Here is a 57,671-nt window from a genome sequence, read left to right on the forward strand (position 1 = left end):
ATAGGTTCGGGGTGGAAGCATAGCGATATGTGGAGCTGACGAATACTAATCGATCGAAGACTTAATCAATTTCAAGTTTTGATTGGTCGAATTGAAATTTACTTACTATCTAGTTTTGAATGTATAAACATTCCATTGTCTGGCGACAATGGCAAAGAGGTCACACCTGTTCCCATGCCGAACACAGAAGTTAAGCTCTTTAGCGCCGATGGTAGTCGGACTTACGTTCCGCAAGAGTAGGACGTTGCCAGGCAAACATGAGATCCTGTAAAGGGTCTCTTTTTTTATGCCTATATATAATGATATACATAAATAAATCGCCCGCTCTGTACTTAATGGTACACAGAGTGGACGATTTGTTTATGAAGTAATAGATGAGTGTTGTTTTTCTACATAAATAGAAATCAATAAAAACATCAAACCGATTAGCGTAAGCAAAGGTGCAATTAAGCTTAATGAGGCTACAGGTAAGTGTGTGATAACTAAACCACCTACAAAAGCACCTAACGCATTGCCTAAGTTGAAGGCAGATTGATTCAATGTACTGGCTAACGTAGGTGCATCTTGTGAAATCAATGTGCTTTTATATTGAAGAGAGGGACTCATACTAAATCCGATAACTCCAAATAAAAAGACGCCGAGTACCATCACAAGTCCATTGAACTGCATGAAATACAGAATCCCAAAATAGAGGATGAAGACTGTAAAAATTAATTGTAACGCCTTATTCAAATTCCAATCGGCAAGTTTACCACCGATTAAGTTACCAAGCGTGACACCAACACCAAAGATAATCAACATAAAGGAAATAAGATTTTCTTTAATATGTGTGACATCTATTAATATTGATGAAATGTAAGTAAAATACGCAAAGACACTGCTGAAACCAAATAAGGTTACTGCGAGCGTCAACCATAAACGCTTTTCTTTTAAGATCTTTAATTCGTCTAATACAGATGATGCTTGACGTTCTTTTTGATTAGGAACAAAAATCATAATACCAATCAACGCTAATATTCCGATAATAGCTATAATCACAAAGGTCATTGCCCATCCGAATTGTTGACCGATTAATGTCCCAAAAGGTACACCTAAAATATTGCTTAAGGATAGTCCCATAAACATCAATGCCATGGCACTTGCGCGATATTGCGGTTGTACCATACTTGCGGCTAAAATAGATCCAATCCCAAAGAATGAACCGTGCGCAAGTGAAGTGATAATTCTAGCTGTCATCATGAAGCCGTAACTTGTGCTGAATGATGAAGCTAAGTTACCGATAATGAAAATAGCCATTAATAGCATTAATAAATATTTTCGATTAAGTTTAATGGTAATCATAACCAAAATAGGTCCGCCAATTGCGACACCTAAGGCATAGCCTGTAATTAATTGACCAGCTTGACTGACCGTCACATGGAAATCACGTGCGATGTTGGGTAATAAGCCCATGATGACAAATTCTGTCATTCCAATCGCAAATGCGCCGATCGCAAGCATCCATATCGCAATAGGATATTTCTTCAAAATGACACCTCCGAAAATTCGCAAATATGGACTCGATTATACGTGAATCTTTAAATGGCGTCAATGTGTTTCGTGATGTCGTTTAAAAGAAGGTAAATAATAAAGGTGACATGATTAAAGTTGATATGACATCACGTGTTGGGGGCCTGCAGGACCCTCTAATACACGTTGAGTATCGATATAACCAAGTTTTTGATAGACATGAATAGCTTTAGGATTTTTAAAATTAACTGAAAGTACGATTTCATTTGTATTTGGAAAATGTGTATGCACATAGTCAGGTAATTGTGCCAAAGCTGCTTGTGCTAGGCCTTGCCCTTGCATACGTTCTGTAATAGAGAATGATTTTACTAATACAGCATTAGGATTTTGAGCTAAGTCTCTGCCTTCATCATTTTGATTCAACCTCATAAAACCAACTGGGTGTTGTTGATGTAAAATAACGACAGGATATTCTCCAGGCGCTAAATCTTCGAGAGCCGCAAAGGGTAATAGCGCAAAAGCACTTTCTGCTTCAGCAATAGTAAATTTCTCAAGTTCCTGGTCATACTTAGAGTCATATGGGACTAATTGAACATCAGACATATTGTTTTCTCCTTTAAGTCATTTTGTCAGTGTTTGAATCAACACACTAGTATGTGCTTCTAATTCATTATCTGGTATACCCCCGAAACCGATAATAAATTTCGGTGCAGTGATATCATAATTTTCTTTCTTCATATAATTGATTAACGGGATGAGTTTGACATGGTTTTGTTTCGCTCGTTGTAATACCTCATCTAAATGCATACCGTTTTGAACCGTTAATGTAAAATGCATACCCGTTGTTGCGCCTTCAATCATCAGCTGATTTTGATAGGGCTTTAAAGCATCTAAGATATAAGTCAGTTTATGACGATAGACTTTACGCATTTTGTTCAAATGGCGATCAAATGAACCATTCTCCATAAATTGTGCGACTGTATACTGCATAGGAGCAGGGACTGTATTCCCTTCTTTGTTAGGTAAATCATGATAATTTTTCATCAGTGCTTTCGGCAGCACCATAAACGCAATACGACAACTTGGAAATAATGATTTAGAAAAGGTACTGATATAAATAACCTTTCCTGTCTTGTCTAAACTTTGAAGTGCAGGAATCGGTTTACTGAAATAACGAAATTCTGAATCATAATCGTCTTCAATAATAAAACGGTCTTTATGTTGCTGGGCCCAGTTGATGAGTTGCGTACGTGTCTTTAAGTTCATCACATAGCCAGTTGGGAATTGATGAGATGGTGTCACATATACCACTTGACGATTGGAATTGAAGACTTGAGACATCTCAATACCTTTTTTAGTGACAGGTACTTGTTTATAATTTAATTCCTTTTTATCCAACACTTGTTTAATAGGTGGATAGCTTGGATATTCGATGATGTAAGAACGGTCAGTGAGTATATCTGTTACTTGGTTGATTAATTGTTCTGTAGAAGAACCGATAATAATTTGTTCAGGATGACAATTCACACCACGGCTATTAAAGAGGTAGTGTGCAATGGCTTGTCGTAGTCTGAATTCACCTTGTTGATCTCCGGGTTGTAAAATATCTGGCATAGATTCGTCAAAGACATCACGTGCGTATTTACGAAATTGTTGCCACGGAAAGTGTTCTGTATCAATACGTGCTAAATCAAAGTGATAGCGAGTAGTTGTTTCTTTTTGAGTTTGATGCGTGACTGTTGTTGGAGATTCTTTTGTGACTACTGGCAGTGATTCAATATCTGATACATAATAGCCTGAACGTGGCTTCGAATAGATATAGCCTTCGTCTAATAAGTATTGGTAAGCATGTTCAATCGTTGTATTACTGAGCGAATGATGTTCAGCAAGTCGGCGTTTAGAAGGAAAACGGTCGCCAGATTGATACTGGCCTTCAATAATTTGTTCCTTCAACTTTTGATAAAGCTGCATATATAAAGGTTGTTTCATTCAACTGGCCTCCTAATATTTATCGAAATTGGTCCTTTAACACTATCAGTTTATCCTTTACACTGGATTTAATCAATGAGAAAAGGGGTATTTAGAATGTCTAAAATTGTAGGCTCAGATCGAGTAAAACGTGGAATGGCTGAAATGCAAAAAGGCGGCGTAATCATGGACGTTGTCAATGCAGAACAAGCTAAAATTGCAGAAGAAGCAGGCGCAGTAGCAGTTATGGCGCTTGAACGTGTACCATCAGATATCAGAGCAGCTGGCGGTGTTGCGCGTGCATGTAATCCTAAAATTGTTCAAGAAGTAATGGATGCTGTTTCAATTCCAGTTATGGCTAAATGCCGTATCGGACATATCACAGAAGCACGTGTGTTAGAAGCGATGGGTGTAGACTACATCGATGAATCAGAAGTATTAACACCTGCTGATGAAGAATATCATTTATTAAAAAGCGACTACACTGTACCATTCGTATGCGGTTGCCGTAACTTAGGCGAAGCAGCACGTCGTATCGGTGAAGGTGCAGCAATGTTACGTACAAAAGGTGAACCAGGTACTGGTAACATCGTTGAAGCAGTACGTCATATGCGTCAAGTGAATTCAGAAGTGGCTAAATTAACAGTTATGCCAGATGATGAAATCATGACATTCGCAAAAGAAATCGGCGCACCATACGAAGTGTTAAAATCAATCAAAGACAACGGTCGTTTACCAGTAGTTAACTTTGCGGCAGGCGGTGTTGCGACACCTCAAGACGCAGCGTTAATGATGCAATTAGGTGCTGACGGTGTATTCGTAGGTTCAGGTATCTTCAAATCAGAAGACCCTGAAAAATTCGCAAAAGCAATTGTTCAAGCAACAACACACTACACTGATTACGAATTAATCGGTAAATTAGCTCAAGAGCTTGGTGAAGCAATGAGAGGCTTAGATGTAAATCAACTTTCATTAGAAGAACGTATGCAAGAGCGTGGCTGGTAAGATGAAAATCGGAGTCCTCGCACTACAAGGCGCAGTACGTGAACATTTGCGCCACATTGAGCTTAGCGGTCACGAAGGTGTCGCAATCAAGCGTGTTGAACAATTAGAAGAAATCGACGGCTTAATTTTACCAGGCGGAGAATCAACGACATTACGTCGTTTGATGAATCTGTATGGATTTAAAGAAGCGTTAGTCAACTCAGATTTACCGATGTTCGGTACATGTGCTGGATTGATTGTCTTAGCACAAGACATCGTCGGTGAAGAAGGTTATTTAAAGAAATTAGATATCACTGTAGAGCGTAATTCATTTGGGCGACAAGTGGACAGCTTTGAGTCTGAATTAGATATTAAAGGTATCGCAGAGGATATTGAAGCGGTCTTTATCAGAGCGCCGCATATTGAAAAAGTAAACAGTGACAATGTAGAAGTATTAAGTACAGTCGGCGACAAAATTGTCGCAGTCAAAGAAGGTAATTATTTAGGTGTTTCTTTCCATCCGGAATTAACAGATGATTACCGTGTAACGCAGTACTTTATTGAACATATTGTTGCTGAAAGTAAAAAAGCGAATGTATAAGCATTCAAAAAACGAGCAGCCATAACGGTTGCTCGTTTTTTTAGTTCGAATATTTTTCTAAGTATATTAATCCTTCATGATCAGGCGTACTGTTTTGATTGATATAATCATAGCCACGCTTTCTATAGAATTGTACTGCTGTTATTGAAGCAGGGATAATGAGACGTTTTGCGCGATGATAATAATAGTCATCTTCTAAAGTATCCATAATCAGTTTACCTATACCTAATTTTTGATAATCAGGAGAAACAAAAATAGAAAAGAAGCATGATTCTGTTTCACTGCCGTAGTAAGGACCAATCGCACCTGTCGCAATCAATTGGTCATTCAACTTAAAGACATAAAAACTAGTTTTTTCTGCTTTATATTGAATACTTTCTGGTGTAGTCTCTGCTACATAACTTTCGATATCTTTTTGCGGTTCGTCTTTGATGTTGGTCGTTCTGAGTGTATGACATATTAAATCTACAACCGCTTGTGTATCTGATGCTTGAAATTTACTAATTTGTATCGTATTTAAGTCCATAGTTTCACCTACTTTATTTATTTAGGAAACAGACATTCAAATTCTTCACAGACCATGATTTGATTTTCATTAAAAGTTTGATTAATGCTTGCATATTGAGGGATAAAAAGTCGCGATGGACGTTTCTCCAATATGTTAAGGTTCGAGAACCTCCATAATTAAGTGTTACTTTACACGAAAGCGTTTTGAAATGCAATATGAAAAAAACGACTCCCTGATTGAGGAAGCCGTTTTAAATATGATTTACATGAATAGACCTGCGATAGAAGCAGAGATGAATGAAACAAGTGTTGCACCGAATAGTAATTTAAGTCCGAAACGTGCAACCAAGTCACCTTTTTCATCATTTAATGATTTGATGGCACCAGAAATGATACCGATTGAACTGAAGTTTGCGAATGATACTAAGAAGACAGAAGTAATACCGATTGCACGTTCTGATAAACCATGCATTTTACCTAAGTCTAACATCGCAACGAATTCGTTTGATAATAATTTTGTAGCCATTAATGAACCTGCTTTAACTGCGTCATCCCAAGGGATACCTGTTAGGAATGCGAATGGCGCAAAGACAAATCCGATTAATGTTTGGAAGTCCCATTTAATTGAACCGCCTGATACAGCTGTAAAGATACCGCTGACAAGGCCATTAAGTAAAGCGATAATTGCGATATAACCAATTAACATTGCCCCTACAATGACCGCAACTTTAAATCCATCTAAAATGTATTCGCCTAACATTTCGAAGAAAGATTGTTTTTGTCCTGTTTCTTCCACTAATAATTTGTCGTCTTTTTCATCAACTGTATATGGATTGATAATTGAAGCAATAATAAATCCGCCGAATAAGTTTAGTACGATCGCTGTTACGACATATTTAGGATCTAACAGTGTGAAGTAAGCACCGATGATTGAAGCGGATACCGTCGACATTGCTGAAGCTGTTAATGTATATAAACGGTGCTTCGGAATATGTGGTAATTGTTTCTTCAATGAAATGAATACTTCTGATTGTCCTAAAATGGCAGCTGCCACTGCGTTATATGATTCTAAACGACCCATGCCGTTGATTTTAGAGATCAAGAAACCTAAACCATTAATAATCATTGGTAAAATCTTAGTGTATTGTAAGATACCGATAATAGCTGAAATGAAGACAATCGGTAATAATACACTGAAGAAGAATGGCGGTTGATCTGGATCTACATATTTAAAGCCTCCAAATACAAAGTTAACCCCTTCAGCAGCTTTCGCTAGCAAATAAGAGAAGCCTTTCGCAATGCCGCCGATGACTGTGATTCCTGCATTCGTTTTTAAGAGAACAAATGCGAAGATTAACTGAATCACAAGCAAGATACCGACATAATGCCATTTAACATTTTTCTTGTCTGAACTAGCAACAAGTGCGAGAGCTAAGAAGAAGACAATCCCTATTAAAGCAATAAGTATATGCATGTTATTTCTCATCCTTTTATTTTTTATTTCATCCAATATCATACAGGAAAATAGCGCTTACGAACATCCTATTTTTGACGATGTCGTAAATTTTTTAAATCATATTGGTTGAAAAAGGTCAAAGTTGGTCATATAATATAGTCAAAGAAGGTCAAAAAAGGGGTGATATCCATGCATAATATGTCCGACATCATAGAACAGTACATTAAGCACTTATTTGAAGAATCAAATAAAGATGTTGTTGAGATACAAAGAGCGAATATTGCTCAACGTTTTGACTGTGTGCCTTCTCAACTTAATTATGTAATTAAGACAAGATTCACCAATGAACACGGTTATGAAATCGAAAGTAAACGCGGTGGTGGAGGTTATATACGAATCACTAAGGTTGAAACCAAGGATACGAAAGGTTATATTGATCACCTCTTACAAATCATCGGCGATTCAATCTCTCAACAACAAGCTCATTATGTGATCGAAGGATTGCTTGATAATCAATATATAACATTACGCGAAGCAAAAATGATGCTTGCAGTGGTAGATAGAGATACGTTAAGAATGGATGTTGCTGCAAGGGACATTGTCCGCGCTAACATATTGAAACAGCTATTGCCGGTCATTAATTACTATTAATAGTTAGGAGGCTGCACATGGCTGACACATTTGCACATGGAACAAAAACAAACGCACTTAAGTCACAAGAACACAACAGAATTAAAGCACAAAGTAATGAAGAGGAACCTACATGGCAGAACAATCAAGATGACATGGAAGGCTCTTTTGTTATAAAACAAATACTTCAACATTTGGCGTCTAAGCATGGTATTCAATTAGAAGACTTAAGCGTCAGAGAAGAGAAGAAGTGTCCTACTTGCCATATGACAATGAAAGATATTGCGTATAAAGGGAAGTTTGGGTGTGCACAATGTTACACTACCTTTAAAGAGGATATTGTAGATATTGTCAGACGTGTGCAAGGCGGACAATTTGAACATGTCGGTAAAACGCCTGTCTCCTCTCAGCACAAACTCGCATTAAAGAAAAAAATAGAAGCTAAAAATAAATATTTACAAGAATTAATAGAACAACAAGCGTTTGAAGAAGCGGCTGTCGTTCGTGATGAAATTAACGCACTAAAAGAAGAAAGCGAGGGATAACACATGAGCGAACATTCAATGTACATGAGTAGTTGGATGCAGCAGAATGAAACGACGCCAGTCGTAATGTCCTCACGTATACGACTTGCGAGAAACTTAAGCAATCATGTTCATCCCTTAATGTTTACTTCTGATGTAGAAGGACAAAAAGTCATCAACGAAGTTCAAGATGCACTGCCGGATTTGAAAGTATTGAATTTGCAGACCATTACGCATACAGATAAATTAAAGTTAGTCGCAAAGCATCTGATCAGTAAAGAACTGATTGAACAGCCGGCTTCAGCAGTATTGTTGAATGATGATGAATCATTAAGCATAATGGTAAATGAAGAGGATCATATTAGAATTCAAACCATGAGTTCAGATATGGATTTAGAAGCACTTTATCAAGAAGCTTCAGAAATAGATGACCAATTAGATAGAGCGCTTGATATCAGTTTTGATGAAGATTTAGGCTATTTAACAACGTGCCCGACAAATATCGGTACAGGTATGCGTGCAAGCGTGATGTTGCACCTGCCAGGACTTTCTATCATGAAACGTATGAATCGCATAGCTCAAACTATCAATCGTTTCGGCTTTACGATTCGCGGTATTTTCGGAGAAGGTTCTCAAGTTTATGGTCATATCTATCAAGTTTCAAACCAATTAACCTTGGGAAGAACTGAGGAACAGATTATTGAAACGTTAACTGAAATCGTCCAGCAGATTATTGCGGAGGAAATGCAGATTCGCAAACAACTTGATTATCATAACTTAGTTGAGATGCAAGATCGTATTTACCGCTCGCTTGGTTTATTACGATACAGTCGTATTATGTCTATGGAAGAAGCATCAACAAGACTCAGTGAAGTCAAACTAGGTATTGATTTGGGCTATATTGATTTACCAGAATTCAACTTCAATCAAATGATGGTAGCTATCCAATCTCCATTCTTGATTGATGAAGCACAACAAGTATCAATTAAAGAACAAAGAGCAAATATTATTAGAGAACATATAAAATAGGAGGTTTTGCTATGTTATTCGGTAGATTAACAGAACGTGCACAACGTGTCTTAGCACATGCACAAGAAGAAGCGATTCGTTTGAATCACTCAAATATCGGAACTGAACACTTATTGCTTGGTTTAATGAAAGAACCAGAAGGTATTGCCGCAAAAGTATTAGAAAGTTTCGGTATCACAGAAGACATTGTTGTTACAGAAGTAGAAAAATTAATCGGTCAAGGTCAAGAACACATCGGCACATTGCACTATACACCGAGAGCGAAAAAAGTGATTGAACTATCAATGGATGAAGCACGTAAATTACACCATAATTTCGTAGGTACAGAACACATCTTACTTGGTTTAATCCGTGAAAATGAAGGTGTAGCTGCACGTGTATTCGCAAACTTAGATTTAAATATCACTAAAGCGCGTGCTCAAGTTGTCAAAGCACTTGGCAGCCCTGAAATGAGTAATAAAAATGCACAAACTGCAAAATCTAATAACACACCGACACTTGATGGTTTAGCACGTGACTTAACAGTCATTGCTAAAGACGGCACATTAGACCCAGTTGTCGGCCGTGATAAAGAAATCACACGCGTGATTGAAGTATTAAGTCGTCGTACTAAAAACAACCCAGTATTAATCGGTGAACCGGGTGTAGGTAAAACAGCAATTGCTGAAGGCTTAGCACAAGCCATTGTAAATAATGAAGTACCTGAGACATTAAAAGGTAAACGCGTGATGTCTCTAGACATGGGTACTGTTGTTGCCGGTACAAAATACCGTGGTGAATTCGAAGAAAGACTGAAAAAAGTCATGGAAGAAATTCATCAAGCAGGTAACGTTATCTTATTCATCGACGAATTGCACACATTAATCGGTGCAGGCGGTGCTGAAGGTGCCATTGACGCATCTAACATCTTAAAACCAGCACTTGCACGTGGTGAATTACAAGCTATCGGTGCAACAACACTAGATGAATACCGTAAACACATTGAAAAAGATGCAGCTTTAGAACGTCGTTTCCAACCTGTACAAGTGGATGAACCGACAGTTGAAGATACTATCTTAATCCTAAAAGGATTACGTGATCGTTATGAAGCGCATCACCGTATTAATATCTCTGATGAAGCGGTTGAAGCAGCAGCACGTTTAAGTGACCGTTATGTTTCAGATCGTTTCTTACCAGACAAAGCAATCGACTTAATCGATGAAGCAAGTTCAAAAGTAAGATTGAAAAGTCATACGACTCCTTCAAACTTAAAAGAAATTGAACAAGAAATCGAAAAAGTGAAAAACGAAAAAGATGCGGCTGTACATTCACAAGAATTCGAAAACGCTGCAAACCTTCGTGATAAACAAACAAAATTAGAAAAACAATATGAAGAAGCGAAAAATGAATGGAAAAACAAACAAGGCGGCGCAAACACATCATTAACTGAAAATGATATTGCTGAAGTGATTGCAGGCTGGACTGGTATTCCATTAACACGCTTAAATGAAACAGAATCAGAACGTCTGTTGAACTTAGAAGACACATTGCATAAACGTGTCATCGGTCAAAAAGATGCAGTGACATCTATCAGTAAAGCGGTACGTCGTGCACGTGCAGGCTTGAAAGACCCTAAACGTCCAATCGGAAGCTTTATCTTCTTAGGACCAACAGGTGTAGGTAAAACGGAATTGGCACGTGCGTTAGCTGAATCAATGTTCGGCGATGAAGATGCGATGATTCGTGTAGACATGAGTGAGTTCATGGAAAAACACGCAGTGAGCCGTTTAGTCGGAGCGCCTCCAGGCTATGTAGGTCATGATGACGGTGGTCAATTGACTGAAAAAGTAAGACGTAAACCTTACTCAGTTATCCTATTCGACGAAGTAGAAAAAGCACATCCTGATGTTTTCAACATCATGTTGCAAGTCTTAGATGATGGTTTCTTAACTGATACAAAAGGACGTCGTGTAGACTTCCGTAATACAGTGATTATCATGACTTCAAACGTCGGTGCACAAGAATTACAAGACCAACGCTTCGCTGGTTTTGGTGGCGGCAAAGACGAAGGTGCAGACTACGAAACAATTCGCAGTACAATGATGAAAGAATTGAAAAATGCATTCCGTCCTGAATTCTTAAACCGTGTCGATGACATTATTGTCTTCCACAAATTGGATAAAGCTGAATTGAAAGAAATCGTAACGAAAATGGTCCGCAACCTTACTGATCGTTTATCTGAACAAGATATTAATATCGAAGTGACAGAAGCTGCGAAAGAAAAAATTGCAGAAGAAGGTTACGATCCGCAATATGGTGCTCGTCCACTTATCAGAGCAATCCAAAAAACAGTTGAAGATAACTTAAGTGAGTTAATCTTAGACGGTAACCAATTAGAAGGTAAAGACGTAGTCGTAGACCACAATGGTGATAAATTCGAATACAAAATCAATGATCGCCAAACAAAAGAAACCGAAGAAACAAAAACTAAAGCGTAATCAACGTAATTGTTAAATTAGATTAATAGATAAAGACTCCTTTTTAAGCAGTATTCATCACATAGCTGCTTAAAAGGAGTCTTTTTATATGTTGTGATTTTGATAGTTTAAAGAGAATATAATATGTAATTTTAAAGAATTTTGGTATGATGTGGTTAAAGATAAGAGTCAGATGATTGTGTGAAACGTGTTTTCAGGTTTAGAATAAGAAAGAATCAATGATAGCTTTTAAACCCTAGAGGGTGTAAAATAGATATGTTTTTCACGAAAAAATAGGTGGTGTAAATTTGGCAAAAAAGAAAGTGACATTTGAATGTATGGCATGTGGTTATCAATCACCGAAATGGATGGGTAAATGTCCGAATTGTGGTGCTTGGAACCAAATGGAAGAAGTTATGACGCAAAAAGAAGCGCCAAGTGGCAGAGGGATGCGTACAAGAGAACAAACAGCTAAAGTAACAAAGCTAAATGATGTCCAACATGAATCTACACCGCGTATCCATACAAGTTCGAAAGAATTTGATCGCGTGTTAGGCGGCGGTATTGTCCAAGGGTCGCTCGTGTTAATCGGTGGGGACCCTGGTATTGGTAAATCAACATTATTACTTCAAATTTGTTCAGCGCTATCTCAAAATAAAAAAGTACTTTATATTACGGGTGAGGAATCACTCAATCAAACGAAGTTGCGTGCAGACCGTTTAGAAGAAGATTCTAGTCAATTAAACGTGTTTGCGGAAACAGATTTAGAAGTCATTAAAGAGGCTGTGAAACAAACACAACCAGACTTAGTGGTGGTAGACTCGATTCAAACAGTGTATCATCCAGAAATCAGTTCAGCACCGGGGTCTGTCTCACAAGTACGAGAAAGTACGCAAATTCTTATGGGGATTGCGAAACAAATGAATATCGCAACCTTTATCGTCGGCCACGTGACGAAAGAAGGACAAATTGCAGGTCCGCGTTTATTAGAACATATGGTAGATACAGTATTGTATTTCGAAGGGGACGAACACCATGCATACAGAATTTTGCGTGCAGTAAAGAACCGTTTCGGCTCAACGAATGAAATGGGTATCTTCGAAATGAAACATAGCGGTTTGAAAGGGATTAAGAACCCTTCAGAAATGTTCTTAGAAGAACGTTCAACGAATGTGGCAGGTTCTACAATCGTTCCGACAATGGAAGGCACACGTCCGTTATTAATTGAAGTTCAAGCATTAGTAACACCGACAACGTTTAATAATCCGAGACGTATGGCGACAGGCATCGACCATAACCGTTTGAATTTATTAATGGCAGTATTAGAGAAGAAAGAAAGTTACTTGCTGCAGCAACAAGATGCTTATGTCAAAGTGGCAGGCGGCGTGCGTTTAACAGAACCGGCTGTTGACTTAGCAATTATCGCAGCGGTGGCTTCTAGTTTTAAAGACCAACCTATCAACGGTATGGATTGTTTTGTCGGTGAAGTAGGTTTAACAGGAGAAGTACGACGTGTCTCACGTATTGAACAACGTGTTCAAGAAGCGGCGAAATTAGGGTTCAAACGTGTGATTATTCCTAAAACCAATATAGGAGGTTGGGACTTCCCGGATAATATTCAAGTTATCGGTGTAACGAGTGTGCATGAAGCACTGAACTTTGCATTGATGAAAAGCTGATACCACAGAGAGAAAGGAGGCTATCAGATGAATATTATAAAAACAATTGTCATCATCAGTTATATGATTTTAGGTATCAGTTTAGGGATATTGATCATACCTGATATTGCACGCGATACAGGGCTGGCAGATACTAATGTATGGCTGACAAATAAATATATTGCTGGCATCATTGGTATGGTTTTATTCTTTGTTTTATTTGGTTTGCTTATTCCTAAAATCACCAGAGCCTTGCGTAAATTAGAAGGCTTTATTATGCGACACAGCGCAATTGAAATTCTCTTTGCGGCCATTGGTTTGATTATGGGACTCTTTATTTCTGTAATGATTGCATTTATTTTAAATATTATCGGATCATCTTTATTCCTTCATGTTCTTCCTATTATCATTACAGTATTCTTGAGTTATTTAGGTTTCCAATTCGGTTTGAAGAAGCGAGATGAAATGTTAGCTTTCTTACCAGAAAAAATGGCACGTTCTGCTTCAATGAATGCTTTACGTGCGAATCCTAAAATTTTAGATACAAGTGCGGTCATTGACGGCAGAATTTTAGAGATTATCAAATGCGGCTTTTTAGATGGAGAGATTTTGATTCCACAAGGTGTAATTAATGAACTGCAAGTCGTTGCAGACTCAACAGATAGTGTTAAAAGAGAAAAAGGACAACGCGGTCTGGATATTTTAAATCAAATCCATGATACAGATCATCCTTCTCGTATTGTTCATCCGCAGAAATCTTATAATCACATCGATGCATTGTTGATTAAACTCGCGCATAAATATAAAGCAGATTTAATTACGACAGATTTTAACTTGAATAAAATTTCACGTGTACAAGGCATTAAAGTGTTGAATGTGAATGACTTATCTGAAGCGGTAAAACCTGCTGTGCGCCAAGGCGATCATATGAATTTACTAATTACTAAGATGGGTAAAGAACCTGGACAAGGTGTCGGCTATTTAGAAGACGGCACTATGGTAGTGATTGATGATGCGAAATCCTTAGTTGGCCAGCATGTCAAAATTGAAATTACCAGTATTTTACAAACATCATCTGGACGAATTGTCTTTGCGAAATTAATTCAACAGTGAGCATCCCTTGTTTCACATGGAACAGAAGGGTAATCAGAGTTGATTCGTGTAAGCAAATGGGCTTACCAAATAGGGCTTGTAATGCTACAATAAGTAAGAATGGGTACAGAACTGCCTGGCTATTTATGTCAGTCAAACAGACAGGTCTTGTCACTGCTTTTGACCGCGGTTTATCATGAATAATCAAGCACATTCTGAAGTATCGCTATCTCTGAAATATGAAGGGGTAGTTGATTTCTCGAACTTTCTTTAATCAATAATCTAAAAATACAGGAGTGAACGAAATAATGAGTGAACGCGTAAGAGTCAGATATGCACCAAGTCCAACTGGTTATTTGCATATCGGAAACGCTAGAACAGCACTATTCAACTATTTATTTGCTAAACACTATGATGGGGACTTTATCGTACGTATTGAGGATACGGATAAGAAACGTAACCTAGAAGACGGCGAATCTTCTCAATTCAGCAACTTGAAATGGTTAGGTCTTGATTGGGATGAATCTGTAGATAAAGACGGAGGTTATGGTCCGTATCGTCAATCTGAACGTGGCAAATTCTATAATCCTTTAGTAGAACAATTATTAGCAGAAGATAAAGCGTATAAATGTTATATGACTGAAGAAGAATTAGAAGCAGAACGTGAAGGCCAAATTGCACGTGGTGAAACACCTCGTTATGGTGGTAAACACGCACACTTAACAAAAGAAGAACAAGAAGCGTTTGAAGCAGAAGGACGTAAACCTTCAATTCGTTTCCGTGTGCCTAAAGGCAAAGTATACAAATTTGATGACATGGTTAAAGGTGAAGTGTCATTCGAATCTGATAACATCGGCGACTGGGTTATTGTGAAAAAAGACGGTGTACCGACTTATAACTTTGCGGTAGCTGCAGATGACCATTATATGGAAATCTCAGATGTTATCCGTGGTGATGACCATGTATCTAATACACCAAAACAATTAATGATTTATGAAGCATTCGGTTGGGAACCACCACGTTTTGGTCATATTTCATTAATCGTTAACGAACAACGTAAAAAATTAAGTAAACGTGATGGTCAAATCTTACAATTCATCGAGCAATACCGTGACTTAGGTTACTTGCCTGAAGCATTGTTCAACTTCATCACATTACTTGGCTGGTCACCAGAAGGTGAAGAAGAAATCTTCTCTAAAGAAGAATTCATTAAATTATTCGATGAAAATCGTTTACAAAAATCACCAGCGTTCTTCGATAAGAAAAAATTAGCTTGGGTAAACAACCAATATATGAAACAAAAAGACTCAGAAACTGTCTTTGAATTAGCGTTACCTCACTTAATCAATGCAGGTTTGATTCCAGAATCACCTTCAGAAGAAGACTTAGACTGGGGTCGCAAATTAATTGGTTTATATCAAAAAGAAATGAGTTATGCTGGTGAAATCGTACCACTTTCTGAAATCTTCTTCAGAGATGAAGTTGCATTAAATGAAGAAGAACAAGAAGTCATCAATGGTGAACAAGTACCAGAATTGATGGAGCATTTATATGGCAAACTAGAAGAATTAGAACCATTTGAAGCGGCTGAAATTAAGAAAACAATTAAAGCTGTTCAAAAAGAAACAGGTATCAAAGGTAAACAATTATTTATGCCGATTCGTGTTGCGGTAACAGGCGAAATGCATGGACCGGAATTACCGAATACAATGGAAGTATTAGGTAAAGAAAAAGTATTAAAACGTTTGAAAAAATATCTATAATTTTAGTGGGTAACCTTGCTTGAATTTTCAGCATAAACCACCTATTATTAAAAGTAATTACTACTAAGGATTAGTAGGTAATGTTTCAAGCCCAGAGAGTGTGCGGTTGCTGCGAGCACATCTTGAACATTATTGAATGCACCTTGGTTCGGACAATGATAAATACGGGATTTGAGAGAGTATATGAAAATTGTTTTTTCGTATGCTGAAGAAGAGTGGAACCGTGCGAAGCACCTCTGACATTAAGTTGTTAGAGGTGCTTTCGTTATAAATAGGAGGGGAATAACTTGTTTAAAAGAATGAGAGACGATATAAAAATGGTATTCGAACAAGATCCTGCAGCTAAGACATCATTTGAGGTAGTAACAACGTATGCAGGATTGCATGCAGTATGGAATCACTTGCTTGCACATAAACTTTATAATAAAAAGCACTACGTGGCTGCACGTATTATTTCACAAATATCACGCTTTTTCACTGGTATTGAAATTCATCCAGGAGCTAAAATCGGCAAGCGTTTATTTATCGATCACGGCATGGGTGTGGTGATTGGTGAAACTTGTACGATTGGTGATAACGTTACAATTTATCAAGGTGTCACTCTTGGCGGTACTGGCAAAGAAAAAGGCAAACGTCACCCTGACATTGGCGATAATGTCTTAATTGCGGCAGGCTCAAAGATTTTAGGTAATATCAAAGTAGACTCTAATGTCAATATCGGGGCGAACTCAGTTGTATTAACTGATGTACCAAGCTATTCAACGGTTGTCGGTATTCCTGGCCATATTGTAAAACAACATGGTAAACGTATCGGTAAAAACTTTGATCATCTCAACTTACCGGACCCGATTTACGAACAAATGAAACAATTAGAAAAGCAACTAGAGCAAGTGAAGAATGGAGAGATTCAAGATGATTACATTATATAATACATTGACGAGACAAAAAGAACCGTTTAAGCCGATAGAAGAAGGCAAAGTTAAGATGTATGTCTGCGGTCCAACGGTTTATAACTATATTCATATCGGTAATGCACGTCCGGCTATCAACTATGATGTTGTACGTCGTTACTTTGAATATAAAGGTTATGATGTCAATTATGTATCTAACTTTACAGACGTGGACGATAAATTAATCAAACGTTCAAAAGAATTGAACGAAAGTGTTCAAGAAATTGCTGACCGTTATATTCAAGCTTTCTATGAAGATACAGGTGCATTGAATGTTAGAAAAGCCACATCTAACCCACGTGTGATGAATCACATGGATGATATTATTGCGTTTATCCAAAACCTAGTGGATCAAGGTTATGCTTATGAAAGTGAAGGCGATGTTTACTTCAGAACACGTAAGTTCGAAGGTTATGGTAAATTAAGTCATCAATCTATCGATGATTTAAAAGTCGGTGCGCGTATCGAATCAGGTGAACAAAAAGAAGATGCATTAGATTTCACATTATGGAAAAAGGCGAAACCTGGAGAAATTAGTTGGGACAGCCCATTTGGTAAAGGTCGTCCAGGCTGGCATATTGAATGCTCTGTAATGGCATATCATGAATTAGGTGAAACGATTGATATCCACGCAGGCGGCAGCGACTTGCAGTTCCCTCACCATGAGAATGAAATTGCGCAATCTGAGGCACATAACCATGCGACATTTGCGAATTACTGGATGCATAATGGTTTCATTAATATCAATAATGAAAAAATGAGTAAGTCATTAGGAAACTTCGTACTCGTACATGACATTATTAAAGAAGTAGACCCTGATGTATTACGTTTCTTTATGATTAGTGTGCATTATCGCAGTCCAATCAACTACAACATGGAATTAGTTGAATCTGCGAAAGCTGGTTTAGAACGTATCCGTAATAGTTACCAAGCAATTGAAGAAAGAGAAACGATTGCCTCAGACATTGAAGATCAATCAGACTATATCGAACAAATTGATGCGTTATTAAAACAATTTGAAACGGTTATGGATGATGATTTCAACACAGCTAATGCGATTACAACTTGGTATGATTTAGCGAAACTTGCGAATAAATATGTAATGGAAAATACAACATCTAAAAAAGTAATTGAACGCTTTAAAGAAGTGTTCCAAATCTTCAGTGATGTCTTAGGTGTACCATTAAAAGGCAAACAACATGATGAATTGTTAGATGAAGATATTGAAGCCTTAATTGAAGAACGTAATCAAGCGCGAAAAAACAAAGATTATGCACGTGCAGATGAAATTCGTGATGAATTAAAAGCACAAAATATTATCCTTGAAGATACACCGCAAGGCGTGAGATTCAAACGTGGATAATCAAGAAAATATCAAACTGCTGAACCCATTATCTTTAGCGTATATGGGGGATGCAGTTTTAGATCAATATGTCAGAACGCATATCATTTTGAAATTGCGTGCAAAACCGAATCGTCTGCATCAACAAGCCAAACGCTTTGTGTCTGCGAAAAGCCAGGCTATTACGTTAGAAAGTTTGATGCAGTCGGATTGGTTTACAGAAGAAGAATTAGAAATTGTACGCAGAGGACGTAATGCGAAAAGCCATACAAAAGCAAAAAATACTGACATTCAGACGTATCGTAAAAGCTCTGGGTTGGAAGCGGTCATTGGTTTCTTATATTTAGACCACCAATCAGACCGATTGGAATCATTGCTTGAGCGTATTGTAACTGAAGTCGAAGAAAGGGAGTGAGGATGTGGAAGATTCAGTAATTGTAGGGAGACATGCCGTAAAAGAAGCAATTACTTCTGGGCATCCCATCAACAAGATTTTGATTCAAGATGGCGTGAAAAAGCAACAACTTGACGAAATCTTAAAAAATGCAAAAAAGCAAAAATTGATTGTGCAGACCGTCCCAAAAACGAAATTAGACGGATTAGCTGAAGCGCCGCACCAAGGTGTCGCGGCATTGGTTGCACCATATGAATATGTAGAGTTAGATGATTTACTTGCGAAACTTAAAGCGCAAGACCATTTACCTACATTAATGTTACTGGATGGTTTAGAAGATCCGCATAACTTAGGTTCTATTTTAAGAACTGCAGATGCAGCAGGTGTAGATGGTGTCATTATACCGAAACGCCGCTCTGTTGCTTTAACACAAACAGTTGCTAAAGCATCTGCAGGTGCGATTCAACACATTCCGGTAACACGCGTGACAAACTTATCACAGACAATGGATAAGTTGAAAGAAGAAGGTTATTGGATTGCAGGGACTGCAGCCGACAACGCTACAGATTACCGACAAATGAGTGCGGATATGCCGCTAGCTATTGTGATTGGTAACGAAGGTCATGGTATGAGCCGACTTGTTAAAGAAAAATGTGATTTTTATATTAAGATTCCTATGGTGGGACATATCAACAGTTTAAATGCATCAGTTGCAGCGAGCTTAATGATGTATGAAATCTATCGAAAACGTCATCCGGTTGGAGAATAAGCTATGAAGCACAAGGATCGGTATTTAATCATCGACGGTTACAATATGATTGGTCATAGTCGTACGTTATCAGAACTGGCTAAAGAGAATTTAGAAGAAGCTAGAGAAAAGTTGCTGTTAGCTATCGGCAACTATAATGCGACTGTGGCAGACGATGTAATATGTGTCTTTGACGCTTATGAACAAGAAGGTAATGAAAGTGAGTTTTATTACCACGGGGTACGAACGATTTTCACGAAAGAACACGAAACAGCTGACAGTTTTATAGAGCGATTTGTCTATGGGTTATATGATAAACATACAACCCATATTGCTGTTGTTACGAGCGATATGAGTGAGCAGCACGCCATTTTCGGTACGGGTGCTTACCGTATTTCGTCTCGAGAGATGTGGCAGAACATCAAGTTGAATGAAGCGAGCGTCGAATCATCAATGAAAACGTTCAATAATAATAAACCTCGAACACGAATCCAACTCACAGATGAAGTGTTATCAGAATTTGAAAAAATCAGAAGAGGCGACCAAGAAAAATAAGGTTTCTGTACATTGCTTATTTCAATAGCATTCCGCTATGATAAGTTCACTTTTATGAAAGGATCGAACTTATCGCAATGCAGAAAACTTCCATACCTCAAGATATTGTCTCTCTTATACATCTTGCGCAAACGCATGACGATCAAGCGATGCATCAATTACTAGAAGTGTTGCAGCCGTTTATACGCAGTCGGCTGATTCATCCTTCAATTGCACCGCATGATTGTGATGACTTGATACAAGATATCTCCTTAAGAATCAGCAGAAATATTTATCATTTTAAAACGATAGAAACTATACCATTTGAACATTACTTCAATCGTTTAGTCAGTACCTCTAAATACGATTATTACAGAAGACAAAAACGATTAAGAGTACAACAAGATTGTCTTGTTCAAGAAGCAGCGTGTAGTTATCGTGTTCAATTGCCATCTGTCGAAGAACAACTCATTTTAAAAGAACGTTCGGAAATTCTGCTTAATTGTTGTAAGAAATTAAGCAAATTAGAGCGAGAAGTAGTACAATATATATTGGATGATTATTCCCCAAGTGAAACAGCACAAGCGATGGATTTAAGTGAAAAGGCAGTTTATAATGCCCTTCATCGTAGTAAAGTGAAGTTGCGTGAAATGCAGGAATTATTGGATGCATAATTGCGTTTCGTTACACTTATAGATACAACTTACAATTCACTAGACGTTTGACAATTTGAGGGTTTCTTATGTATAGTTAGTGAGTATTTAATATAGGTAAGGTGAAGGTATTATGAAGAAAGTCCCGCTTAACTGTGAAATTTGCGGCAATAGAAACTATACCGTACCAAAAAACAGCAACCTTGCAGAAAGACTCGTGTTGAAGAAGTATTGCAAAACGTGCAATGCGCATACAGTACACAAGGAATCGAAGTAATTGCTAAAGGCCAAGATGAAATTATTGATTAATTGGAGGTACGACAATGGCTGAAGATAAAAACAAAAAATCAAAAGCACCAAAAGAGAGTTTCTTCAAAGGCGTTATATCTGAGATGGAGAAAACGAGCTGGCCGACTGGTCAAGAACTCGTAAAATACACAACAATTGTAATTGTTACAGTATTATTTTTCTTAATCTTCTTCTATGCCTTAGATTTGGGAATCGGTAGATTAATAGAATTAATTAGTTAATGAGGAGTGACAGCATGTCTGAAGAAGTTGGAGCAAAGCGTTGGTATGCCGTGCATACTTACTCTGGCTATGAAAATAAAGTTAAGAAAAATTTAGAAAAACGTGTTGAATCAATGAATATGACAGAACAGATTTTCAGAGTTGTCATACCTGAAGAAGAGGAAACACAAGTTAAAGACGGTAAAGCGAAGAAAATCACGAAAAAAACTTTCCCTGGCTATGTCTTGGTAGAGTTAGTCATGACAGATGAGTCATGGTATGTAGTACGTAACACACCAGGTGTAACAGGATTTGTCGGTTCAGCAGGTGCTGGATCAAAACCTAACCCGCTGTTGCCGGATGAAGTCCGCTTTATTTTAAAACAAATGGGAATGAAAGAAAAAACAATTGATGTTGAAGTCGAAGTTGGAGAACAAGTTCGTATCAAGTCTGGCCCATTTGCCAACCAAGTCGGTGAAGTACAAGAAATCGAAGCAGATAAATTCAAGCTTACAGTATTAGTAGATATGTTTGGCAGAGAAACTCCGGTTGAAGTCGAATTTGATCAAATCGAAAAATTGTAATTCGAATAGGTGTTGATTTTACAATTTTTCAATGATATAATACTATGGTCGTCCTTTGGAAGAAGGAGGCCATTTCGTCACGAAATGTTTTAAGAGTGGGAGGGCAAAATTGAGCCCTGTGACCACATCACGATATCAAGGAGGTGCACATCGTGGCTAAAAAAGTAGAAAAAGTAGTTAAATTGCAAATTCCTGCAGGTAAAGCGAACCCAGCACCACCAGTTGGTCCAGCATTAGGTCAAGCAGGTGTGAACATTATGGGATTCTGTAAAGAATTCAACGCGAGAACACAAGAACAAGCAGGTTTAATCATTCCGGTAGAAATCAGTGTATATGAGGACCGCTCATTTACATTCATCACTAAAACTCCACCGGCTCCAGTACTACTTAAAAAAGCAGCTGGCGTTGACAAAGGTTCTGGTGAACCTAACAAAAACAAAGTTGCTACAGTAACTAAAGATCAAGTACGTGAAATCGCTGAAACTAAAATGCCTGACTTAAACGCAGCAGACATCGAAGCAGCAATGCGTATTGTTGAAGGTACTGCTCGTAGTATGGGTATCACTGTAGAATAATAGCGTAAAGATGAGCTTGCTCATCTGACGAAACGAATAACAATCAGAAACTTGAAACAAACATGGCAGATGACATTAAAGTTAATCCAATGAATAAAAATTGCGAACAGCTCACAAGGTCATCTGCTCTTAACTTGCATAAGCAAGTAATGTGGGAGGACATTCCGCTAAAACCACTAAAGGAGGAAATATAAATGGCTAAAAAAGGTAAAAAGTATCTAGATGCTGCTAAAAAAGTTGACCGTAATACTTATTACGCTGTTGAAGAAGCAATCAGCTTAGCTAAAGAAACTAGCGTTGCAAACTTCGACGCTTCTGTAGAAGTAGCATTCCGTTTAGGTATCGATACTCGTAAAAATGACCAGCAAATCCGTGGTGCAGTAGTATTACCACACGGTACTGGTAAAACACAACGTGTATTAGTATTCGCGAAAGGTGACAAAGCTGCTGAAGCAGAAGCAGCTGGCGCTGATTACGTAGGCGAATCAGAATACGCTAACAAAATCCAACAAGGCTGGTTCGACTTCGATGTAGTTGTTGCTACACCGGACATGATGGGCGAAGTTGGTAAATTAGGTCGTGTATTAGGACCTAAAGGTTTAATGCCTAACCCTAAAACTGGCACAGTAACTATGGATGTTAAAAAAGCGGTTGAAGAAATTAAAGCAGGTAAAGTAGAATACCGTGCTGAAAAAGCTGGTATCGTCCACGCTTCAATCGGTAAAGTATCATTCAGTACTGAGGATTTAGTTGATAACTTCAACACTATCCAAGATGTATTAGCAAAAGCTAAACCAGCTTCAGCTAAAGGTACTTACTTCAAATCTGTTGCAGTTTCAACTACAATGGGTCCTGGTGTTAAAGTAGATACTTCAAACTTCAAACTATAATATAAATGAAATTTAAGAACTAGAGAAAATGTAAAAGTTGCAAAGTGCCAATCGTATCGATTCATATCTGAGACAGCTGAAAATATTTTCTCTAGTTTTTTTAATTACTTATTGACATATCACATTGAAACAGTTATATTGGTTAATGTGATTATTTTACCTAAGACAGTAGGAGTTAGAGATAACTTAAAACTAGATCCTACCGAGGCTAAAATTGACTTGAACGTGAACTATGAAACTTTCAAGCACTTTTTGCCGTAGGGTGAAAGTGCTTTTTTTATTGGGTAAAGCTCAAAAAAAGCACCGAACAAAATATGTATGGAGGTGTCTAAATGTCTGGAATTATTGAAGCGAAAAAACAATTAGTTGAACAAATCGCTGATCAACTTAAAAATTCTGTTTCAACAGTAATCGTAGATTACCGTGGTTTAACAGTAGAAGAAGTAACAGAATTACGTAAACAATTACGTGAAGCTGGTGTTGAGTACAAAGTTTACAAAAACACTATGTTACGTCGTGCTGCTGAACAAGCGGGAATCGAAGGTCTTGACGAATTCTTAACAGGTCCAACAGCTATTGCAACAACTACTGAAGATGTAGTTGCTCCTGCAAAAGTTATCGCTGGATTTGCTAAAGATCACGAAGCTTTAGAAATTAAAACAGGCGTAATGGAAGGTAGCGTTATCTCAGCAGAAGAAGTTAAAACTGTTGGTTCATTACCATCACACGACGGTCTTGTTTCTATGTTACTTTCTGTATTACAAGCTCCTGTACGCAACTTCGCTTATGCGGTTAAAGCAGTTGGAGAATCTAAAGAAGAAGAAGAAAGTGCTGAATAATCAGTACCAACAATTAATTATTTAAAAAATGGAGGAAATATATAATGGCTAATCAAGAACAAATCATTGAAGCAATTAAAGAAATGTCAGTATTAGAATTAAATGACTTAGTAAAAGCAATCGAAGAAGAATTTGGTGTAACTGCAGCAGCTCCAGTAGCAGCAGCAGGTGCAGCAGGCGGCGGCGACGCAGCAGCAGAAAAAACTGAATTTGACGTTGAGTTAACTTCAGCTGGTTCATCTAAAATCAAAGTTGTTAAAGCTGTTAAAGACGCAACTGGTTTAGGATTAAAAGACGCTAAAGAATTAGTAGACAACGCTCCTAAAGTAATCAAAGAAGCTTTACCTAAAGAAGAAGCTGAAAAACTTAAAGAAACATTAGAAGAAGTTGGCGCAACTGTAGAATTAAAATAATTCTATTGCCACAGCCAATAACTAAATGAAAAGAGAACGAGGCTAATAACCATTGTTAATGTGTGAAACTTAGTTTCACAGCCTGAATTCTTTGAGAAATGAAAACCCCGTTATTGAGTTAACGGGGTTTTTCTAATGAGTACAACTCATTATAGAACGAAAGGTATTTATAGCAAATGACTGATGAAATGTGTATCCTTAAAGTAAAGGGTAAACTTGTCTTTGTTGAAATGGAAGAGTATACTCGAACAGCTTCTAATGTAAAGTAATGAGGTGTAAGCATGAGTCATTATTATGACAAAGATCCTAAAGTTGAAAGTCATAAAGAGACATTTAAATACCATTATCATCAAAACGAATTGAATCTAGTGACTGATGCCGGTGTATTTTCTAAAGGGAAAATAGATTTCGGCTCAGACTTATTAGTGCGTACGTTTTTAAAAGAGCATCCGCCAGGGCCTAAGAAGACAATTGTTGATGTCGGATGTGGATATGGACCGATTGGTTTGATGATTGCGAAAGTATCTCCGCATCACCACGTTATTATGTTGGATGTGAACCATCGTGCACTAGATTTAGCAAAAGAAAATAGTGAGAAAAACCATATTGAAAATGTCACTGTAAAAGAGAGTGATGGTTTAGCTGAAGTTCCGGATAATTCTTGTGACATGATCGTGACGAATCCGCCAATCAGGGCTGGAAAGTCAGTGGTTCATGGCATTTTAGAAGATGCACATGAGAAGTTGAGAGCAGAAGGTGAATTATACGTTGTAATTCAGAAAAAGCAAGGTAGGCCTTCGGCGAAAAAGAAAATGGAAGCTGTTTTTGGAAATGTAGAAACCTTAACCAAAGAGAAAGGGTATTACATTTTGAAAAGCAAGCGTTAACCATTGACAACCATATTTATTTCTGATATAGTTATAGAATGTAAAAATTTATGTTCAAGAAGTGTGTACTTTTACGTATAAAATAACAAAGTAAATCTTTAATAACGCAGAATAGAAAATGGTGTCATCGGGTGTGCTGCCGTTTTCTTTTTGTCTTGTTAACGTATTGTTTATTTTAATATGTAAGAGACATTCGAACAATTTTTGAGGGGTGAATCTGTTTGGCAGGTAAATTTGTCCAATATGGAAGACATCGTAAACGTAGAAATTACGCGAGAATTTCTGAGGTTTTAGAATTACCAAACCTTATTGAAATTCAAACTAAATCTTATGAATGGTTCTTAAAAGAAGGCTTATTAGAAATGTTCCGTGACATTTCTCCAATCGAAGACTTCACAGGCAACCTTTCTTTAGAATTTGTAGATTATAGATTGGGTGAACCGAAATACGATTTAGAGGAATCTAAGAACCGCGACGCAACTTATGCTGCACCTCTTCGTGTCAAAGTGCGTCTTATTAACAAAGAAACAGGAGAAGTGAAAGACCAAGAAGTCTTCATGGGTGATTTCCCATTAATGACTGATACAGGTACTTTCGTGATCAATGGTGCTGAACGTGTTATTGTATCACAATTAGTTCGTTCTCCATCCGTATACTTCAATGAAAAAATCGATAAAAATGGTCGTGAAAACTATGATGCGACAGTAATTCCTAACCGTGGTGCTTGGTTAGAATTCGAAACTGATGCGAAAGACATCGTTTACGTTCGTATCGATAGAACAAGAAAATTACCATTAACTGTATTATTACGTGCTTTAGGTTATTCAACTGATCAATCAATTATTGATTTATTAGGTGACAACGAATACCTACGTAACACTTTAGAAAAAGATGGCACTGAAAATACAGATCAAGCACTATTAGAAATTTATGAACGTTTACGCCCTGGCGAACCACCTACAGTAGAAAACGCGAAAAGCTTGCTTTACTCTCGTTTCTTCGAACCGAAACGTTATGACCTAGCAAGTGTTGGTCGCTATAAAATGAATAAAAAGCTTCATTTGAAACATCGTTTATTCAACCAAAAATTGGCTGAACCGATCGTTAATACTGAAACAGGTGAAATTGTTGCTGAAGAAGGCACAGTTTTAGACCGTCGTAAACTAGACGATATTATGGATGTTTTAGAATCTAACGCAAACATCGAAGTTGATGAGTTAGATGACAGCATCGTAAATGAACCTGTTGAAACACAATCAATTAAAATTTATGTACCGAATGATGAAGAAGGCCGCACAACAACAGTAATCGGTAATGCATTCCCTGATTCAGAAGTGAAATGTATTACACCAGCTGACATTGTTGCGTCTATGTCTTACTTCTTCAACTTATTGTATGGTGTAGGTCAAACAGATGATATTGACCACTTAGGTAACCGTCGTTTACGTTCAGTAGGCGAATTACTTCAAAACCAATTCAGAATCGGTTTATCAAGAATGGAACGTGTCGTTCGTGAAAGAATGTCTATTCAAGATACAGATTCTATTACACCACAACAATTAATCAACATTCGTCCAGTGATTGCATCTATCAAAGAATTCTTTGGTAGCTCTCAATTATCACAATTCATGGACCAAGCGAACCCATTAGCAGAGTTGACACATAAACGTCGTCTATCTGCCCTTGGACCTGGTGGTTTAACACGTGAACGTGCACAAATGGAAGTACGTGACGTGCATTACTCTCACTATGGCCGTATGTGTCCAATCGAGACACCAGAGGGTCCGAACATCGGTTTAATCAACTCATTATCAAGTTATGCGCGTGTCAATGAATTTGGTTTCATTGAAACACCATATCGTAAAGTTGACCATGAGAAAAATGCGGTAACAGATCAAATCGATTACCTTACTGCAGACGAAGAAGACAGCTATGTGGTTGCACAAGCGAACTCACGTTTAGATGACGAAGGTCATTTCTTAGACGAAGAAATCGTTTGTCGTTTCCGTGGTAACAACACAACTATGGATAGAGAGAAAATGGACTACATGGACGTTTCTCCTAAACAAGTTGTATCTGCAGCGACAGCATGTATCCCATTCTTAGAGAATGATGACTCTAACCGTGCGTTAATGGGTGCGAACATGCAACGTCAAGCAGTACCATTGATGAACCCTGAATCTCCATTCGTAGGTACAGGTATGGAACATGTGGCTGCACGTGACTCAGGTGCTGCTGTTATCAACAAGCATTTTGGTCGTGTAGAACATGTAGAATCTAACGAAATTAAAGTACGTCGTATTATTGAAGAAGATGGTCAAGAATACGAAGGCGAAGTAGATACGTATAGATTAGCTAAATTCAAACGTTCTAACTCAGGTACTTGTTACAACCAACGCCCAATCGTTAAAGTCGGCGACGTTGTATCTCAAGGTGAAATCTTAGCTGACGGTCCTTCAATGGAACTTGGTGAGATGGCACTTGGACGTAACGTAGTAGTCGGATTCATGACTTGGGACGGTTATAACTACGAGGATGCTGTTATCATGAGTGAACGTCTTGTTAAAGATGACGTTTATACTTCTATTCATATTGAAGAATATGAATCTGAAGCACGTGATACAAAACTTGGACCTGAAGAAATTACACGTGACATCCCTAACGTTGCTGAAAGCGCACTTAAAAACTTAGATGAACGTGGTATCGTTTATGTAGGTGCAGAAGTGAAAGATGGTGACATCTTAGTTGGTAAAGTTACACCTAAAGGTGTTACTGAATTAACTGCTGAGGAACGTTTATTACACGCAATCTTCGGTGAAAAAGCACGTGAAGTTCGTGATACGTCATTACGTGTACCACATGGTGCAGGCGGTATCGTATTAGATGTCAAAGTCTTCAATCGTGAAGATGGCGATGATTCATTATCTCCAGGTGTAAACCAATTAGTACGTGTTTACATCGTTCAAAAACGTAAAATCCACGTTGGGGATAAAATGTGCGGTCGTCACGGTAACAAAGGGGTTATCTCTAAGATTGTTCCTGAAGAAGATATGCCTTATTTACCAGACGGCACACCAATCGATATCATGTTAAACCCACTAGGTGTACCATCACGTATGAACATCGGACAAGTACTTGAATTACACTTAGGTATGGCGGCTAAAAACTTAGGTATCCATGTAGCTTCACCAGTATTCGATGGTGCCAACGATGATGATGTATGGTCTACTATCGAAGAAGCAGGTATGGCAAGAGATGGTAAAACTGTATTATATGATGGACGTACAGGTGAACCATTCGATAACCGTATCTCTGTCGGTGTAATGTACATGTTGAAACTTGCACACATGGTTGACGACAAATTACATGCGCGTTCAACTGGACCATACTCACTTGTTACACAACAACCACTTGGTGGTAAAGCACAATTCGGTGGACAACGTTTCGGTGAGATGGAGGTATGGGCACTTGAAGCTTATGGTGCTGCATACACATTGCAAGAAATCCTAACTTATAAATCTGATGACACTGTAGGTCGTGTAAAAACTTATGAAGCGATCGTTAAAGGTGAAAACATCTCTAGACCAAGTGTTCCTGAATCATTCCGCGTATTGATGAAAGAATTACAAAGTTTAGGTCTTGATGTTAAAGTCATGGATGAAAATGATAAAGAAATTGAAATGTCAGATATGGATGAAGATGATGTGCACGATCATAAAGTAAACATCCAACAATCTTCAATTCCTGAATCACAAAAAGAAACAACTGACTAATTCATTTCGGTGTTCAATAAGCAAATAGCGTAATGTTAAAAATTCAAATATTGTAAGGCTGCATTAGGCAATGTACTGCATTGCCTTTATGCACCTTTAATATTTTTCAATTTATTGATCATTTATCAATCAAATAGCACAGCTAATCTAAATTGAAGGAGGTAGGCTCCTTGATTGATGTAAATAATTTCCATTATATGAAAATCGGCCTTGCTTCACCTGAAAAGATTCGTTCATGGTCATATGGTGAGGTTAAGAAACCCGAAACAATCAACTATCGTACTTTAAAACCTGAAAAAGATGGTTTATTCTGTGAAAGAATTTTCGGACCTACAAAAGACTGGGAATGTAGTTGCGGTAAGTACAAACGTGTGCGTTATAAAGGTATGGTTTGTGACCGTTGCGGCGTTGAAGTAACGAAATCAAAAGTACGTCGTGAAAGAATGGGCCACATTGAACTTGCGGCACCAGTTTCACACATTTGGTACTTCAAAGGTATCCCAAGTCGTATGGGTCTATTATTAGATATGTCTCCAAGATCACTTGAAGAAGTTATCTACTTCGCATCATATGTTGTGGTTGATCCAGGCCCAACAGGTCTTGAGAAAAAATCATTACTTTCTGAAGCAGAATTCAGAGACTATTATGATAAATTCCCAGGTCAATTCGTAGCAAAAATGGGTGCTGAAGGTATTAAAGATTTATTATCTGAAATTGACTTAGATGAAGAGTTGAAAGACTTACGTACTGAATTAGAATCAGCAACTGGACAAAGATTGACTCGTGCAATCAAACGTTTAGAAGTTGTTGAATCATTCAGAAACTCTGGTAACGAACCTTCATGGATGATTTTGGATGTACTTCCAATTATCCCACCAGAAATCCGTCCAATGGTTCAATTAGACGGTGGACGTTTTGCGACAAGTGACTTGAACGACTTATACCGTCGTGTTATCAACCGTAATAACCGTTTGAAACGTTTATTAGATTTAGGTGCGCCTGGTATCATCGTTCAAAACGAAAAACGTATGTTGCAAGAAGCAGTAGATGCGTTAATCGATAACGGTCGTCGTGGTCGTCCAGTAACTGGTCCGGGTAACCGTCCTTTAAAATCACTTTCACATATGTTGAAAGGTAAACAAGGTCGTTTCCGTCAAAACTTATTAGGTAAACGTGTTGACTACTCTGGTCGTTCTGTTATCGCAGTAGGTCCAGGCCTTAAAATGTATCAATGTGGTCTGCCTAAAGAAATGGCGTTAGAATTATTCAAACCTTTCGTAATGAAAGAATTAGTTCAACGCGAAATCGCTACAAACATCAAAAATGCGAAAAGCAAAATTGAACGTATGGAAGATGAAGTATGGGATGTTTTAGAAGACGTTATCAAAGAACACCCAGTACTCCTTAACCGTGCACCAACGTTGCACAGACTAGGTATCCAAGCGTTCGAACCAACATTAGTTGAAGGTCGTGCGATTCGTTTACACCCATTGGTAACAACAGCTTATAACGCTGACTTCGATGGTGACCAAATGGCCGTACACGTACCTTTATCTAAAGAAGCACAAGCAGAAGCACGTATGTTAATGCTTGCAGCTCAAAACATCTTGAACCCTAAAGATGGTAAACCAGTTGTTACACCATCACAAGATATGGTACTTGGTAACTATTACCTTACTTTAGAACGTAAAGATGCAGTGAATACAGGTGCAATCTTTAACGATGCAAACGAAGTGTTGAAAGCATACCAAAATGGTTATGTTCACTTGCATACACGTATTGGTGTACACGCAGGTTCATTCAACAACCCTACATTCACTGAAGAACAAAATCGTAAGATCTTAACTACAACTGTAGGTAAAGTAATCTTTAACGAAATTATTCCGGATTCATTTGCTTATATTAATGAACCGTCTCAAACAAACTTAGAAGACAAAACACCTGATAAATACTTCGTCAGCGCAACTGAGTTAGGCGAAGGCGGCTTAAAAGCATACTTTGAAGAACAAGAACTTGTTGATCCATTCAACAAAAAATTCTTAGGAAATATCATTGCAGAAGTGTTCAATCGCTTCAGCATTACTGATACATCAATGATGCTTGACCGTATGAAAGACTTAGGTTTCAAATACTCTTCTAAAGCAGGTATCACTGTTGGTGTATCTGACATCGTGGTATTACCTGATAAACAAGAAATCTTAGATGAACACGAAAAATTAGTTGAACGTGTTCAAAAACAATATAACCGTGGTTTAATCACTGAAGAAGAACGTTACAATGCTGTCGTTGAAATCTGGACAGATGCTAAGGATGAAATTCAAGGTAAATTGATGAAATCCCTAGAAAAAACGAACCCAATCTTCATGATGAGTGACTCTGGTGCCCGTGGTAACGCATCTAACTTTACTCAGTTAGCTGGTATGCGTGGTCTGATGGCCGCACCATCTGGTAAAATCATCGAGTTACCAATCACTTCTTCATTCCGTGAAGGTTTAACAGTATTAGAGTACTTCATCTCTACTCACGGTGCGCGTAAAGGTCTTGCCGATACAGCACTTAAAACTGCCGATTCAGGTTACCTTACTCGTCGTCTTGTTGACGTTGCACAAGATGTTATCGTTCGTGAAGAAGATTGCGGAACTGACCGTGGTCTACTTGTATCTGACATCAAAGAAGGTACAGAAATGATCGAACCATTCATCGAACGTATTGAAGGCCGTTACTCTAAAGAAACGGTACGTCATCCAGAAACTGATGAAGTTCTTGTGAAACCAGATCAATTGATTACACCAGAAATCGCAAAACGCATTACTGATGCAGGCATTAACCAAATGTACATCCGTTCAGCATTTACATGTAATACACGTCATGGTGTATGTGAAAAATGTTACGGTAAAAACCTTGCGACTGGTGAAAAAGTTGAAGTTGGTGAAGCGGTTGGTACAATCGCAGCGCAATCTATCGGTGAACCAGGTACACAGCTTACAATGCGTACCTTCCATACAGGTGGGGTAGCCGGAAGCGATATCACTCAAGGTCTTCCACGTATCCAAGAGATCTTCGAAGCACGTAACCCTAAAGGTCAAGCTGTTATTACTGACATTGAAGGTACTGTCGAAGACATCAAACTTGCGAAAGACCGTCAACAAGAAATCGTGATTAAAGGTGCTAACGAAACAAGATCATATCTTGCTTCAGGTACTTCACGTCTTAAAGTTGAAAAAGGCCAAAGCGTTGAACGCGGTGAAGTTTTAACTGAAGGTTCTATCGAGCCTAAGCACTACTTATCAGTAGCAGGCTTAAATGCGACTGAAAGCTACTTGCTTAAAGAAGTTCAAAAAGTTTACCGTATGCAAGGTGTAGAAATCGACGATAAACACGTTGAGGTTATGGTTCGTCAAATGTTACGTAAAGTACGTATCATTGAAGCTGGTGATACAAAACTATTACCAGGTTCATTAGTAGACATCCACAACTTCACAGATGCAAACAGAGAAGCATTCAAAGACCGCAAACGTCCAGCAACTGCAAAACCAGTATTGCTTGGTATTACAAAAGCGTCTCTTGAAACAGAAAGCTTCTTATCAGCAGCATCATTCCAAGAAACAACTCGTGTCCTTACAGATGCAGCAATCAAAGGTAAACGCGATGACTTACTTGGACTTAAAGAGAACGTTATTATCGGTAAATTGATTCCTGCAGGTACAGGTATGAGACGTTATAGCGAAGCTAAATACGAAAAACATATCGACCCTCAAGTGAAAGAAGCAGTTGAGGAACTTGCAGCGGATACAAATACACCGCAACAATAAACTTCAAATTATAAATCAGCCAATACCACTTTCTGAAAAGAAAGCCGGTATTGGCTTTTCTATGCTTTGAAATACAGAGACAATTCTGGATATCTGTTGAAATTTTCACCGAATTTGTTATCATTAAAAAAGTCAGCATTATATTGAATAATTGTGTTGACGCAACCTATGGAAAGTGTTACTATTATAAAGGTTGATGCAAGCAGAACTTTGGAGGATAATCAATGTCTAATGAAAAAGTTGCACGCTTAAACAAACACCATAAGGTTGTTGGTTTGAAAGAGACGCTCAAAGCACTCAAGAAGAACCAAGTTACATCATTGATTATTGCTCAAGACGTTGAAGTTTATTTGCTGTCAGACGTGTTAAGTAAGATCAATCATAGCGATATTCCTGTTTCATTTTTCGAAAGCAAGAAAGCTTTAGGAGAATATGCAGGTATCAACGTAGATGCAGCAGTCGTTGCTCTATTGAAATGAGAATTAGTAAGTAATTGCGCTTACTAAATTTTATTTAACCTAAAAATGAACCACCTGGATGTGTGGGATTATAAAACAGGAGAGGAGGACATCTTAAATGCCTACTATTAACCAATTAGTACGTAAACCAAGAAAAAGCAAAGCTAAGAAATCAGATTCACCAGCTTTGAACAAAGGTTTTAACAGTATGAGAAAACAATTTACTGACTTGAACTCACCACAAAAACGTGGCGTATGTACTCGTGTTGGTACAATGACACCTAAAAAACCTAACTCAGCGTTACGTAAATATGCTCGTGTTCGTTTATCAAACAACATCGAAGTAAACGCATATATCCCTGGTATCGGCCATAACTTACAAGAACACAGTGTTGTACTTGTACGTGGAGGTCGTGTAAAAGACTTACCTGGTGTGCGTTACCATATCGTTCGTGGTGCACTTGATACTTCAGGTGTAGAAGGTCGTATGCAAAGCCGTTCATTATACGGTACAAAACGTCCTAAAAAATAAGTTTAAGATTACGTAAATTTTCGAGATAAATTTTGAGATTATACTATAATATGAAGGGAGGACTCTGATTATGCCTCGTAAAGGATCAGTACCAAAAAGAGACGTCTTACCAGATCCAATTCACAACTCTAAGTTAGTGACTAAATTGATTAACAAAATCATGTTAGATGGTAAGCGCGGAACAGCTCAAAGAATTCTTTATTCAGCATTTGACCTTGTACAAGAACGCAGTGGTCGCGATGCAATGGAAGTTTTCGATGAAGCAATTAACAATATCATGCCAGTATTAGAAGTTAAAGCACGCCGTGTAGGTGGCTCTAACTATCAAGTACCTGTAGAAGTACGTCCAGAGCGTCGTACGACTTTAGGTTTACGTTGGTTAGTTAACTATTCACGTCTTCGTGGTGAAAAAACTATGGAAGAACGTTTAGCTAACGAAATCTTAGATGCAGCTAACAACACAGGTGGCGCAGTTAAGAAACGTGAAGATGTACACAAAATGGCTGAAGCGAACAAAGCATTCGCTCATTACCGCTGGTAAGATTCAAGGTTTAACCCTGAGCGTGTTCAAATGGTATATTCCAAGGCATGCTTAGGGCATCGCCATATTCAAAGTATTTACTCAAGTAATTACTGGAAGGAGAAAAAATACAATGGCTAGAGACTTTTCTTTGGAAAAAACTCGTAACATTGGTATCATGGCTCACATTGACGCTGGTAAAACAACTACAACTGAACGTATCTTGTTTTACACAGGCCGTATCCACAAAATTGGTGAAACTCACGATGGTGGGGCACAAATGGACTGGATGGAACAAGAACAAGACCGTGGTATCACAATCACATCAGCAGCAACAACTGCACAATGGCATGATTACCGTGTCAACATTATCGATACACCAGGACACGTAGACTTCACAGTTGAGGTTGAACGTTCATTACGTGTACTTGACGGTGCGGTTACAGTACTTGATGCTCAATCAGGTGTTGAACCACAAACTGAAACAGTTTGGCGTCAAGCTACAACTTATGGAGTTCCTCGTATCGTATTCGTAAACAAAATGGACAAAATCGGTGCGAACTTCGAATACGCAGTAAGCACATTGCATGATCGTTTGGATGCAAACGCTCAAGCTGTTCAATTACCTATCGGTGCTGAAGACGAATTCGAAGCAATCATTGACTTAGTTACAATGAAATGTTTCCAATACAATGGTGACTTCGGTGAAGAAGTAGTAGAAATCGAAATTCCAGAAGACTACAAAGCGAAAGCAGCTGAAGCTCGTGAAACATTAATCGAATCAGTTGCAGAAGTTAACGAAGACTTAATGGAAAAATATCTTGAAGGTGAAGAAATTTCAATTGACGAATTGAAAGCAGCAATCCGTCAAGCTACTTTAGATATCGAATTCTACCCAGTACTTTGCGGTACTGCATTCAAAAACAAAGGTGTTCAATTAATGCTTGACGCTGTAATTGACTACCTACCATCACCATTAGATGTTAAACCAATCATTGGTCACCGTGCTAGCAATCCTGATGAAGAAATCATTGCTAGAGCAGATGATGATGCAGAATTCGCTGCATTAGCATTCAAAGTTATGACTGACCCTTATGTTGGTAAATTAACATTCTTCCGTGTGTACTCAGGTACTATGAACTCTGGTTCATACGTGAAAAACTCTACTAAAGACAAACGTGAACGTGTAGGTCGTTTACTACAAATGCACGCGAACACTCGTAAAGAAATCGGAACAGTTTACTCAGGCGATATCGCAGCTGCGGTAGGTCTTAAAGAAACTGGTACTGGTGATACTTTATGTGGTGAGAAAAATGACATTATCTTGGAATCAATGGAATTCCCAGAACCTGTTATTCACTTGTCTGTAGAACCAAAATCTAAAGCTGACCAAGATAAAATGACTCAAGCTTTAGTTAAATTACAAGAAGAAGACCCAACATTCCATGCACACACTGATGAAGAAACTGGACAAGTTATCATCGGCGGTATGGGTGAGCTTCACTTAGACATTCTTGTAGACCGTATGAAAAAAGAATTTAACGTTGAAGCTAACGTTGGTGCGCCAATGGTTTCATACCGTGAAACATTCAAAACACCAGCTAAAGTTCAAGGTAAATTCTCTCGTCAATCTGGTGGTCGTGGTCAATACGGTGATGTTCACATTGAATTCACACCAAACGAAGTTGGCGCAGGATTCGAATTCGAAAACGCTATCGTTGGTGGTGTAGTTCCACGTGAATACATTCCATCAGTTGAAGCTGGTCTTAAAGATGCTATGGAAAACGGTGTATTAGCTGGTTATCCATTAATCGACGTTAAAGCTAAACTTTATGATGGTTCATACCATGATGTCGATTCATCTGAAATGGCCTTCAAAATCGCTGCTTCATTAGCACTTAAAGAAGCTGCTAAAGTTGCAGATCCAGTAATCTTAGAACCAATGATGAAAGTTGAAATCTTAATGCCTGAAGAATACATGGGTGACATCATGGGTGACGTAACAGCTCGTCGTGGACGTGTTGATGGTATGGAACCTCGTGGTAACGCTCAAATGGTTCGTGCATTCGTACCACTTTCAGAAATGTTCGGTTACGCAACTTCATTACGTTCTAACACTCAAGGTCGCGGTACTTACACTATGTACTTCGATCACTATGAAGAAGTACCTAAATCAATTTCTGAAGAAATCATCAAGAAAAATAAAGGTGAATAATTAATTCCCTTTAGAAACTTGCACAAGAACTGACTTGGCAGGTCTCATGAATTGATTTTTTGAGGAAAATGCTTTATAAAGGAATTAGTCCTTTATACAACTTAACAATAAAGCTCTCATGATGGTGAGAAACTATCATGAGAGATAATTTAAATAACTTTTTAACAAGAAGAGGAGAGATTTCATAATGGCTAAAGAAAAATTCGATCGCTCAAAAGAACATGCCAATATTGGTACTATCGGTCACGTTGACCATGGTAAAACAACATTAACAGCTGCAATCGCAACTGTATTAGCAAAAAATGGTGACACTGTAGCACAATCATACGACATGATTGACAACGCTCCAGAAGAAAAAGAACGTGGTATTACAATCAATACTTCACACATCGAGTATCAAACTGACAAACGTCACTATGCTCACGTTGACTGCCCAGGACACGCTGACTATGTTAAAAACATGATCACTGGTGCTGCTCAAATGGACGGCGGTATCTTAGTAGTATCTGCTGCAGATGGTCCAATGCCACAAACTCGTGAACACATCTTATTATCACGTAACGTTGGTGTACCAGCTTTAGTTGTATTCTTAAACAAAGCTGACATGGTTGACGACGAAGAATTATTAGAATTAGTTGAAATGGAAGTTCGTGACTTATTATCTGAATACGACTTCCCTGGTGACGATGTACCAGTTATCGTTGGTTCTGCATTAAAAGCTTTAGAAGGCGACCCAGAATACGAACAAAAAATCTTAGACTTAATGCAAGCTGTAGATGACTACATCCCAACTCCAGAACGTGACTCTGATAAACCATTCATGATGCCAGTTGAGGACGTATTCTCAATCACTGGTCGTGGTACTGTAGCAACAGGCCGTGTTGAACGTGGTCAAATCAAAGTCGGTGAAGAAGTTGAAATCATCGGTATCACTGAAGAAAGCAAAAAAACAACAGTTACAGGCGTAGAAATGTTCCGTAAATTATTAGACTACGCTGAAGCTGGTGACAACATCGGTGCTTTATTACGTGGTGTTGCACGTGAAGACGTACAACGTGGACAAGTATTAGCAGCTCCTGGCTCTATTACTCCACACACAAAATTCAAAGCTGATGTTTACGTTTTATCTAAAGAAGAAGGTGGACGTCACACTCCATTCTTCACTAACTACCGCCCACAATTCTACTTCCGTACTACTGACGTAACTGGCGTTGTTCACTTACCAGAAGGTACTGAAATGGTTATGCCTGGCGATAACGTAGAAATGACTGTTGAATTGATCGCTCCAATCGCGATTGAAGACGGTACTCGTTTCTCTATCCGTGAAGGTGGACGTACTGTAGGATCAGGCGTTGTTACTGAAATCCAAGCATAATTTCGACTTAACTTAAGTTGATTTTTAATAGAGAGCTCCTCTTTTGAGGGGTTCTTTTTTTACATACATTTTTTATTGATACGCTTATCAGCATATTGTTTAACATAAAAACACGCGTACACATCATTTCTACATGTGTACGCGTGTTTATTTTGATTTAAAGGCGTTCAGAAGATAATACATTTTCTAATTCTAGTATTTTTAAGAACTCAGCTGCTGCGTATTTTAATGCAGCTTCATCAATGTCAAAGTAAGGATTATGGTGAGGGTAGTCAGTACCTTTTTGCGCATTACCACATCCTGTCAGGAAGAAGGCACCGGGTCTCACACGTTGGTATGCTGAGAAATCTTCGCCCACCATCATCATATCCGCTTCAGTAAAGCGTAAATTCATATCATGTGCAGCTTGTTTAACTGTTTCATACGCTTGTTCATTGTTATGCACAGGGACATAGCCGCGTTCATAATCCATTGTATATTCAATATCATTCGCAAGCGCAAGGCCTTGTAAGAGCTTATCAAGTTTATTCATGATATGTGTTTGGAGTTCAGAATCAAATGTGCGCACTGTACCACGACACATCGCAGAATCAGGAATCACGCTATCTGATGAACCCGCTTGAATCATTCCGAAAGTGACCACAGCTTGTTTAATCGGATCGACTGTACGTGAAACGATTTTTTGTGAGCTTAGAATAAATTCAGCTAATATCACAATTGGATCAATCGTTTCATGCGGTTTGGCACCGTGGCCGCCTTGACCTTGAATGGTAACGGTAAACTCATCCGGTGAAGCCATCATGGCGCCTGGACGAGAATAAATGATGCCTGTTGGATAACCGCTCCATAGATGGTTGCCATAAACACTGTCTACACCTTCTAATGCACCGTCATCAATCATTTGTTGAGCGCCGCCAGGGACAATTTCTTCGCCATATTGAAAGATTAAAACAACGTTGCCTTTCAAATATGCTAAATGTTCATTAATAATTTGCGCAACACCTAAAAGAATTGCGGTATGACCATCATGTCCACACGCATGCATACAACCTTCGTTTTTAGAACGGTAAGGTTTATCGTTTAGTTCCGTAATCGGGAGGGCGTCGAAGTCAGCACGTAAGGCGACTGTCGGACCTTCGCCTTGACCTTTAAACGTTGCGACAATCCCGTTTTTTCCTACAGGTCTACGGATTGTACATTCTAATTGTTCGAGCTGATTCACGATATAGTCGTGTGTATTATGTTCTTCAAAGGACAACTCAGGATATTGATGGAGATGTCTTCTGAGTTGAATCATTGTTTTTTCTTTATCGTGCGCAAGTTGATACCAATTCAACATGGTATTCACCTCTTCTGTAATTAATATAGATGTCCTTATTATAGCACGCGTTTCACAGAATAAACTTAAAACGTTCACGTTATAATTACATGTAATTTTGGCTTTTTAAGATACAAAATTTTGCTTTTTCAAAATAACTAATCAGTGTTAACTTTTCTATTATAATAAAATACGTTATGATATATGTAATCTAACACAAGGGGGATACACAACCAATGGTTCAATCATTACATGGTTTTTTAGACGAAAATATTCAATATTTAAAGGATAATGGGTTATACAATGAGATCGATATTGTCGAAGGGGCAAATGGACCGGAAATTACAATCAACGGCGAAAAGTATATCAATCTTTCTTCAAACAACTACTTAGGTTTAGCAACTAATGAGGACTTGAAAGAAGTAGCGAAAGAAGCGATCGATCATTACGGTGTCGGTGCAGGCGCTGTACGTTCAATCAACGGTACGTTAGATGTGCATGAAACTTTAGAAAATACGTTGGCTGAATTTAAAGGGACAGAAGCAGCCATTGCTTACCAATCTGGTTTTAATTGTAATATGGCGGCGATTTCTGCGGTTATGAATAAAAACGATGCGATTCTTTCTGATGAGTTAAACCACGCGTCTATTATCGATGGTTGCCGCTTATCTAAAGCTAAAATTATTCGTGTGAATCATTCAGATATGGATGACTTACGTCAAAAAGCGAAAGAAGCTGTAGAGTCAGGTCAATACAATAAAGTAATGTATATCACTGATGGTGTGTTCAGTATGGATGGAGACGTAGCGAAGTTACCTGAAATCGTTGAGATTGCGGAAGAATATGACTTAATCACTTATGTCGATGATGCTCATGGATCAGGTGTTATGGGTAAAGGTGCTGGCACAGTAAAACATTTCGGTTTACAAGACAAAATCGATTTCCAAATTGGTACATTATCTAAAGCAATTGGTGTAGTCGGCGGTTATGTTGCAGGTACACAAGAGTTGATCGACTGGTTGAAAGTACAATCACGTCCATTCTTATTCTCAACATCTTTAACACCAGAATCTTCAGCAGCGATTACTGCCGCTGTACGTAAACTTATGGATTCTACAGAACTGCACGACAAACTTTGGGAAAATGCGAATTATCTTAAAGACGGCTTAAAAGAACTAGGTTATGACATTGGTGAATCAGAAACACCAATCACACCTGTCATTATTGGTGATGAAAAACAAACTCAAGAATTCAGTAAACGTCTAAAAGACGAAGGGGTTTATGTGAAATCAATCGTCTTCCCAACAGTACCACGTGGTACAGGACGTGTACGTAACATGCCTACAGCTGCACATACGAAAGAAATGTTAGATGAAGCACTTGAGGCTTATAAAAAAGTAGGAAAAGAACTTGGCGTAATCTAAGTATCTTTATAAAAACAATGAAGCGGAACTGTTCATTTTTATTGAACGGTTCCGCTTTTATTTAGCAATCAGTATAATTAGATGCTTAACAAAATGCTTCCTTTTCTTGTTTAAGTGATGTATCTATGATCAAGATAGAATTTTTCTAATGGCTCGTTATCTTTGATACATTGTTCAATGCGTTCTATTGATTCTTCAAGCGTCATTTGTCTTAAAAACATTCTGCCAGGTGGTTCTCCAAATTGTTTCTCATAAGCTTTTTCAGCAGCATCATAAGCTTCAATCAATTTGTCTTCATACATAGTTTTTCATTCCTTTATGGTTGATTCAGCGGTGTCTCATATATTCGTTTTATTCATTGAGTGAATAAATGTAAATACTTAACTTAAGTAGTGATTGTCTAAATAAAATTTCTCCAATGGTTCATTGTCTTTCACACAATCCTTCATAAGTTCTAAGCCATCTTCAGCAGGCATACCTCGTAAAAGCATTCTGCTTGGAGCCTCTTTAAACTTTTTAGTATAAGCCTCTACAGCAGCTTGATACTCTTGTTTAAACTGTTCATCATACATATGAATCTACTCCTTTATCATGATGTGAATCGTGGTGTGACAGGGTGATATCTTTTAAATTTAATTGTGGTTTGATTTCATATGTTTTCTCTTCTTTTGAATCTAATAATACGTCTGTGAGTTGGATCGTATAAATATCCGAGCTATTGTAGTCTTTATAATAATACGCTAAGTGATTACAATCGAGTATACATTGATATTGCGTATAATGCGGTTGTCCTTCGTTGAGTACGATACCTCTTGGGATACTGACAGTGTCTAGTAATTTGAATAGTTTATTTAAGCGCATCTTGTCGTCTTCAGTATCTTCAATCGCTTGACGAAAATAAGCAGTTTTGACGAAACGTGCTGGCGAGGTATAACCGCCAGGCAATATTTCAGTATTTGATTCGACACTGATTGGATTTACTTGATTATCACTAAATGCGATAGGCTCTGTTGATTCAGAGGTGAAAGCTGTATATTGACGTAAATTCTGATAGTGCCATTCTAAATCAGGATGATTAGTCAGAACTTGTACTGGATTATCTTTCAAAATCAGTTTACCACCTTTTGGGACAAGTACAATACTTTGACCTGTTTGATCAGTGACGATGAAATGAAAAGCAGGTGTTTTACCGAGTACCGGATTTTGTTCATCAATCAACCTTACATTATCAATCGTTTCTTTTAATTGTGAGATGGATGCGTTCGTACCTAAAAGCCACATAATGAATGATTCTGGACCTAAATTAATGCGATGTGAAGCGGGTGTAGGCTTATATGTCGCAAAGCCATTGTTGTTTAAAATTGCGATAGAAAGTCCTTTTTCGTTAATACCGTCTGCGAACATCACATCATCTATTTTCATCGCACTGCCCACAAAACCATAATCAAACGTGAAGGCTTGTCTATAAGATGTTTCCCAGTGATAACCTCTTGGGATAACTTTAGGAAAAGCTTTCAGTTCAAACGCAAAGTCCATGGTCCGCGCTAGGTAAGTTGTGTCGTATTGTGAAGTAAAGGTAAAGCTCGTACACATATGTATCAGCCCCCTTAGTACAGTTGAAAGTCATAACTAAGTTGATAATACCATATGGATATAGAAAAACGGAGCAGCCTCTCTATGTGCTTCTCCGTTTAGTTCTATTTATTGATTGTCTGAAGGTTCTTCAGTTAAATCAATCAGATTGAGTTTAGGTTTTACAGTATAAGTAATCGCATCACTTGCGTTTAAGACTTCATCAGTCAGTTTGATTTGGTATACATCTGAGCCGTTATAGTCTTTGAAGTAATAAGTAAGATGATGTGTATCGACGATGGCTTGGTATTGCGTGTAATAAATTGTGCCTTCGTCTAAAACGACGCCCCTTGGGATACTGACTGTATCAAGTAGTTTAAATAAATTGTTAAGTCGTTTATTGTCATCTTCTGCATCTTCGATAAATTGACGGAAATAAGCCATTTTAACGAAACGAGATGGAGAAGTATAGCCGCCTGGAAGTACTTCAGTACCAGATTCTACACCAAAAGGTTTCACGCTCTCAATACCTAAAAGTGATGGTGAGGGTGCTTCGATATTAAAGTGTGTATACTGTCTGACATTTTGATAGTGCCATTCTAAGTTTGGATTATTCGTTAACACACGAATGGGGTTTTCTTTAATAATCAGCTGACCATCTGAAGGAATCACAACGATACTTTGACCAGATTGATCTGTAATCATAAAGTGTAGTGGTGGAACGCTGTCTAATGCAGGATTTACTTGTTTAAGTAAACGAACATTATCTGCTTGTTCTTTAAAGTCTCTGATTGATTCATTCATGCCCAGGAACCACATAATAAATTCTTCAGGTTCTAGATTGATGTTGTCATTAGAAGTAGAAGTCGCATAAGATGCTTCTCCTTGATAATACAATACAGCGATGGATAATCCTTTTTCATTGATGCCATCTCCGAAGACAACCCCATTCACTGTCATCGCGGTTCCTACAAAGCCGTAGTTTAATTTAAAGTCACGACCATTGTTGGTTGTCCATTCATAATTTCTAGGAATGGCTTTCGGGAAAGAATTTAAACTAAATGAAAAATCCATGGTGCGTGCTAAATAGTTCGCATCATATTGAGATGTAAATGCAAAACTCGTACACATAAATGTGCCTCCTTCAAAACAGTAATCAGTACAAAAAAACGTTACAATAATCATAACATGACGCAAGTCGAGACTTCGAATAAAGTAACGCCAATAAGGTGTTGAGAGTGAGGGATAATGTTGAAAATTAAAACATGCGGGGATGCAGCTTTATTAGCACGTTTAAATCAAACTGTGCATGACATACATCATCAAGCCTATCCAGATATTTTTAAACCGTATCATTATTTGGATACGTTAGATTTATTTCAAAAGCTCATGGATCAGCCGGACCATTATTTATTAGTAATTGAAACAGATACAGGAATAGCTGCTGGGTATTTGTGGGCGCAATTGGTAACGTTGTATGAAACGCCATTTCGCTATGGGCAGAAGACATTGTATATTCATCAAATCAGCATTGAACCAGAATTTCAGCACAAAGGTTATGGGCATGCATTCATGCAGTATATAGAAGAATTAGCAGAGAAAGAGCAGTGTGACACAGTGGAACTGGATTATTGGGGACAAAATAATGCGGCTGTTGATTTCTATGAAAAAGAAGGTTATGAATTGCTTCAAAAGCATTGTCGTAAAAATATTTGATGGTTTATCTAAATAATGTATCTCTGAAATAAATAGAAAAGTGTAATTTTGCTCTTTTCAAATGTAAGCGTTTTACTTATTTTTGTACGTATGGTATATACATTAATAAGCATTTCTAAAAATATAGTGTTAAATAACAAGAGAATGTACACCTCAAAAATACTACAGTTCTTTAGCGCACTTTTCAAAGGGGAGAGAGAAAGATGAAAAGAATTATGATTACAGGCGCACTAGGGCAAATCGGGACTGAACTTGTATTAAAATGTCGTGAGATTTATGGAACAGATAATGTTTTAGCAACGGATATTAGAGAACCAGAAGCGGATTCTCTTATCAAAGACGGACCGTTTGCGATATTAGACGTTACAGATGCAGCACGTATGGATGAGGTAGTAGAGGAATTCCAACCAGATGCTTTAATGCATATGGCCGCATTATTGTCTGCGACAGCTGAGAAAAATCCAATGCTTGCATGGCATATTAATATGGGCGGTTTAGTCAATGCGTTAGAAGCAGCTCGCAACCATAACGTACAGTTCTTTACACCAAGTTCTATCGGGGCATTCGGGCCAACAACACCTAAACGTGATACACCTGCTTTAACGATTCAACGACCGACATCTATGTACGGTGTAAACAAAGTATCAGGTGAGTTATTATGTGAGTATTACCATACTAAGTTTGGTGTAGATACACGAAGCGTACGTTTCCCTGGATTAATTTCATTTGTGAAAGAACCAGGCGGCGGTACAACAGATTATGCATGTGAGATTTATTTTGAAGCGGTACGTAAAGGTGAGTATACAAGCTTTATCGGTAAAGATACTTATATGGATATGATGTTTATGGATGATGCGATTGACGCAATAATTCAATTGATGGAAGCACCAGCAGAAAATATTGAAAATCGTTGTGCTTTTAACTTAAGCGGTATGAGTTTCGAACCAGAAGAAATCGCCGCATCTATTCGTAAACAAATCCCAGAATTCAAAATGCACTATGAAGTAGATCCAATCAGACAAGGCATTGCAGATAGCTGGCCAGATGCGATTGATACAAGTTGTGCAAGAAATGAATGGGGCTTCTCACCTAAATATGATTTAGATAAGATGACAGAAGCTATGTTGCAAGGGGTTAGAGAAAAAGAAGCAGCAACTCAAAAATAATATAAACATATGAATTAAATAAACAGGACTGAATGTTTTCTATGAACTATAGAAAGTCATTCGTCCTGTTAATTATTATGTATAACGGCAGTAGACTAATGTTAAGTGGGTGACGATTAGATGACCAGATTGATTAAGCCTAAGCATTTAAATCCAGGTGATACAGTAGCGCTTGTCTCGCCTTCATCTGGATTAGCTGGAGAGTCTTTTATAAGCTATCGAGTTGAATTAGCGAAAGCGCGACTGGAAGAAATCTTTGGATTAAACATTAAAATTATGAAACATGCCTTAGATGGTATTGATGCATTGTATCATCATCCAAAACATAGAGCGGCAGATATACATGAAGCACTGCTAGACAAAGAAGTTAAAGCAATCTTCTCTTTTATTGGCGGAGAAGAATCCATGAGAATTGTGCCTTATTTAGATGACAACATCATCAAACAAAACCCTAAAATATTCATGGGATATTCTGATATTACTTCAATCCATTTAAAGTTTTATCAAGCAGGTATTATGACCTATTACGGACCTGCTATTTTATCCGATTTTGCCGAACATGTAGAAATGGATTCTTACACGATAGATAGCATTCAGAAAGTATTATTTACAAATCACAGGATAGGAACTGTAAAGACGTCTCCATATTACCGTAAGTTCGGTTTGAGATGGGAAGAAGTGCATCAAAATATACAAAGAGAAAAAGTGAAAAATACGAGTTATAAAGTTGTTAACGGCAAAGGTAAGGTAACAGGTGACTTAATCGGAGGCTGTTTTGAGGTATTGAATAATCTAAGAGGCACATATGTTTTTCCAGATGCATCGGTATTTAAAAACAAAATTTTGTTTGTAGAAAACTCAGAGACACCTTTACCGTTGGATTTTTATAAACAGGCGATTCGGTCTCTTGCTGATATGAAAGTATTAGAAAATGTTGAAGGTATTTTGATAGGCAAACCCCAAAATGATGTGAACCATCAAGAGATAGAAGCGTTATGGTTAAAGATATTAAAAGAACAAAACTTAGAACGTAAAATTGTCATCGCTAATGGCAGCTTTGGCCATAATGAACCAAAGTGTATTTTGCCTTATGGTGTCAGTGCGACATTAGATGCTGATAAAGGAAGTTTTGAAATTAATGAAAGTGGATGTTCTTAATGAATAGAACGTCTACACAAAGTGAAAATGAGATTGCTCACAGTTGCATTCAGAAATAGACTGTACAATAATGGAAGTGTAAGGAATATAGCAACTTTTAATTTGTATCAATGGGGAAATGTTAAAGAGAGATATAAATGATTGTGTTCAATAGAGGATTTGATTAGGGGCGTATTTTTTAAATTTTCTAAAAACTCATTGAATACACAGACTTAGATTGCTATAATTTTAGTATTATCTTATTTATAAGCACAATTTTAGGAGGCAGAAATCATGTCAGAAAATGTTAAATTCGAGAAACGTGAAGAGCTTAAACAAAAACCAGATCCAAGTAACTTAGGATTCGGTCAACACTTCACTGATTACATGTTAAGTTATGACTACGATGAAGATAAAGGTGGTTGGCATGATTTGAAGATTACTCCTTATGCACCGATCGAACTTGATCCCGCTGCACAAGGACTTCATTATGGCCAAGCAGTCTTTGAAGGATTAAAAGCATACAAACATAATGGAGAGGTTGATTTATTCAGACCTGACCAAAACTTCAAACGTATTAATCAATCATTAGCGCGCTTAGAAATGCCGCAAATTGATGAAGAGTTATTATTAGAAGGATTAAAAGAACTTGTGAATGTTGAACGTGACTGGGTACCCGAAGGGGAAGGTCAATCATTATACATTCGTCCATTCGTCTTTGCGACTGAAGCAGGCTTAGGTGTACACCCAGCAACTCACTACAAATTATTAATTATCTTATCTCCTTCTGGTTCATACTATGGCGGCGACGCTTTAAAACCAACACGTATTTATGTAGAAGATAAATATGTTCGTGCCGTACGTGGCGGTGTTGGATTTGCGAAAGTAGCTGGTAACTACGCAGCAAGCTTATTAGCACAATCTAACGCAAACAAAGAAGGTTATGACCAAGTATTATGGTTAGACGGTGTAGAACAAAAATACATCGAAGAAGTCGGAAGCATGAACATCTTCTTCGTTGAAAACGGTACACTAGTTACACCTGAATTAAACGGTAGTATCTTACCAGGTATTACACGTAAAACTGTCATCGAATTAGCTAAAGAACTTGGCTATAAAGTAGAAGAACGTCGTGTATCTGTAGATGAATTATTCGAAGCTTATGATAAAGGCGAATTAGATGAAGTCTTCGGTACAGGTACAGCTGCAGTTATTTCACCTGTAGGTGTCTTAAAATATGAAGACCGCGAAATCGTTATCAACAATAACGAAACAGGTAAAATCACTCAACACTTATATGACCAATATACTGGTATCCAAAGTGGTAAATTAGAAGACAAACACGGCTGGAGAGTTGTGGTTCCTAAAAAATAATTCGAATAAGAATTATAAATAGTGATAAAAATAACAGGTCAGAAGCACAGATAACGTGTGTTTCTGACCTGTTTTATCATTTATATAATGAAATTCAGTGGAATATGAATATTTTTATCGAATGTTTTATAATTTCATGTGTAAAATAGGATAATTTCTGCCTTGGGCATCTGTTTGAGAGGTTTTGTATACTTCAAAGCCATTTTTGAGATAAAATTCTGTCGCACGTTCGTTATCTTTATTAACGTCCACATAGTTTACTTTTCCTTGTTGGATTAAATGTTGCAAGATTTCTGAACCATAACCTTGATTAAAGTGTTTTGGGTCTATAAAAAGCATTTCTAAGTTGTGGTCGTGTGTTCCAGAAAAGCCGATTGCTTCTTGTTCATCAAACCATAAATATGCTTCAACGTGTTTAAAATAGGTAGGAATCTCTTGTTTTAAAGCGATTCTATCTTCTTCTTTTAAAAAGTCATGTGTTGCGATGACAGACCTTTCCCAAATATCTAATGCTTTTGGAAAGTTAACTTCTTGAAGTTTCATTTTATGTAATCTCATATAGGTACTCCTTAAGTTTTTGACATGCATTCCTATCCTATAGAAAATATGAATTAAACTCAAGGTAGAGAAAAGTGATAAGCAAACATATTATTATTTATTAGTCTGTATTCTATTGTATAATTGAAAATGATTATCGGTAGAGGTGCTTTTATGAGATATATTTTAATTACGATAGGTTTAATTTCAGCTATCGTTGGTTTTATAGGAATCGTTGTACCTTTGTTGCCAACTACACCTTTTTTACTTTTAGCGGCTGTTTGTTTTTCAAGAAGTTCTGAAAGATTTAATCGTTGGTTAGTGAGTACGAAGGTTTACGGTGAATATGTAGAAAGCTTCAAAAGAGATAGAGGCTTTACTTTAAAGAAGAAGTTCAAAATTTTATTGAGTTTATATATTGTTATCGCATTTTCGCTTTATATGCTAGATAATTTCTATATCAGAATCGGTTTATTGATTATGGTGACCTTCCAAACGATTGTATTGTTTACGTTGGTCAAGACGTTACCAGAACCATCAAAGGACCGTCAAAGCTGTGAGAAAGATTAATCGTTGATGCATTTTGTGCTTACATCCACTACTAAGGGTGTAAGCCTTTTTTAATTTCCTTCTTAATTCATAAATTGATAAAATGAAATAAAAGTATAAAGAAAGAAGCGTGGAAACTGATGACAATTAAATGGATCTTATTCGATAAAGATGGCACACTCATTGATTTTGATATGAGTTGGATGAAGATTGGTATTCAAATGGTGGATCAGTTTGTGGAACGTTATATTTCAGATGAAGATCAAGCGTATGCCTATCAGACTTTAGGTGTGGATAAAGAAAAAAATCAAATAGAACCTGGCACGCCGATGGCCTGTGGTTCGTTAGATGAAATTATTCAGAATTTCAATGCGTTGGCTGGAGAAGATGTAGGTGAGTGGACGCGTAAAACGAGCCAATATCTCATTGATCATAGAGTTCCTGAAATTAAATGGATTGAGGGTATGGTTGAAGCGTTAGAAACATTAAAAGCAAACGGATATCGTATTGGGATTATTACGAGTGATACGAAGAAAGGCACAGATCAATTTATTGAATCTACAGATACAGAAGCGTTCTTTGATTTAGTTATCTCTACTGAATCTAATGCGGCTGAAAAGCCAGACCCTGCTGTATTAAAGCCGCTCTTTGCGCAAGAGAAGGGGCTTAAAGCGGAAGAAATTGCGATTGTAGGCGATACACCTAATGATATACAAACCGCTGTTAACGCAGGCTTAGGGCTATCTGTAGCTGTGTTGACGGGTGTGGGTCAAGCACATGAATTTAAACATGCGGACTATGTCGTAGAGAAAGCGCCAGAAATTGTTTCTATTCTAAAAGGTGAAGATACAGAAGCTTGAGTTATCGTCACACATTAAATGAGGTGAAAGCATGAAAGAACAACATACAGTATTAGATGGACGTTATGCAGAATATCAAGGAGAAGTATTTCGCGTTTTAAATGACTTTGGTAAGACATTGCATTTAGTCACAGAAGATGCCGGCGCACAGGCTTTAGGTTTTGAAGCGAAAACAACGAAGTATTCGAGTCACACGCTGTATTATAAAGACGTCAAACGTCAAGAGGTCGACGCATTGTATGATTTGAAACATGAAGCACGTTATGGCGGAACGCTTTTTGATTTGTTTTTTGATGCGAAAGGTCAAAGTTATATTGGCACAAGCGAAGCGGATAAAGCTGAAGCCTTTGGTTTAAAAGAAACAGATGAAGGTTATTATAGTAAAGCTATCAATGATGATGACTATGAACCTGTTATTTATCGTGAAGAGTTAGAATTATAATTAATGTTGAAAGGGTGATATGATGCGTCAATTAATTCTATTCGATTTTGACGAAACGTATTATAAACATCAGACAACAAAAGAAGATATTCCTGAGTTACGTGAACTTGAAACGACACTGAAATTGGCAGAAGAAAAGCATCAAGTAATTACTGCGGTGTTATCAGGCAGTATCTTTGAAAGCATTATGGAGAAGATGGAACATGCGGAAATGGAATATAAACCACACTTTATCTTTTCTGATTTATGTTCAAAACTATTTGAGTTAGATAATCAAGGTGAATACCAACGCTCTAAAAAGTATGAAGAAGCTGTTTCAGAAACAACGTTCACAAAAGAAAAAGTCGATGAAATTATCGATAGCTTTGAGTCCGAACACCAAGTTGAACTTCATCCGCAAAGAGAATTCAGAGATGAAGAAACACTGTATGAATACTATTATTATTCACAAGGCGATGAAGAGAAAGACGAGCAGAATTTAAAAGATTTACAAGATAAAGCAGCGGCTTATGATTATGCGGTACATTATAATAAAACGAATCCTAAAGCAGGCGATCCTGAAGATGCCTATGATGTACACTTTACACCTAAAAACGCTGGCAAGTTATTCGCTGTGCGTTATCTATTAGATATGTATGACCTTGATTCAGAAGGTGTGTTAGGCTTCGGTGACAGTGGTAATGATGAGATTTATTTAAGTCATATCGGGCACCCGTTTGTGATGCACAATAGTACAGATGATGACATGAAAGAGAAATTCCCAGTTACACGCTATGACTACTATAAAGGTTTAAATGATGAAATTAAGCGTTTCTTTGATAAATAACTTCATACAAGTTTATTAAGAGTAAAAAGAAAATCATGTATCTCACTCAGTTAAGAGAAGAGGTACATGATTTTTTTATCTGCTTATTATTTTCTAGTATCTACATTACGATAGACATCAATCACATGTGCAATTTTATCTAGCACAGGATCTAGCGTGTCTAAACTTTCGTGCAGATCATATTCATTAATGTTCACGCGTACGACAGGGCAGGCATTAAAGCTTGAAATCCATTCTTCGTAACGACGGAATAATTTTTTCCAGTATTCTGGATCTGTATCGATTTCCATTTGGCGACCGCGTTGTTTGATGCGTTCAATCACTTCATCATAATCACATTCTAAATAAATTAAAACGTCTGGTTTTGGGAAGTAGGGTGTCATAACCATCGCATCAAACAGTTCTGAATATGTTTTGAAGTCTTCAGGTGTCATTGTACCTTGTTCTTCATGCATTTTTGCGAAGATATCCACGTCTTCATAAATAGAACGGTCTTGGATAAAGCCCCCGCCATACTCAAACATACGCTTTTGTTCTTTAAAGCGTTCTGCAAGGAAATAGATTTGCAGATGGAAACTCCAACGTTCAAAGTTGTCATAGAATTTATCTAAATAAGGATTATGGTCCACATTCTCGAACGAAGTGCGGAAGTTTAATTTTTTAGCTAAGGCACGTGTTAAGCTCGATTTACCGACGCCTACAGTACCTGCGATTGTAATCACCGCATCTTGAGGGATACCGTAATTATTCATGCGTGTTGCCTCCTATCATTGATTGTACAATGTTTAATAGATACTCGTAATCGTCAGCGTGATTGACGAAATCCAAGTTTGTTGTATCGATACGTTTCACCATTTTGCCTTTGGCTTCTAATGATTCATAGAAGTGATGATAAGCTTCTTTTAAATTTAAAAGATACTCATCTTCAATTTGTGCTTCAAAGCTGCGATTGCGTTTGGCGATACGTTGTTTTAGTACTTCTAAATCTGCATCGAGGAAAATAACGATGTCTGGCATCATAAGGTCCTCAGTCAGAATATCGTAAATACGGTCAAACTTGTTGTATTCTGTATCTGTCAGTGTTTGACGCGCAAAGATTTTATTCTTATAAACATGATAGTCACTGACAATACCGTTATGTAGTTGTTCTAGATCTTGAACTTGTTTGTAACGGTTACATAAAAAGAACATTTCAGTTTGGAAACTCCATTTTGAAATGTCGTCATAGAAATCAGATAAAAATGGATTTTCATCTACGATTTCTTGTGCTTCATGATAATCAAGAGATTGACTTAAGCGATGTGCTAAAGAGGATTTGCCTACTCCTATAGGCCCTTCAATAGCGATATAAGGTTGATTCATAAACAACACTCCAAGTGTTAAAATAGACAATAGTAATTGTATCACATGGTAAGGGATTGAACATATGACAATAGATGAAAAATATATGAAACTTGCATTAGATGAAGCTAAAAAAGCTGAAGCTATCGGTGAAGTGCCGATTGGCGCAATCATTGTTAAAGACGATGAAATTATAGCACGTGCCCACAATTTAAGAGAAACGATTCAACTTCCGACAGCCCATGCGGAACATATTGCGATAGAAAAAGCAGCTGAAGCAGTCGGAAGTTGGCGACTCGAAGATTGTACTTTATATGTCACTTTAGAACCTTGTGTGATGTGTTCTGGCGCAATAGTCATGAGCCGTATTCCACGTGTCGTTTATGGCGCAGCTGATCCAAAAGGCGGTTGTAGCGGCAGTTTAATGGATTTACTTCAAGAGTCGCGTTTCAACCATCGTGCAGAAGTTGTCAGTGGTGTGCTAGAAGAAGAATGCGGGGATATGTTGCGCAATTTCTTCAGACAGTTAAGAGATAAGAAGAAACAAGCGAAGCAATCGCAAGAGGCTGATGACTTGAATAGTTAAAACAAACTTAGATGAATGAAGGTGTCTGCTTGTAAGAGGTAGACATCTTTTTGTTTGAAAAGCATTAAAAAGTAAGAGATAGTTAAGGATGAATAATGCCGATAGTTCTAGCTTCATAAATCGTACAAACAGACGATAGAAGTCTGTCATCAAAGTTTGATAGAATGAGGTTAGACTTTGTTGTGAAAATCAATTTTACGACACTGCGGCTAAGACAAAAGAAACGAGGTTAATTCATGATTAAACTAATTGCGACAGATATGGACGGAACATTATTAAATGCAGCACATGAAATTTCAGAGGAAAATATTAAAGCGATTAAAGCAGCGCAGGCACAAGGGATTACGGTTGTGATTGCGACAGGCCGTGCTTTCTATGAAGCCAATGCGCCAGTGGAACCGACTGGATTGAAAGTCCCATATATTTGTTTGAATGGTGCAGAAGTTCGTGATGAATCATTCGATATTATGCATACATCAAGCTTGAATCATGAAATGATTGAACAAATTACACATGTACTAGATCGAGAGGACATTTATTACCAAGTCTATACTAACCTTGGTATTTATACTGAAGACCCTCAAAGAGATTTAGATATTTATATTGATATCGCAGAACATGCAGGTCAAAAAGCAGATGTAGAAAAAATACACCGTCATATTCAACATCGTATTGATCAAGGCACATTAAAAGTGGTTGATAATTATGATCAAATCAGTGAAAGACCTGGTGAAATTGTGATGAAAATTTTAGCGTTCGACAGTGATATCGCTAAAATTGACCGTGTTAGTGCAGAGCTTGCACAACACACGAACTTAGCAATTTCATCTTCTGCACGTGGTAATATCGAAATCACAAATGCTTATGCACAAAAAGGGATTGCGCTTGAAGAGATTGCAAATCAACTTGGCATCAACATGGAAGATGTCATGGCAATTGGTGATAACATGAATGACGTATCGATGCTTGAAAAAGCAGGGTATCCTGTCGCAATGGAAAATGCGATGCCTGAAGTGAAGGAATACGCAAAATATGTGACAGATACAAACCAGAACAGTGGTGTCGGCAAAGCAATCAACAAAATGCTAGAAGAGCAGTCAAAATAAATTAACTGGGGTGACTATTGAATGAAAGGTGTCATTATCGTAGGCAGTGCGCGTATTGATTCGCACACAAAAGCACTGGCACAATATTTAAAGGGACAATTCAATGAAAAGGATGTTGAAGCGGAAATCTTTGATTTAGCTGAACGTCCAATCCATACATTAGATGTTTCTGGCGCAAGTAATCCGCCAGATGATTATCAAGCCAATGTGAAAGATTTACAAGAAAAGGCGAGAGAAGCGGACTTTATTATTTTAGGTACACCGAACTATCATGGTTCATATTCTGGTATCTTAAAGAATGCTTTAGATCATCTGACAATGGATGACTTCAAAATGAAACCAGTCGGCTTAATGGGGAACAGCGGCGGTATTGTAAGTGCAGAACCACTTTCTCACTTACGTTTAATTGTACGTACATTGTTAGGTATCGCAGTGCCTACCCAAATTGCGACACATGATTCAGATTACGGCAAATTAGAGGATGGTACATTCTTCTTACAAGACGAAGAATTCCAATTACGTTCTCGTTTATTCGTTGAACAAATTGTATCATTCGCAGAAAGCCGTCCTTATGAACATTTAAAATAAAAGGGTGTAAGCGTGTTAGTTTAGCTGACAAAACATCCTATGTGATAATCTCTGCTTAGTTGGTGATACAAGGTGATTTAGTTTTGTGAACCATTTAAGCAGAGTTTTTTATGATGAGAAAATAGTTGAGTTTTATGATTATTTTTAAAAACATAAAGAAAAAGCCTGTAAGTTAAAGAGTTACACTCAAAAACTTACAGGCTTTTATTATGATTTATTCTAAATTGGCGTGATTTTGTTGCATAGTAGTTTCATCAATATTGAAGTCTTTCATGAAATCTAATACAACAGCATCTAAGAATAATTGTGCAGCTTGTTCGAATAAACTGCCTAAAGGTTGTGCTGAACCTTCAGCATCATGTTTTGTTCCGGCAGGCAATTCGATTGTGACATCTGCCAATTGACCGATTTTAGAATCAGGTTTTGTTGTGACTAATGCCACTTGTGCACCTTGATCTTTAGCTTTTTCGGCTAATAGGCGTAAGTGTTCTGTACTGCCTGAACCTGAAATGACGATAAACAAGTCGCCTTCATGGATAGAAGGTGTTGTTATACCGCCAATGATAAATGCAGGTTGTTCAAGTTGATTCAAACGCATTGTAAATCCATTTGCGACGAATCCAGAACGGCCTTTACCCGCTACGAAAATATTTTTGGCATCTTTGATTGCTTGTTCAAAGTTCTCAACATCTTGATCTTTAACATTAGATAACGTCGTTTTCAGTTCATCTAAAATCAATTGATATTGTAGTTTTGCCATAACTTATTTCCCTTCAACTGCGTCACGGCAAGCTTTAGCTGCTTCTACTGGATCGTCAGCATTTGCGATACCGCCGCCAACAATCACTAAATCTGGTTCTTCAGCTACGATATCTTTGATTGTATCTGGTTTGATACCGCCAGCAACTGCAACTTTAGAATTTTTGATGACTGATTTAACTGTGTGTAAATCATCTAATGGAGATTTACCTTCAGCTTGTAAGTCATAACCGATGTGTACTGCGATATAGTCAGCACCCATTTCATCTAATTCTTTAGCGCGTTGTTTAATATCTTGAACAGCAATCATATCTACTAATAATTGTTTGTCATTTTTGTGTGCTTCTTCGACAGCAGCTTTGATAGAAGCGTCTTCAGCAACACCTAAGATTGTTACAACGTCAGCACCGAATTTAACTGCTTGGCTGACTTCATAGTCTGCAGCGTCCATAATTTTCATATCTGCTAGAACTTTAACACCGTCGATGTTTTCATCCATATATTGAACGGCAGGCAGACCTTCGTTATATATGATAGGAGTACCGATTTCTACGATATCGACATAATCTTTCACTTTGTTAGCTAACTCTGCAGCGTCTTCTTTATTTAATAAATCAATTGCTAATTGTAGTTCCAAAATGATTCATCCTTTCATAATGTGTGTGTTGTAACTTTGGCTTTACTTAGATTATTTACCCTTTTTTGTTTTTGACAAACAACAGTAAATATTACTGTTCGGGTGCAGCTGCGTTATCTACGTATACTTCTACATTAGGATGATCGTATAAAACTGTGGCTGGAACATCTTTATCTTGAATGCCGCTCGCAAGTTTTGTAATCGCATCTTTCTTTTTCTCGCCGAATGCTAATAAGATAATGCGTTTTGCAGATAAGATTGTAGAAAGACCCATTGAAATCGCTTGTTTCGGCACATCTTCTTCGTTATCGAAGTAACGGCTATTTGCTTGGATAGTACTTTCAGTTAAATCTACGACACGTGTAATACTGTCTTTTTCTGTACCTGGTTCATTGAAACCGATATGACCATTTTCACCGATACCTAAAATTTGAATATCCGCAGGGCCTTTATCTTTAACAAGTTGTTCATATCTCTCAGTTTCAGCGTCTAAATCTTTTGCATCACCGATAGGTAAGTGCACATTTTCTTCTTTGAAATGCGGATAACGATCGAATAAAACTTCATGCATATAATGATGATAGCTTTCTGGATGATCGGCAGATAAACCAACATATTCATCTAAGTTGAATGTTTCTACTTTAGAAACATCTAAGTCATTTAATTCCATCAGTTTTACTAAGTCAGAATAAACATCCACCATTGTACCGCCTGTTGCCAGACCTAATTTGCTTTCAGGATTCTCGTACATTTGATTGAATAGTTCATAAGCTGTATAAAATGATGCTTTCTCTTTATCCCCTAAATTAATAATTTTCACGTTGTGTGACCTCCTTATTTGTATCTATATATGAAGACATACATGTCCATTATAACGAGGTGAAGTTTAAACAGATAGTAAATCCCCCTCAAATTATAGGAATATTTTAATAACCTCTTTAGAAAGTGGAGGAACAGTTATATAATGTAAATATTGTTTCTAATTTAAGAATGATAACCGACAAAACCTATCGTTATATCATGAATGAGCAGTAGGTTATATTTATTGACGGGGATTTAGTACAATTAAATGATAAAGAATAATAATTAAAGCTAGAATAACACGATATAGATGGGGTTCAGCAATTGATTTTGCTTAGAGTAAGGGAGTGAGCAACTTGGAGCCGATAGAATATGAGAAAGTACAAACGTTACTAGCATCTTATGTAGACCAACCTGTCTACTTGCATGTTGAAACAACGAATGGTGCGTATGCGAACCATTTCGACCAACGTGTATTTAATGCTGGAACGTTTTTAAGAAATATTAAAGTTGTCTTTGAACACGCCAAGCTAAAAGGTGGCGGTAAAGAGCCATTCAGAGTAGGCTTGAAATTACAAGATAATGGATGGGTTTATGTGCAAGGACTGACACATTATGAAGTGAACGAGGATAATGAATTCTTGCTCGCTGGTTTTAATTATGAAGGGCAATTAGCGGCAGCACTTGAAATCAGTGCTGTACCGTTTGAAATATAAGGAGGACGTATCATGTCAGAGGAAAGTCATGTATTA

Annotated in this window: 59 protein-coding genes, 1 rRNA gene, 1 pseudogene and 1 other annotated feature (1 of these 62 running past the window's edge); of the genes and pseudogenes, 45 read left to right on the top strand and 16 right to left on the bottom strand. The window is 37.6% G+C overall.

All coding sequences use genetic code 11. From position 1 onward, the window contains the following. Positions 1-138: 138 nt before the first annotated feature. Positions 139-253 (top strand): 5S ribosomal RNA (gene rrf / locus BU038_RS02475). A gap of 107 nt (positions 254-360) precedes the next feature. Here the strand turns inward: rrf and BU038_RS02480 are convergent. The 3 genes from BU038_RS02480 to BU038_RS02490 all read right to left on the bottom strand — a co-directional run bounded on the left by BU038_RS02480 (position 361) and on the right by BU038_RS02490 (position 3,498). Next, positions 361-1,527, bottom strand: a complete 1,167-nt coding sequence (locus BU038_RS02480) for an MFS transporter (protein WP_241963136.1) — start codon at positions 1,525-1,527, stop codon at positions 361-363. Between the two features lie 114 nt (positions 1,528-1,641). After that, positions 1,642-2,112 (bottom strand): GNAT family N-acetyltransferase, encoded by a 471-nt coding sequence (locus BU038_RS02485; protein ID WP_107604659.1) that lies wholly within the window; start codon positions 2,110-2,112, stop codon positions 1,642-1,644. 18 nt (positions 2,113-2,130) lie between these two features. Further along, positions 2,131-3,498, bottom strand: a complete 1,368-nt coding sequence (locus tag BU038_RS02490; RefSeq protein WP_107604660.1) for a PLP-dependent aminotransferase family protein — start codon at positions 3,496-3,498, stop codon at positions 2,131-2,133. A 96-nt stretch (positions 3,499-3,594) separates the two neighbouring features. Between BU038_RS02490 and pdxS the strand changes: the two genes are divergently transcribed. Both pdxS and pdxT read left to right on the top strand, forming a co-directional pair. Continuing rightward, a complete protein-coding gene (gene pdxS, locus BU038_RS02495) occupies positions 3,595-4,482 on the top strand; it encodes a pyridoxal 5'-phosphate synthase lyase subunit PdxS (protein WP_002481306.1) in 888 nt (295 codons plus the stop codon). A 1-nt stretch (position 4,483) separates the two neighbouring features. Further along, positions 4,484-5,062 carry a pyridoxal 5'-phosphate synthase glutaminase subunit PdxT gene (pdxT, locus tag BU038_RS02500; protein ID WP_107604661.1) on the top strand — a complete coding sequence of 193 codons (579 nt, stop codon included), beginning with the start codon at positions 4,484-4,486 and terminating at the stop codon, positions 5,060-5,062. 40 nt (positions 5,063-5,102) lie between these two features. Here the strand turns inward: pdxT and BU038_RS02505 are convergent, their stop codons facing one another. Together BU038_RS02505 and BU038_RS02515 are read right to left on the bottom strand one after the other, a co-directional pair. Further along, on the bottom strand, positions 5,103-5,588 hold the full coding sequence (locus tag BU038_RS02505; RefSeq protein WP_107604662.1) for a GNAT family N-acetyltransferase: 486 nt from the start codon (positions 5,586-5,588) through the stop codon (positions 5,103-5,105). 243 nt (positions 5,589-5,831) lie between these two features. Continuing rightward, positions 5,832-7,043 (bottom strand): NupC/NupG family nucleoside CNT transporter, encoded by a 1,212-nt coding sequence (locus BU038_RS02515; protein ID WP_107604663.1) that lies wholly within the window; start codon positions 7,041-7,043, stop codon positions 5,832-5,834. 171 nt (positions 7,044-7,214) lie between these two features. Here BU038_RS02515 and BU038_RS02520 point away from each other — a divergent pair, with 171 nt between their 5' ends. From BU038_RS02520 to tuf, 28 genes and pseudogenes are all read left to right on the top strand, one after another. After that, positions 7,215-7,676, top strand: coding sequence for a CtsR family transcriptional regulator (locus BU038_RS02520; RefSeq protein WP_023016300.1), 462 nt, complete (start codon positions 7,215-7,217; stop codon positions 7,674-7,676). 119 nt (positions 7,677-7,795) lie between these two features. Next, positions 7,796-8,200 (top strand): annotated as a pseudogene (locus tag BU038_RS02525) (UvrB/UvrC motif-containing protein); the annotation flags it as partial. A gap of 3 nt (positions 8,201-8,203) precedes the next feature. Continuing rightward, positions 8,204-9,208, top strand: a complete 1,005-nt coding sequence (locus BU038_RS02530) for a protein arginine kinase (protein WP_107604665.1) — start codon at positions 8,204-8,206, stop codon at positions 9,206-9,208. An 11-nt stretch (positions 9,209-9,219) separates the two neighbouring features. Beyond that, complete coding sequence (locus BU038_RS02535; RefSeq protein ID WP_107604666.1) at positions 9,220-11,685, top strand: ATP-dependent Clp protease ATP-binding subunit; 2,466 nt, start codon at positions 9,220-9,222, stop codon at positions 11,683-11,685. Positions 11,686-11,972: 287 nt separating this feature from the next. After that, positions 11,973-13,343, top strand: coding sequence for a DNA repair protein RadA (radA, locus tag BU038_RS02540; protein ID WP_107604667.1), 1,371 nt, complete (start codon positions 11,973-11,975; stop codon positions 13,341-13,343). Positions 13,344-13,370: 27 nt separating this feature from the next. Next, on the top strand, positions 13,371-14,435 hold the full coding sequence (locus tag BU038_RS02545) for a PIN/TRAM domain-containing protein (protein ID WP_107604668.1): 1,065 nt from the start codon (positions 13,371-13,373) through the stop codon (positions 14,433-14,435). A gap of 287 nt (positions 14,436-14,722) precedes the next feature. Further along, on the top strand, positions 14,723-16,177 hold the full coding sequence (gene gltX, locus BU038_RS02550) for a glutamate--tRNA ligase (RefSeq protein ID WP_107604669.1): 1,455 nt from the start codon (positions 14,723-14,725) through the stop codon (positions 16,175-16,177). Positions 16,178-16,476: 299 nt separating this feature from the next. Then, positions 16,477-17,106, top strand: a complete 630-nt coding sequence (gene cysE / locus BU038_RS02555; protein ID WP_182676027.1) for a serine O-acetyltransferase — start codon at positions 16,477-16,479, stop codon at positions 17,104-17,106. After that, positions 17,090-18,490 carry a cysteine--tRNA ligase gene (gene cysS, locus BU038_RS02560; protein ID WP_107604671.1) on the top strand — a complete coding sequence of 467 codons (1,401 nt, stop codon included), beginning with the start codon at positions 17,090-17,092 and terminating at the stop codon, positions 18,488-18,490. The genes cysE and cysS overlap by 17 nt, the downstream gene beginning before the upstream one ends. Continuing rightward, complete coding sequence (locus tag BU038_RS02565; RefSeq protein ID WP_002481320.1) at positions 18,483-18,884, top strand: Mini-ribonuclease 3; 402 nt, start codon at positions 18,483-18,485, stop codon at positions 18,882-18,884. Before cysS ends, BU038_RS02565 begins: the two co-directional genes overlap by 8 nt. Positions 18,885-18,888: 4 nt before the next feature. Continuing rightward, entirely contained in the window at positions 18,889-19,632 is a 744-nt protein-coding gene (gene rlmB, locus BU038_RS02570) for a 23S rRNA (guanosine(2251)-2'-O)-methyltransferase RlmB (RefSeq protein ID WP_002481321.1), read from the top strand. A gap of 3 nt (positions 19,633-19,635) precedes the next feature. Next, positions 19,636-20,166 (top strand): NYN domain-containing protein, encoded by a 531-nt coding sequence (locus BU038_RS02575; RefSeq protein ID WP_107604672.1) that lies wholly within the window; start codon positions 19,636-19,638, stop codon positions 20,164-20,166. Positions 20,167-20,243: 77 nt separating this feature from the next. Beyond that, positions 20,244-20,819, top strand: a complete 576-nt coding sequence (locus tag BU038_RS02580) for an RNA polymerase sigma factor (protein WP_107604673.1) — start codon at positions 20,244-20,246, stop codon at positions 20,817-20,819. A gap of 112 nt (positions 20,820-20,931) precedes the next feature. Continuing rightward, a complete protein-coding gene (gene rpmG / locus BU038_RS02585; RefSeq protein WP_107604674.1) occupies positions 20,932-21,075 on the top strand; it encodes a 50S ribosomal protein L33 in 144 nt (47 codons plus the stop codon). A gap of 46 nt (positions 21,076-21,121) precedes the next feature. Then, on the top strand, positions 21,122-21,328 hold the full coding sequence (gene secE / locus BU038_RS02590; protein ID WP_023016303.1) for a preprotein translocase subunit SecE: 207 nt from the start codon (positions 21,122-21,124) through the stop codon (positions 21,326-21,328). 14 nt (positions 21,329-21,342) lie between these two features. Next, positions 21,343-21,891: a transcription termination/antitermination protein NusG gene (nusG, locus tag BU038_RS02595; protein ID WP_002481325.1), complete on the top strand. Its 549-nt coding sequence runs from the start codon at positions 21,343-21,345 to the stop codon at positions 21,889-21,891. Between the two features lie 152 nt (positions 21,892-22,043). Then, positions 22,044-22,466, top strand: a complete 423-nt coding sequence (rplK, locus tag BU038_RS02600; RefSeq protein WP_002481326.1) for a 50S ribosomal protein L11 — start codon at positions 22,044-22,046, stop codon at positions 22,464-22,466. A gap of 194 nt (positions 22,467-22,660) precedes the next feature. After that, a complete protein-coding gene (gene rplA / locus BU038_RS02605; protein WP_002481327.1) occupies positions 22,661-23,356 on the top strand; it encodes a 50S ribosomal protein L1 in 696 nt (231 codons plus the stop codon). Positions 23,357-23,497: 141 nt separating this feature from the next. Beyond that, positions 23,498-23,643: a sequence feature (ribosomal protein L10 leader region), on the top strand. A 45-nt stretch (positions 23,644-23,688) separates the two neighbouring features. After that, positions 23,689-24,195, top strand: a complete 507-nt coding sequence (gene rplJ, locus BU038_RS02615) for a 50S ribosomal protein L10 (protein WP_107604675.1) — start codon at positions 23,689-23,691, stop codon at positions 24,193-24,195. A gap of 44 nt (positions 24,196-24,239) precedes the next feature. Continuing rightward, positions 24,240-24,608 carry a 50S ribosomal protein L7/L12 gene (rplL, locus tag BU038_RS02620; protein WP_002481329.1) on the top strand — a complete coding sequence of 123 codons (369 nt, stop codon included), beginning with the start codon at positions 24,240-24,242 and terminating at the stop codon, positions 24,606-24,608. Between the two features lie 281 nt (positions 24,609-24,889). Beyond that, a complete protein-coding gene (locus tag BU038_RS02625; RefSeq protein ID WP_107604676.1) occupies positions 24,890-25,495 on the top strand; it encodes a class I SAM-dependent methyltransferase in 606 nt (201 codons plus the stop codon). A gap of 221 nt (positions 25,496-25,716) precedes the next feature. Next, the gene (gene rpoB / locus BU038_RS02630; RefSeq protein WP_107604677.1) at positions 25,717-29,268 is read left to right on the top strand and encodes a DNA-directed RNA polymerase subunit beta; all 3,552 of its coding nucleotides are present in this window, start codon (positions 25,717-25,719) and stop codon (positions 29,266-29,268) included. 197 nt (positions 29,269-29,465) lie between these two features. Beyond that, positions 29,466-33,080 (top strand): DNA-directed RNA polymerase subunit beta', encoded by a 3,615-nt coding sequence (rpoC, locus tag BU038_RS02635; RefSeq protein ID WP_241963139.1) that lies wholly within the window; start codon positions 29,466-29,468, stop codon positions 33,078-33,080. 224 nt (positions 33,081-33,304) lie between these two features. Beyond that, positions 33,305-33,559 (top strand): ribosomal L7Ae/L30e/S12e/Gadd45 family protein, encoded by a 255-nt coding sequence (locus tag BU038_RS02640; RefSeq protein ID WP_002481333.1) that lies wholly within the window; start codon positions 33,305-33,307, stop codon positions 33,557-33,559. 97 nt (positions 33,560-33,656) lie between these two features. Then, the gene (gene rpsL, locus BU038_RS02645; RefSeq protein ID WP_002481334.1) at positions 33,657-34,070 is read left to right on the top strand and encodes a 30S ribosomal protein S12; all 414 of its coding nucleotides are present in this window, start codon (positions 33,657-33,659) and stop codon (positions 34,068-34,070) included. A gap of 70 nt (positions 34,071-34,140) precedes the next feature. Further along, entirely contained in the window at positions 34,141-34,611 is a 471-nt protein-coding gene (rpsG, locus tag BU038_RS02650; protein WP_002481335.1) for a 30S ribosomal protein S7, read from the top strand. Positions 34,612-34,723: 112 nt separating this feature from the next. Further along, the gene (gene fusA, locus BU038_RS02655; protein ID WP_107604679.1) at positions 34,724-36,805 is read left to right on the top strand and encodes an elongation factor G; all 2,082 of its coding nucleotides are present in this window, start codon (positions 34,724-34,726) and stop codon (positions 36,803-36,805) included. Between the two features lie 187 nt (positions 36,806-36,992). Next, positions 36,993-38,180, top strand: coding sequence for an elongation factor Tu (tuf, locus tag BU038_RS02660; RefSeq protein WP_002481337.1), 1,188 nt, complete (start codon positions 36,993-36,995; stop codon positions 38,178-38,180). Positions 38,181-38,337: 157 nt separating this feature from the next. On the opposite strand, the gene BU038_RS02665 is transcribed toward tuf, so the two are convergent. Then, positions 38,338-39,519 carry a M20 family metallopeptidase gene (locus BU038_RS02665; protein ID WP_107604680.1) on the bottom strand — a complete coding sequence of 394 codons (1,182 nt, stop codon included), beginning with the start codon at positions 39,517-39,519 and terminating at the stop codon, positions 38,338-38,340. A 215-nt stretch (positions 39,520-39,734) separates the two neighbouring features. Between BU038_RS02665 and BU038_RS02670 the strand changes: the two genes are divergently transcribed. After that, positions 39,735-40,922 (top strand): glycine C-acetyltransferase, encoded by a 1,188-nt coding sequence (locus BU038_RS02670; protein WP_107604681.1) that lies wholly within the window; start codon positions 39,735-39,737, stop codon positions 40,920-40,922. Positions 40,923-41,032: 110 nt separating this feature from the next. Here the strand turns inward: BU038_RS02670 and BU038_RS02675 are convergent, their stop codons facing one another. The 4 genes from BU038_RS02675 to BU038_RS02690 form a co-directional block, all read right to left on the bottom strand. Then, a complete protein-coding gene (locus tag BU038_RS02675) occupies positions 41,033-41,224 on the bottom strand; it encodes a hypothetical protein (protein WP_107604682.1) in 192 nt (63 codons plus the stop codon). Positions 41,225-41,302: 78 nt separating this feature from the next. Next, a complete protein-coding gene (locus tag BU038_RS02680) occupies positions 41,303-41,494 on the bottom strand; it encodes a hypothetical protein (RefSeq protein WP_107604683.1) in 192 nt (63 codons plus the stop codon). After that, positions 41,487-42,515: a choloylglycine hydrolase family protein gene (locus tag BU038_RS02685; RefSeq protein WP_107604684.1), complete on the bottom strand. Its 1,029-nt coding sequence runs from the start codon at positions 42,513-42,515 to the stop codon at positions 41,487-41,489. The genes BU038_RS02680 and BU038_RS02685 overlap by 8 nt, the downstream gene beginning before the upstream one ends. Before the next feature lie 108 nt (positions 42,516-42,623). Then, complete coding sequence (locus BU038_RS02690) at positions 42,624-43,625, bottom strand: choloylglycine hydrolase family protein (RefSeq protein WP_107604685.1); 1,002 nt, start codon at positions 43,623-43,625, stop codon at positions 42,624-42,626. Between the two features lie 117 nt (positions 43,626-43,742). Between BU038_RS02690 and BU038_RS02695 the strand changes: the two genes are divergently transcribed. The 4 genes from BU038_RS02695 to BU038_RS02710 all read left to right on the top strand — a co-directional run bounded on the left by BU038_RS02695 (position 43,743) and on the right by BU038_RS02710 (position 47,887). Then, positions 43,743-44,210 (top strand): GNAT family N-acetyltransferase, encoded by a 468-nt coding sequence (locus BU038_RS02695; protein WP_241963137.1) that lies wholly within the window; start codon positions 43,743-43,745, stop codon positions 44,208-44,210. A gap of 203 nt (positions 44,211-44,413) precedes the next feature. Next, positions 44,414-45,376: an L-threonine 3-dehydrogenase gene (locus BU038_RS02700; protein WP_107604686.1), complete on the top strand. Its 963-nt coding sequence runs from the start codon at positions 44,414-44,416 to the stop codon at positions 45,374-45,376. 120 nt (positions 45,377-45,496) lie between these two features. Next, positions 45,497-46,534 carry a S66 family peptidase gene (locus tag BU038_RS02705; RefSeq protein WP_107604687.1) on the top strand — a complete coding sequence of 346 codons (1,038 nt, stop codon included), beginning with the start codon at positions 45,497-45,499 and terminating at the stop codon, positions 46,532-46,534. A gap of 273 nt (positions 46,535-46,807) precedes the next feature. After that, positions 46,808-47,887 (top strand): branched-chain amino acid aminotransferase, encoded by a 1,080-nt coding sequence (locus BU038_RS02710; protein WP_107604688.1) that lies wholly within the window; start codon positions 46,808-46,810, stop codon positions 47,885-47,887. 126 nt (positions 47,888-48,013) lie between these two features. On the opposite strand, the gene BU038_RS02715 is transcribed toward BU038_RS02710, so the two are convergent. After that, positions 48,014-48,445, bottom strand: coding sequence for a GNAT family N-acetyltransferase (locus BU038_RS02715; RefSeq protein ID WP_107604689.1), 432 nt, complete (start codon positions 48,443-48,445; stop codon positions 48,014-48,016). Between the two features lie 153 nt (positions 48,446-48,598). On the opposite strand from BU038_RS02715, the gene BU038_RS02720 reads away from it, so the two are divergent. From BU038_RS02720 to BU038_RS02735, 4 genes are all read left to right on the top strand, one after another. Then, a complete protein-coding gene (locus BU038_RS02720) occupies positions 48,599-48,994 on the top strand; it encodes a YbaN family protein (RefSeq protein WP_107604690.1) in 396 nt (131 codons plus the stop codon). Between the two features lie 119 nt (positions 48,995-49,113). Continuing rightward, a complete protein-coding gene (locus BU038_RS02725; protein ID WP_107604691.1) occupies positions 49,114-49,833 on the top strand; it encodes an HAD family hydrolase in 720 nt (239 codons plus the stop codon). 31 nt (positions 49,834-49,864) lie between these two features. Continuing rightward, positions 49,865-50,275 (top strand): hypothetical protein, encoded by a 411-nt coding sequence (locus BU038_RS02730; protein ID WP_107604692.1) that lies wholly within the window; start codon positions 49,865-49,867, stop codon positions 50,273-50,275. A 22-nt stretch (positions 50,276-50,297) separates the two neighbouring features. Next, positions 50,298-51,101, top strand: a complete 804-nt coding sequence (locus tag BU038_RS02735) for an HAD-IIB family hydrolase (protein WP_241963138.1) — start codon at positions 50,298-50,300, stop codon at positions 51,099-51,101. A gap of 86 nt (positions 51,102-51,187) precedes the next feature. Here the strand turns inward: BU038_RS02735 and BU038_RS02740 are convergent, their stop codons facing one another. Continuing rightward, a complete protein-coding gene (locus BU038_RS02740; RefSeq protein ID WP_107604694.1) occupies positions 51,188-51,853 on the bottom strand; it encodes a deoxynucleoside kinase in 666 nt (221 codons plus the stop codon). Beyond that, positions 51,846-52,463, bottom strand: a complete 618-nt coding sequence (locus BU038_RS02745; protein WP_107604695.1) for a deoxynucleoside kinase — start codon at positions 52,461-52,463, stop codon at positions 51,846-51,848. Before BU038_RS02745 ends, BU038_RS02740 begins: the two co-directional genes overlap by 8 nt. A gap of 64 nt (positions 52,464-52,527) precedes the next feature. On the opposite strand from BU038_RS02745, the gene tadA reads away from it, so the two are divergent. The 3 genes from tadA to BU038_RS02760 all read left to right on the top strand — a co-directional run bounded on the left by tadA (position 52,528) and on the right by BU038_RS02760 (position 54,722). Next, positions 52,528-53,028, top strand: a complete 501-nt coding sequence (gene tadA, locus BU038_RS02750; protein ID WP_107604696.1) for a tRNA adenosine(34) deaminase TadA — start codon at positions 52,528-52,530, stop codon at positions 53,026-53,028. A gap of 236 nt (positions 53,029-53,264) precedes the next feature. Continuing rightward, positions 53,265-54,134, top strand: coding sequence for a Cof-type HAD-IIB family hydrolase (locus BU038_RS02755; protein WP_107604697.1), 870 nt, complete (start codon positions 53,265-53,267; stop codon positions 54,132-54,134). Positions 54,135-54,155: 21 nt separating this feature from the next. Next, the gene (locus BU038_RS02760; RefSeq protein WP_107604698.1) at positions 54,156-54,722 is read left to right on the top strand and encodes an NADPH-dependent FMN reductase; all 567 of its coding nucleotides are present in this window, start codon (positions 54,156-54,158) and stop codon (positions 54,720-54,722) included. Positions 54,723-54,936: 214 nt separating this feature from the next. Here the strand turns inward: BU038_RS02760 and hxlB are convergent, their stop codons facing one another. The 3 genes from hxlB to nagB all read right to left on the bottom strand — a co-directional run bounded on the left by hxlB (position 54,937) and on the right by nagB (position 56,938). Further along, positions 54,937-55,482, bottom strand: a complete 546-nt coding sequence (gene hxlB / locus BU038_RS02765) for a 6-phospho-3-hexuloisomerase (RefSeq protein ID WP_107604699.1) — start codon at positions 55,480-55,482, stop codon at positions 54,937-54,939. Positions 55,483-55,485: 3 nt separating this feature from the next. Continuing rightward, the gene (hxlA, locus tag BU038_RS02770; RefSeq protein WP_002481358.1) at positions 55,486-56,118 is read right to left on the bottom strand and encodes a 3-hexulose-6-phosphate synthase; all 633 of its coding nucleotides are present in this window, start codon (positions 56,116-56,118) and stop codon (positions 55,486-55,488) included. 91 nt (positions 56,119-56,209) lie between these two features. After that, positions 56,210-56,938: a glucosamine-6-phosphate deaminase gene (gene nagB / locus BU038_RS02775; RefSeq protein WP_107604700.1), complete on the bottom strand. Its 729-nt coding sequence runs from the start codon at positions 56,936-56,938 to the stop codon at positions 56,210-56,212. Between the two features lie 337 nt (positions 56,939-57,275). Between nagB and BU038_RS02780 the strand changes: the two genes are divergently transcribed. Beyond that, entirely contained in the window at positions 57,276-57,635 is a 360-nt protein-coding gene (locus BU038_RS02780; RefSeq protein ID WP_002481360.1) for a YojF family protein, read from the top strand. A 12-nt stretch (positions 57,636-57,647) separates the two neighbouring features. Then, a protein-coding gene (gene bshB2, locus BU038_RS02785; protein WP_107604702.1) for a bacillithiol biosynthesis deacetylase BshB2 crosses the window boundary here: on the top strand, positions 57,648-57,671 show its 5' portion. It continues 642 nt past the right edge of the window; only the first 24 of its 666 coding nucleotides appear in the window; the start codon lies at positions 57,648-57,650; its stop codon lies off the right edge, out of view.

This window comes from Staphylococcus simulans, from assembly GCF_003043455.1.
Taxonomy (GTDB): Bacteria; Bacillota; Bacilli; order Staphylococcales; family Staphylococcaceae; genus Staphylococcus; species Staphylococcus simulans_A.

Bases quoted from the DNA above. Each gene is read 5' to 3' on its own strand.
- rpsL (WP_002481334.1), top strand. From the start codon at position 33,657: ATGCCTACTATTAACCAATTAGTACGTAAACCAAGAAAAAGCAAAGCT.
- BU038_RS02625 (WP_107604676.1), top strand. From the start codon at position 24,890: ATGAGTCATTATTATGACAAAGATCCTAAAGTTGAAAGTCATAAAGAG.
- BU038_RS02760 (WP_107604698.1), top strand. From the start codon at position 54,156: ATGAAAGGTGTCATTATCGTAGGCAGTGCGCGTATTGATTCGCACACA.
- BU038_RS02700 (WP_107604686.1), top strand. From the start codon at position 44,414: ATGAAAAGAATTATGATTACAGGCGCACTAGGGCAAATCGGGACTGAA.
- BU038_RS02735 (WP_241963138.1), top strand. From the start codon at position 50,298: ATGCGTCAATTAATTCTATTCGATTTTGACGAAACGTATTATAAACAT.
- tuf (WP_002481337.1), top strand. From the start codon at position 36,993: ATGGCTAAAGAAAAATTCGATCGCTCAAAAGAACATGCCAATATTGGT.
- BU038_RS02545 (WP_107604668.1), top strand. From the start codon at position 13,371: ATGAATATTATAAAAACAATTGTCATCATCAGTTATATGATTTTAGGT.
- BU038_RS02725 (WP_107604691.1), top strand. From the start codon at position 49,114: ATGACAATTAAATGGATCTTATTCGATAAAGATGGCACACTCATTGAT.
- BU038_RS02715 (WP_107604689.1), bottom strand. From the start codon at position 48,445: ATGAGATTACATAAAATGAAACTTCAAGAAGTTAACTTTCCAAAAGCA.
- rplA (WP_002481327.1), top strand. From the start codon at position 22,661: ATGGCTAAAAAAGGTAAAAAGTATCTAGATGCTGCTAAAAAAGTTGAC.
- BU038_RS02530 (WP_107604665.1), top strand. From the start codon at position 8,204: ATGAGCGAACATTCAATGTACATGAGTAGTTGGATGCAGCAGAATGAA.
- BU038_RS02740 (WP_107604694.1), bottom strand. From the start codon at position 51,853: ATGAATAATTACGGTATCCCTCAAGATGCGGTGATTACAATCGCAGGT.
- BU038_RS02685 (WP_107604684.1), bottom strand. From the start codon at position 42,515: ATGTGTACGAGCTTTACCTTTACTTCACAATACGACACAACTTACCTA.
- BU038_RS02505 (WP_107604662.1), bottom strand. From the start codon at position 5,588: ATGGACTTAAATACGATACAAATTAGTAAATTTCAAGCATCAGATACA.
- BU038_RS02745 (WP_107604695.1), bottom strand. From the start codon at position 52,463: ATGAATCAACCTTATATCGCTATTGAAGGGCCTATAGGAGTAGGCAAA.
- BU038_RS02710 (WP_107604688.1), top strand. From the start codon at position 46,808: ATGTCAGAAAATGTTAAATTCGAGAAACGTGAAGAGCTTAAACAAAAA.
- fusA (WP_107604679.1), top strand. From the start codon at position 34,724: ATGGCTAGAGACTTTTCTTTGGAAAAAACTCGTAACATTGGTATCATG.
- rplJ (WP_107604675.1), top strand. From the start codon at position 23,689: ATGTCTGGAATTATTGAAGCGAAAAAACAATTAGTTGAACAAATCGCT.
- cysE (WP_182676027.1), top strand. From the start codon at position 16,477: ATGAGAGACGATATAAAAATGGTATTCGAACAAGATCCTGCAGCTAAG.
- gltX (WP_107604669.1), top strand. From the start codon at position 14,723: ATGAGTGAACGCGTAAGAGTCAGATATGCACCAAGTCCAACTGGTTAT.
- rplL (WP_002481329.1), top strand. From the start codon at position 24,240: ATGGCTAATCAAGAACAAATCATTGAAGCAATTAAAGAAATGTCAGTA.
- cysS (WP_107604671.1), top strand. From the start codon at position 17,090: ATGATTACATTATATAATACATTGACGAGACAAAAAGAACCGTTTAAG.
- BU038_RS02720 (WP_107604690.1), top strand. From the start codon at position 48,599: ATGAGATATATTTTAATTACGATAGGTTTAATTTCAGCTATCGTTGGT.
- rpsG (WP_002481335.1), top strand. From the start codon at position 34,141: ATGCCTCGTAAAGGATCAGTACCAAAAAGAGACGTCTTACCAGATCCA.
- pdxS (WP_002481306.1), top strand. From the start codon at position 3,595: ATGTCTAAAATTGTAGGCTCAGATCGAGTAAAACGTGGAATGGCTGAA.
- rpoC (WP_241963139.1), top strand. From the start codon at position 29,466: ATGAAAATCGGCCTTGCTTCACCTGAAAAGATTCGTTCATGGTCATAT.
- BU038_RS02520 (WP_023016300.1), top strand. From the start codon at position 7,215: ATGCATAATATGTCCGACATCATAGAACAGTACATTAAGCACTTATTT.
- BU038_RS02665 (WP_107604680.1), bottom strand. From the start codon at position 39,519: ATGTTGAATTGGTATCAACTTGCGCACGATAAAGAAAAAACAATGATT.
- BU038_RS02695 (WP_241963137.1), top strand. From the start codon at position 43,743: ATGTTGAAAATTAAAACATGCGGGGATGCAGCTTTATTAGCACGTTTA.
- BU038_RS02485 (WP_107604659.1), bottom strand. From the start codon at position 2,112: ATGTCTGATGTTCAATTAGTCCCATATGACTCTAAGTATGACCAGGAA.
- BU038_RS02580 (WP_107604673.1), top strand. From the start codon at position 20,244: ATGCAGAAAACTTCCATACCTCAAGATATTGTCTCTCTTATACATCTT.
- BU038_RS02730 (WP_107604692.1), top strand. From the start codon at position 49,865: ATGAAAGAACAACATACAGTATTAGATGGACGTTATGCAGAATATCAA.
- rpmG (WP_107604674.1), top strand. From the start codon at position 20,932: ATGAAGAAAGTCCCGCTTAACTGTGAAATTTGCGGCAATAGAAACTAT.
- BU038_RS02705 (WP_107604687.1), top strand. From the start codon at position 45,497: ATGACCAGATTGATTAAGCCTAAGCATTTAAATCCAGGTGATACAGTA.
- BU038_RS02680 (WP_107604683.1), bottom strand. From the start codon at position 41,494: ATGTATGATGAACAGTTTAAACAAGAGTATCAAGCTGCTGTAGAGGCT.
- BU038_RS02640 (WP_002481333.1), top strand. From the start codon at position 33,305: ATGTCTAATGAAAAAGTTGCACGCTTAAACAAACACCATAAGGTTGTT.
- BU038_RS02490 (WP_107604660.1), bottom strand. From the start codon at position 3,498: ATGAAACAACCTTTATATATGCAGCTTTATCAAAAGTTGAAGGAACAA.
- BU038_RS02675 (WP_107604682.1), bottom strand. From the start codon at position 41,224: ATGTATGAAGACAAATTGATTGAAGCTTATGATGCTGCTGAAAAAGCT.
- BU038_RS02690 (WP_107604685.1), bottom strand. From the start codon at position 43,625: ATGTGTACGAGTTTTGCATTTACATCTCAATATGATGCGAACTATTTA.
- hxlB (WP_107604699.1), bottom strand. From the start codon at position 55,482: ATGGCAAAACTACAATATCAATTGATTTTAGATGAACTGAAAACGACG.
- BU038_RS02515 (WP_107604663.1), bottom strand. From the start codon at position 7,043: ATGCATATACTTATTGCTTTAATAGGGATTGTCTTCTTCTTAGCTCTC.
- nusG (WP_002481325.1), top strand. From the start codon at position 21,343: ATGTCTGAAGAAGTTGGAGCAAAGCGTTGGTATGCCGTGCATACTTAC.
- BU038_RS02535 (WP_107604666.1), top strand. From the start codon at position 9,220: ATGTTATTCGGTAGATTAACAGAACGTGCACAACGTGTCTTAGCACAT.
- BU038_RS02670 (WP_107604681.1), top strand. From the start codon at position 39,735: ATGGTTCAATCATTACATGGTTTTTTAGACGAAAATATTCAATATTTA.
- tadA (WP_107604696.1), top strand. From the start codon at position 52,528: ATGACAATAGATGAAAAATATATGAAACTTGCATTAGATGAAGCTAAA.
- BU038_RS02755 (WP_107604697.1), top strand. From the start codon at position 53,265: ATGATTAAACTAATTGCGACAGATATGGACGGAACATTATTAAATGCA.
- pdxT (WP_107604661.1), top strand. From the start codon at position 4,484: ATGAAAATCGGAGTCCTCGCACTACAAGGCGCAGTACGTGAACATTTG.
- BU038_RS02575 (WP_107604672.1), top strand. From the start codon at position 19,636: ATGAAGCACAAGGATCGGTATTTAATCATCGACGGTTACAATATGATT.
- secE (WP_023016303.1), top strand. From the start codon at position 21,122: ATGGCTGAAGATAAAAACAAAAAATCAAAAGCACCAAAAGAGAGTTTC.